The organism is Caulobacter sp. GW821-FHT10A10 (assembly GCF_059415745.1).
Genome location: NZ_JBWKNV010000012.1, coordinates 57672 through 106758 on the forward strand (window position 1 = coordinate 57672; position 49087 = coordinate 106758).

A 49087-nucleotide genomic window follows, 5' to 3' on the forward strand; every position below is an offset into this window, starting at 1 on the left:
GAATCTGATGCTCGACTACCGCCAGACCAGGGAGCTCTTGGCCTGGGGGCTGGTCGACAAGTACTCGTGGCTGCAGAACCAGTGGCTGCGCCAGGACAAGGCCCCCAAGCGGCCGACGCTCTATGACGACGCCTATCGGCCCAAACCCCTGCGCGAGGCGGTGGCGGCGGCCCTGGCCGCCGCGCCGGCGCGGTAGGGGAGGAGAGGGCGTTGCGGCGGCGGGACCTGCTGGCCGGTGCAGGTGTGATCCTGGCGAGCGGCGGGCCGGCCGCCGCCAGGGTCGCTGTGCTGAGCGGCGAGCAGGCCCATCGGCGGATGCTGGACCAGCTGGGGATCACGACCCTGCGCCCTGGCATCGACGGCCTGAACCCGAACGCCGCCAACCCGGTGAACTACGACGAGGCCAGGGCGGGGCCGTTCAGCCTGCTGCCCGATCCCCTGGCCCTGCCGGACGGGACGCCGGTGCGCGATCCCAGCACCTGGTGGACGGTCCGCCGGCCGCAGATCGTCGAGGCCTTCGCCCGCGAGGTCCACGGCCGCGCGCCGCGCGGCCTGCCGTCGCCGGTCTGGCGGACGGTGAAGACCGAGCGTGTCGTCCGGGGCGGCGCGGCGGTGGTCGAGCGGCGGCTGGCCGGCGACATCATTGCTCACGGCCGCACCGTGACCATCGATCTGGTGGTCGGCGCGCCGGAGAGCGCCGCAAAGGTCCCTTGCGTGATCGAGCTGGGCTTTCCCGACGGGCCGCCGTGGCTGCGCGGTCGTGCGCCGCCTTCGGGGCCGGACTGGCGCGACGCGGCGATCGCCCGGGGCTGGGCCTATGCCGTCTACGTCCCGACCAGCGTCCAGCCCGACGATCCCGGCAAGCTTCAGGAGGGGATCATCGGCCTGGCCAATCGCGGCCGTCCCCGCTCGCCCGACGACTGGGGCGCCCTGCGCGCTTGGGCCTGGGGCGTGTCGCGGGTAGTCGACCTGTTCGAGGCCGATCCGGTGGTCGACGCCCGCCGCGTCGCCGTGGCCGGCATGTCGCGCTACGGCAAGGCGGCGCTGCTGGCCATGGCCTACGAGCCGCGCCTGGCGGCCGGCTACATCGCCTCGTCGGGCGAGGGCGGGGCCAAGCTGCATCGGCGCCGGCGCGGCGAGCAGGTCGAGAACCTGGCGGCCGTGGGTGAGCACCACTGGATGGCGGGTAACTTCCTGCGCTACGCCGGGCCGCTGAGCGCCGACGACCTGCCGGTGGACGCCCACAGCCTGATGACCCTGGCCGCGCCCCGGCCGCTGTTCATCGGAACGGGCGCGGATGCGACCGACGGCTGGGTGGATGCGCGGGGCATGTTCATGGCCGCGGCTGCGGCCTCGCCGGTCTGGCGGCTGCTGGGCGGGCAGGGGCTGGATCGCCAGATCTTTCCGCCGCCCCTGACCTTGACGCAAGGCGATGATCTGGTCTTCCGCCAGCACGCGGAGGGGCATACGCCCGGGCCGAACTGGCCCTATTTCATGGATGTCGCCGAGCGCGCCTTCAGGCGGGCGGAGTAAGGCGCGGGCCCCATTGCAGGTAGGCGGCGAAGGCCAGCGAGCCGATCACCACCCAGCCGACGAGGAGCGCGAACATCGGATGGCGCTGCCACCAATGCGCTCCGTTCAGCGCGCCGCCAGAAGACCTGGCCATGACGTTTCCTTCCCGACGAGCGAAGAACGGTCTAAGTAGAAAACAGCCGTTCTTCTTCTCAGACCAACGAGAGCCCTCGGTTTTTAGTGTGCTCTCGTTCGGTCGGATGTCTATTCTGACATTTCGTCGCACAAATAACACGAGTCGCCGAATATGCGCACCGCTCTCATCGCCCTGGGGTTGATTCTCGCCGCCGGTCCGGCCCTGGCCCAGGCGCCGTCGCCGGCTCCGGACGTCACCGTCAACGCCGCCGGCGACAACCTGGCCAGGTCCACGGCCTGGCTGGCCGCCAACGCCAAGCAGCCGGGCGTGATCAGCCTGCCGTCGGGCCTGCAGTACAAGGTCACGACCTCGGGCGCGAAGACCGCGCCGTCGCCGAAGGAAGGCGACGTCATCAAGGTCCACTACGAGGGCAAGCTGGTGGACGGCACGGTGTTCGACAGCTCGTTCGAGCGCGGCCATCCGATGATCGCGCCGCTGGGCGGCCTGGTGCCGGCCTGGATGGAAGCCATCCCGAAGATGAAGGTCGGCGACGAGTGGACCCTGTTCGTGCCGCCGAGCCTCGGCTACGGCGACCGCGACGCCGGCCCGATCCCGGCCAACAGCGTGATGATCTTCCGCGTGAAGCTCATCGACATGATGACGGCGGACTAAAGAGAAACCTCCCCCTGTGGGGGAGGGGATCGCGTAGCGATCGGTGGGGGGCGTGACTGCTGAGCCGGCAAACGCCAAGGCGGCTGAAACCGCCCCCCCACCGGCCTTCGGCCGCCTCCCCCAGAGGGGGAGGTTCCTTACTTCCTCGACTTCATCAGCGGCTGAATCTTCGTGCCGAAGTCGTCCATGCCCTGGACGAAGTCGTCGAAGGTCAGCAGCACGCCGCCGGTGCCGGGCACTTCGGCGATCTCGTCGAGCATGCGGGCGATGCTCTCATAGCTGCCCACCAGCGTGCCCATGTTGAGGTTCACCGCCGATTCCGGGGCGGCCAACTGGGCGGTGTTGGTGGTCGAGCCGGCCGCCGCGTTGGGCGCGGCCTGGTTGGTCAGCCAGGCCAGGGCGTCCTGGTCGGCGCCGTCACGATACTTCTGCCACTTGGCCAGCGCCTTCTCGTCGGTCTCGTCGGCGATGATCATGAACAGGATGAACGACGCCACGTCGCGGCCGGTCTTGGCGGCGGCCGCTTCCAGCCGCTTGTTGACCGAGGCGAAGGCCGTCGGGGTGTTGGTGCCCTTGCCCAGGGCGAAGCTGTAGTCGGCGTACTGGGCGGTGAAGGCCAGGCCCTCGTCCGACGAGCCGGCGCAGATCAGCTTGGTGTCCTGCGGGTGCGGGCTGACCCGGCAGTCGTCCATGGTGAAGTACTTGCCCTTGAAGTCGGACACGCCGGTGTCCAGCAGGTCCTTCAGCACGGTCGCGTATTCGGCCAGGTAGTTGTAGCGGTCGGTGTAGTGGCCCTCGCCGGGCCAGAGGCCCATCTGCGAGTACTCGGCCTTCTGCCAGCCGGTCACCAGGTTGATGCCGAAGCGGCCCGGGGCGATCGAGTCGATGGTCGAGGCCATGCGGGCGACGATCGCCGGCGGGATGGTCAGGGTGGCGACGGTGGCGAAGATCTTGATCTTCTCGGTCACGGCCGCCAGGCCCGCCATCAGGGTGAAGCTCTCGAGATTGTGCTCCCAGAACTGCGTCTTGCCGCCGAAGCCGCGCAGCTTGATCATCGAGAGCGCGAAATCGAGCCCGTACGCCTCGGCCTTCTGGACGATGGTCTTGTTGAGCTCGAACGACGGCATGTACTGCGGCGAGGTCTCGGAGATGAGCCAGCCGTTGTTGCCGATGGGGATGAAGACGCCGACCTGCATGGTGTTAGTGCCCCTTTGAAGAGTGTTGTGGCTTGGCCAGGAAGATGCTCCCCCTCTGGGGGAGCTGTCGGCCCCCGGGTCCGGCCAAGGGCCGGCAAGAGGATAAACTCCGCCGACTGAGGGGGTGAGCGCCGCGTCGGCCCCCTCCGGCCCTCTGGGCCACCTCCCCCAGAGGGGGAGGATCTAGAACGAACGCCGCCCCGCTCATCCGTCCCCCTCCAGGAACCTGACCAGCGAAGCGTTGAACCCTTCCGCATCCGTCACCGTCGAGGCGTGGCCGCCCCAGGGCAGGACGTCGAGCACGGCGTTGGGCAGGCGTTCGGCGAGGCGGTGGGCGCAGGTGACGGGCACCAGCATGTCGTCGGCGGTGGCGCTGACCAGCACCGGATGAGTGATGCGCTGCAGGTCGTCATCGACGTCGAAGGCCAGCAGGGCGCCGATCCGGGCCAGCATCACCGCCTTGGGCGGGAAGCCGGCCACATGGTGCGGTTCTTCGGCGGCCAGGCGGTCGCTGTTCTGCGAGATCCAGGTCGCCGGATAGAGGAACAGGGCCTGGGCGTGCACATAGGCGGCCGGGCCCGTGTCGTTCAGCAGGTGCAGGCGCGTGTCGAAGCAGCGCTTGATGTGCGGATCGGGCCGCGACCAGCCGTTGACCACCACCAGCTTGCCCAGGCGATCGGGATGCGACAGCGCCAGGGCCAGGCCCGCATTGCCGCCGGCCGCGTGGCCCACGACATGGGCCTTGGCGATCCCCAGGGCGTCCATGACCTTGACCATGTCGTCCGCCATGTCGGCGACGGCGTAGGGCTTGTCGATCGGCAGTTCGCGGACGCTGCGGCCCGTGCCGCGATGGTCGTACAGCACGACCGGCCAGCGCGCCGTCAGGGCCGCCATCTGCGGCCCCCAGAAGCTGCCCGAACCGCCCAGGCCCGACGACAGCAGCACGACCTCGCGGCCGGCGATGGGGCCGCCGTGGAGCTCGTAGTGGATGCCGTCGACTGTGCCCGACGTCATGCCCGCACCCCAATCCGCTCATCCCCGCGAAGGCGGGGACCCAAGTTGACTCTCGGGTGCAGGCGCGGTCGAGCCGAGATCCGCAGACTCGGCTTGGGTCCCCGCCTGCGCGGGGATGCTCGGAGGAAAAGTGACTGGGCCAGGATCATACGGATCAGCGTTTGCCGATGTGGGCGACGGTGGCGATCTCGACCAGGAAGTCGGGGCGCACCAGGCCGCACTGGATGCAGTAGCGGGCCGGCTTGTCGCCCGGGAAGTACTCGGCATAGACCTTGTTGATGGTCTGGTAGTTGGCCCAGTCGGTCAGGAAGATGTGGTTCATGGTCACGTCCTCCATCGTGCCGCCTGCGGTCTCGATGACCGACTTGATGGTCTCCAGCACCTGCCGCGTCTGGCCCTCGGCGTCGCCGACATGGGCGACGTTGTTGTCCTTGTCGAAGGCCAGGGTGCCCGAGACGTAGACCACGCCGTCGGCCAGCGTGCCCGGCGAGAACGGGGCGATCGGCGTGCCCGTGCCGGGCGGGGTGATGACGGTCTTGGGCATCGGGTCCTGTCCTTTCGTAATTAAGTTCTTCATTCCGTCGGCGGACGGAAAGCCTTGCTGGCCGAGCGCTAGACGCGCCTATTTCGGCGCGATCTGGCCGAACGCGCCCTTGAAGTCGGCCACGGTCGAGACCCAGCCGAAGAAGGTCTCGATGTTGTAGAGCGTGGCCTTCTGGACGAAGTCGGGGCCGGCCTGGTGGGTGGCGTCCTCCAGCACCGTGCCGAAATATTCGAGGAAGAAGCCGTCGCGCAGGGTCGACTCCACGCAGACGTTGGTGGCGATGCCGACGAAGACCAGGTTCTTGATGTTCCGGCTGCGCAGCACGCTGTCGAGCTGGCTGTTGAAGAAGCCGGAATAGCGGGTCTTGTGCAGCTGGATGTCGCCGGGCTGGGGCGCCAGTTCGTCGACCAGCTCGTAGTCCCACTGGCCGCGGGCCAAGAGCTTGCCCTGCAGCTCGGGCTTGGCGCGCATGGTCTTCAGCGCGTTGGACTTCCACCAGTTGGGCGAGCCGGGGCCGCCGGCCTCGACATATTGGTCGTCCCAGCCGTTCTGGAAATAGATCACCTGCATGCCGGCGGCGCGGGCCGTCTCGAGCACGCCCTTGATCTGCTGGATGCAGGCGGCCGCGCCGCTGATGTCGAAGCCGGCCAGATCCAGATAGCCGCCCGGAGAGGCGTAGGCGTTCTGCATGTCGATGACGATGACGGCCGTGCGCTCGGGCGCCAGCGGGATCGGCTCGGGCCGGGCCGGCAGCATCACGGAGTCATCGGTCGCGATCATATGGACGCTCTTCCCTCAGGCGCAGCTCTGGCGGCCGCATCCCGGGCGTCATGGAAGATCAATCTACGCGGCGACGCAATACGATCGATCCGACGGCGCCCCAGGATGGGTGCAGAGCGGATCGACCATCACCATGAGCGGAAGAACGCCGGTCAAGCGCCGGGCCGGCGCTTCGCGCCCGCGCCCGCGGCTGCCCGTTCAGACGTCGAACACGGAGGGCTCGTCGCCCAAAGCTTGGGCGCCGGACGGATCGGGCAGGCGCACCGACAGGGCGCAGACCAGGCCCGTCGGCAGATATTCGAACACGGCCTCGCCCTTCAGCTCGTTGCGCAGGCTGGCGGCGATCAGGCGCGAGCCGAAGCCCTTGCGCTGCGGCGGGCCGGAAAGCTTGGGGCCGCCGCTCTCCACCCAGCGCAGGGCCAGATGCCGTGGATCCAGCGGGTCGCGCCGCCAAGTCACCTCCACCCGGCCGTTGGGCGTCGAGAGGCCGCCGTACTTGCTGGCGTTGGTGGCCAGTTCGTGGAAGACCATCGACAGGGCCAGGGCGGCGCTGGGCGGCAAGGCGGCCGGCGGCCCCTCGCAGCGGGCGCGATCGCCGTAGGGCTCCAGCGTCTGGCGCACCACGTCGATCAGGTCGGCGCTTTCCCACACGGTGCGGGTCAGGAGGTCGTGGGCGCGGGCCAGGGCGTAGAGCCGCTCGTTGAAGGCGTTGAACCCCGGCGCGGCCTCGCCGCGGCCCAGGCTCTGCAAGGCCAGGGACTGCACGGTCGCCAGGGTGTTCTTCACGCGGTGGTTCAGCTCGTTGATCATCAGCTGCTGGCGGGCGGCGGCGCGCTTTTCGCCGGCCTCGCGGGCCCGTAGCTGGTTGGAGGCCGCGTGCAGGGCCTCGCGCACCTCGCCGATCTCGCGCAGGCCGCCGCTGGTCTGGGCCGGCATCTCGCCGCCGGCCGCCATGATCCGGGCGTCGGCCACCAGGGCCCGCACCTCGCCAGAGATGCCGCGCGAGAACAGCAGGGCCGCCGTGGCCCCGATGGCCAGCAGGACCAGGCCCGCGGTGACCAGCAGGGTCAGGGACGACAGGTTTGCCCGCTCCAGCTCGGCGCGCGGCACGCCGACGATGAAGGTCCAGCCGTAGGCCGCCGAGCGGCTGAAGGCCGACAGGGTGGGGGTGCCGTCGAGGGTGTAGGTCTCGAGCACGCCGTCGTTGTCGCGCGCCATGGCGTCCAGCATCGGCTTGCTGGCCGAGCGGCCCAGCATCTTCTGCTGATCGCGCGAGCGGGCCACCAGCTTGGCGTTGCGATCGACGATGCTGGCCGTCCAGCTTTCCGGCACGCCCTGGGCGGCGAACAGCGGGGCGAAGGCGGCGGGGGTCTGGATATAGGCCAGGTCGTAGAGCTGGCCGGCGACGATCACCGGCATGTCGATGGCCACGATCGGCTGCTTGGCGATCTTGCCGAAGGTCAGGTTCGAGACGGTGGTGCGGCCCGAGCGCACGGCGGCCCAGCGTTCGGGCGGCAGGCCGGCGCTGCGCGGCGGCGTCTGGCCGGGCGGCAGGCGGGTGTTGACCACCTGGCCATGGGGCGAGATCAGCACGATCCAGGCCGCGTCGGCGCCGACGGCGGCGCGGGCCTGGCGCTCGAAGCTTTCCAGGTCGCCGGAAGCGAGGGCGGGCGAGACCGACAGGGCCTGCAACGTGCTCTGGCCCTGGGCCAGCTGGCGATCGACGGCCAGGCCCAGCGCCCGGGTGGTGGCCACCAGCTGCTGCTCGTAGCGGCCTCGGCTCTGGCCGTATTCGGCGCGGGCCAGCAGGGCCATGAACACGATGGCGGGCGCGACCAGGCACAGCGCCATGATCAGCAGGCGCCGCCGTACGGTGGGCGGCCCGGCTGCGGCGGTTGCGGCGTCGACCTGGGTCATGTCTCTGGCCAAACGCGAGCGGCTCCAACTTGAAGTCGCAAGACAAGAGGGTGAGCGGCCTTGTCGGTCAAGCTCCCCGCGACATCCCGTCGCGGGGCTTGGTCAGCCCAACGAGGGCGGCGCCGTCGAGGCGCGCAGGGCCAGTTCGAACGGCAGCAGGCGATCGTCGCGCGGCGGCTTGCCGTCCTTGGCCGCGGCGCAGGCCACCAGGATGTCGACGGCCTCGGCCGCCATCTCGGCCACCGGCTGGCGCACCGTGGTCAGCGGCGGCAGCGACAGGCGCACGCTGGGGGTGTCGTCGAAGGTGGCCAGCGACAGCTCGCCCGGGATCGCGACCGACAGCCGGCGGGCGACGTGCAGCACCGCCAGCGCCGTCTCGTCGTTGCCGGCCAGTATGGCGGTGGGGCGCTCGGGGCGGGCCAGCAGGGCCTCGGCGGCGGCGACCCCGCCCTCGAAGGTGAAGTCGCCGGCGACCAGCAGGCTCTCGTCGACGGCCAGGCCGGCCTTGGCGAGGGCGCTCCGATAGCCGTCCTCGCGGGCGCGGCTGGCCAGGAAGCGCGGGCTGCCGGTGACGAAGCCGACGCGGCGGTGGCCAAGGTCCAGCAGGTGCTCGGTCAACTGGCGAGCAGCGGCGGCGTCATCCATCCGCACCCGCGCGCCGGGGCCGCTTTGCGCCGAGCCCAGGCGCACGAACGGGATCTGCGCCTTCTTCAGCGCGGCCAGCACCGTCGGGTCCTCGCAGTTGGGCGGCGTCAGGATCACCCCGTCGGGCCGCAGGGTGGACAGCACGTGCTGCACCCGCCGGGCCAGCTGGTCGGACTCCAGGTCGATCAGCTCGCACAGCAGGTGGTAGCCGTGGACGTCGCAGCGGAGCATGGCCCCGTACTGCATGCGGTCGATCCAGTTGTTGCCGCGGTCGCTGCGCCAGTTCTCCAGGGTCAGGGTGCGGTCGTTGAAGGCGACGATCAGGAACGAGCGGCCGCCGCCCATCCGCCGGGCGGCGATGTTGGGGCTGTAGCCCAACTGCTCGATGGCCGCCTCGACGCGGGCGCGCAGGTCGGGCGTGACGGTCGGCTCGTTGTTGACCACGCGCGAGACGGTCTTGACCGAGACCCGGGCCTTTTCGGCCACATGGACGATGGTGACGTTGCGCATCGGGCCCCCGGCGCCGGCCATCGACGCGCTGCCCTAGCGATAGCCCGGCCCCGGCGGCCGAGTCGAGCCGGTTCGCGGACTTCGATCTTCAATAGAGTGTGCGAAAGTCTCAATAAGACATCGTTGTCAGAAAATTTCTCTGCTGCGCATTCGCCTTTCGTGGAAAGGATATCGGCCGATTTGTCCTCAATTGGACAAATTGAATCGTGTTGACATCAAGTAAGACAACGTTGTCTCGTGTCGCTGTGAGGCGGTCGCGAGCAGACGACCCCGCGACGGGAGGCCAAGGCCATGCGCGATCGCGCGTGCGGACTTCCGCGTGCGTCGTCCGCCCTCGACGTCTCATCCCATGACGCTGCTCCCGCGGCGTGCTTTGGGCGCGGCGGCTCCTTCCCCTTTGCCGCCGCGCCTCTTTTTCGATCGAGGTCGCCGTGACGCCGTTCCGTGTTTCCGCCCTGGCCCTGCTGGCCGCCACCAGCCTGACGGGCGTCGCCGAGGCGCAAGTTCTGACGCCGGCGGGCAAGGCCGAGGCCCACGTCGCCGCCTGGCCGGCGGCCAAGAGCCCGGCCGCCCTGACCGACGCGGCGACGGAAGCGAAGATCACGGCGCTGATGGCGAAGATGTCGGTGCGCGAGAAGGTCGGCCAGACGATCCAGGCCGACATCGGCTCGATCCGTCCCGAACAACTGCGCGACTACCCGCTGGGCTCGATCCTGGCAGGCGGCAGTTCGGGCCCGAACGGCAACGACAAGGCGATGGCTAAGGAATGGGCCGATTTCGTCGACCTGTTCCGGGCGGTGTCGCTCGAACAGCGCGACGGCCACGTGGCGATCCCGATCATGTTCGGCATCGACGCCGTGCACGGCCACAACAACCTGGTCGGCGCGACCCTCTTTCCCCACAACATCGGCCTGGGCGCGGCCCGCGATCCGGACCTGATCGAGCGCATCGGCAAGGCCACGGCCGAGGAGGTGGCGGTCAGCGGCGGCGACTGGACCTTCGGTCCGACGGTGGCCGTGCCGCGCGACGATCGCTGGGGCCGTGCTTACGAGGGCTACGGCGAGGATCCGGAGATCGTCAAAAGCTACGCGGGTCGCATGACCCTGGGCCTGCAGGGTGCGCTGGTGTCCGGCAAGGCGCTAGAGCCTGGCCACATCGCCGGCAGCGCCAAGCACTTTCTGGCCGACGGCGGCACCACGGGCGGCAAGGACCAGGGCGACGCGGCGGTGTCCGAAGCCGATCTCGTCCGCCTGCACGCCCAGGGCTATCCGCCCAGCATCGACGCCGGCATCCTGACGGTGATGGCCTCGTTCTCCAGCTGGAACGGGGTCAAGCACACCGGCAACAAGACCCTGCTGACCGACGTGCTGAAGGACCGCCTGGGCTTCACCGGCTTCGTGGTCGGCGACTGGAACGCCCACGGCCAGGTCGACGGCTGCTCCAACGTCTCGTGCCCGCAGGCCTTGAACGCGGGTCTCGACATGTACATGGCCCCCGACAGCTGGCAGGGCCTGTTCGACAATACCTTGAAGCAGGTCGAGAGCGGCGAGATCCCGATGGCGCGCCTCGACGACGCCGTGCGGCGGATCCTGCGGGTCAAGGTCAAGGCCGGCCTCTTCGACCGCGTCGCCCCGCCGGTGCAGGGCCGCTATGAGCGCGTCGGCGCCCCGGACCATCGCGCCCTGGCCCGCGAGGCGGTGGCGAAATCGCTGGTGCTGCTGAAGAACGATGGGGTGCTGCCGATCAAGGCGGGCGCGAAGGTGCTGGTGGCCGGCGACGCCGACGACATCGGCAAGGCCGCCGGCGGCTGGACCCTGTCGTGGCAGGGCACCGGCAACACCAACGCCGACTTCCCCAATGCCCAGTCGATCTGGAGCGGCCTGAAAGAAGCCGTCGAGGCCTCGGGCGGCAAGGCGACCCTGTCGAAGGACGGATCGTTCGCCGACAAGCCGGACGTGGCCGTGGTGGTGTTCGGCGAGACGCCCTATGCCGAGTTCCAGGGCGACCTGCAGCACCTGGAATACCAGCCGGGCGACAAGACCGACCTGGCCCTGCTGAAGAAGCTGAAGGCCGCCGGCGTGCCGGTGGTGGCGGTGTTCCTCAGCGGCCGGCCGCTGTGGGCGAACCCCGAGATCAACGCCTCGGACGCCTTCGTCGCTGCCTGGCTGCCGGGCTCGGAAGGCGGCGGGATCGCCGACGTGCTGGTGGCGCAGAAGAGCGGCAAGTCGAAGCGCGACTTCACCGGCAAGCTGTCGTTCAGCTGGCCCAAGCGCGCCGATCAGGGGCCGCTGAACCACGGCGATGCCGGCTATGATCCGCAGTTCGCCTATGGCTACGGCCTGTCCTACGCCAAGCCGGGCAAGGTGGCGCAGCTGTCGGAGGTGTCGGGCGTCAGCGGCGCCAGCGCCAATGTCGACAAGTACTTCGTGGCCGGCCGCGCGCCGGCGCCGTGGCTGCTGTCGAGCGCCGGCGGGGTGACCCTGACCGCCATCGACGCGACCGCCCAGGAGGACGCCCGCCTGGCCGCCTGGACCGGTCCCGGCGCCCTGCTGGTCAACGGCCCGCCCGCCGACCTCACCCGCCAGACCACCGGCGACCTCTCGATCGCCCTGACCTATCGCGTCGACGCCAAGGCCACGGGACCGGTGGGCTTCTCGGTATCGTGCGGCGAGGGCTGCGCCGGCGGGGGGGACGTGACGAAGATCTTCGCCGACGCCCCGGTGGGCGAGTGGCGCAAGACCCAGATCAAGCTCTCGTGCCTGAAGGCGGCGGGGGCCGACATGAGCCGCATCTCCTCGCCGGTGGTGCTGTCGGCGCAGGCCGGCTTCAAGCTGGCCTTCCGCGAGATCCGCCTGGAGCCGACCGACGCGTACGTGGCGTGTCCGGGTTCGTAGGGGGCTCGCGAAACCCCTCTCTCTAAGAGAGAGGGAGGGGCCCATCGCGTAGCGATGGGAGGGTGAGTGGTTACACCCTTAGCCGGCGCGCCGGCACTTCGCCCGCAACAGCGCCAAGATCGGCCAGGGGCTTCGCCTACCCACTCACCCTCCCACGCCTTGCGGCGCGGGCCCCTCCCTCTCTCCATGAGAGAGGGGCGAAACGCGCTTCCCGTTTGGACGCGTGTTGCCTGAACACGCCACAAGGGCGGGAATGACGGGCGGTTAGGAGCCGCCCCGGCCGCCCAGCCGCTCCAGCAGCGCGTCCCTGTAGGTCCGGCTGGTCACCACCTCGCCGCCGCTGGCCAGGGTCAGCCGCCAGGAGCCGTCCGACAGCGGCTGGGCCTCGCGCACGTGGGCGAGGTTGACCAGGCTCGAGCGATGGGCGCGGGCGAAGAGGCGGGGGTCGAGCCGGGCCTCCAATCCCTGCAGGGTGGCGCGCAGCAGGCCCTCGCGGCCGGCTCCCCCGCGGTCGGCCCAGTGGACGACGACATAGTTGTCGGCCGCGCCGAACCATTCGACGGCCGAGACCTCGACCGGAATGCGCCGCGCGCCGGACATCACCATCAGCCGCTCGGTGTCGGGCGCGGGGGCGACGGCGCGAGCTTGCGCGAGGGCGGTTTCCAGCAGGGCGTTGCGGGCCCGGGCCTCCGTGGCGCGGCGGTGGTGGACGGCCGCCAGACCGACCGCGACGATGGCCGAATAAAGCAGCAGGCAGACGGGCGTGCGCCCCAGCATCCGCGCGCCGAAATCGCCGTCGCCGAGAAAGCCGGCGTCGATCAGGCTGGAGATCGCCGCCTGCGCCGGAACCAAAACGGCCCCCGCCACGAAGCACGCCGCCACGCCGCGCGCCCCGGCCCCGAAGCGGCGCAGCAGCCGCCAGACGATCGCCGCCGCCGGCAGCCAGGCCGCGTAGATCGAGCCCTGCCACAGCAGCGAGGAGGCGACGCCGAGGGCCTCGCCGCGATCGGCGGCGTACCGGCGGGCGAACCAGGCGGCGCTGACCGTGGTGGTGGACCAGCTGTAGGCGACGAAGGCCCAGACCCAGGCGGCGGTCGGGGCGGCCCTCAGGCGGGCGACCATCAAGCGGGAGACAGAGGGCGCCGCCGCCGGACGATCAGCACCGCGATCCAGCCCATGGCCAGCGGTTGGAACAGCAGGGTCGGCCAGAGCTGGCTCCATGGCGTCGGCAGGAAGGTCAGGAAGTTGCCCGAGAAGGCGCTGACCACAGCGCCGTAGGCGCACAACATCTTCGCTAGATGCTCGTAGGTCCAGAGGTCGGGGCTGAACGGCCAGCCGGCGGGCCGCGCGAACCGCCAGAGGTCCCAGCCGCCGAACGCGAAGGCGGCGTAGGCCAGGGCCAGGGTCGGCATGCGCGGGCTCGTCGAAGCGCCGGTCAGCAGCAGGACCACCACCCAGGCGCCGATGGCGACCACGGCCAGGGCCGCCGCCCAGTCCAGGGGCCGGGCGCGCTGGCGCGGGTCGAGGTCCGTCCGCTTGCGGCCCAGCACCCGGAAGCCGGAGAACAGGCCGATGCTGGCCGTCGCCGACAGGGCGGCGAAATAGGCGTTGAAGTGCAGGACCGTCATCACCCAGGCCGCCGCCAGCATCACGCTCATCAAGCCCACGAACAGCCGTCCCGATAGCCGGTGCAGGCGCGAGCCCTTGCGGGCGAGGATGGGTCCGATCCCCGCGGCGACGGCGGCTAGGCCGCAGGCGATGTGCAGGGCGAGGGTGGGGGCGAAGAAGCTTTCCATGGCCGCCGTGATGGCCGGCCGGCGGAAGCGGCGACAGCGGTGTGGGGCGGGATGCGGCGGGCGGGGGTGAAATGGGGTGGTGCCTATGCCCGGCCGCCGTGCGCACCTCAGCCGTCATCCCGGCCGCAGCGAAGCGGAGAGCCGGGACCCAGGGGCGGCCGCACTGCGCCTGGCCGTCGCCGGGGCGCCTGATCGATCCGCCGCGCCCAGTCCCCTGGGTCCCGGATAAGCCCTGCGGGCTTTCCGGGATGACGAATGTATTGTGGAATTGGCCCGCCTCAGTCCTCGATCGCCTCGATCCCCTGGGCGTCGAGGCGGGCCAGGTGGTCGCGCATGGCCTGGAGCTGCTCGGCTGGATGGCCCGTCCAGTCGGTCACCTCGCCGACGATCCGCAGGGGATCCTTGGTGCGGTACGACAGGGTCGGATTGCCTGGGAACTTCTTGTCGGTGAGGTTGGGGTCGTCCTCGAACGATCCCGTCGGCTCGACGATGTAGATCCGGCCGGGACCCTCGCCCCGGGCCAGTTCGGCGCCCCAGGTCGCCGCGTCGAGCGTGGCGCTGAAGTAGACATAGGCCGCCGTCCGGCCCGCGCCGTAGTTGGAGGCGTAGCCGGCGCCGATCAGGTCGCCGGTCCGCAGGTCGGCCTTCGTGCCGTGGTAGAACGCGGTCGTGGAGGTCATGGTCGGGGCCCTTGCCGATGGGGCCGCGGCCCCGCGTCGAAGGCGCTACAACCTGCGCATAATTGGCCGGCCGACAATTCTTGAACTTGGGTTTTTCGCCCCCAGATCAATAACGAGCGAGGGCGAGCCGATCAGGCCGTCTCGCTTTCCCCCGCCCAGGTCTCGATCGTCGCGTAGAGCAGGTCCTTCTGGATCGGCTTGGCGACGTGGTCGACCATGCCGGCCTCGCGGCACTGGGCGACCTGCTGGGGCAGGGCGCGGATGGCGCGGGTGGCGGTCAGGCCGTCCATGCCGGGCATGTGGATGTCCATCAGCACGACGTCGAAGCCGCCGGTCCGGGCCATCTCGACCGCCTGCTGGCCGTTGTCGGCGGTGGTCACCTCGCAGCCGGCCAGGGTCAGGAAGGCGCCGCCGATCTCGCGGTTCATCGGGTGGTCGTCGACCAGCAGGACGCGGGTCCCGGCGATCCGGCCAGCCGCCGCCAGCGGCGTGTGGCGGGGCGCGTCGCACGCCTCGGCCGACAGCTCGATCCAGAAGGTCGAGCCCTGGTCGGCGTTGGCCTCCATGCCGATCCTGCCGTCCATCAGCTCGACCAGCGCCTTGCTGATCGCCAGGCCCAGACCCGCGCCGCCGAAGGCCCGGGTGACCGAGCTGTCGCCCTGCGAGAAGCGCTGGAACAGCCGGTCGCGCAACTGTGGCGGCACGCCGATGCCGGTGTCGCTGACCTCGATCCGAAGGTGGTCGCCGTCGGGACCGGGCGTGACGATCAGGCGGGCGGTCACCTTGCCGGCCGGGGTGAACTTGACGGCGTTGTTGAGCAGGTTGAGCAGCACCTGGCGCAGGCGGGCGGCGTCCAGGCCGTGGTGGCGGTCGGCCTCGCCGACGACCTCGATCTCCAGCGTCAGGCCCTTGGCCTGGGCGTCCTGGGCGACGATGGCGGCGGCGTCGCGCAGCACGGTCTCGGCCCGGGCCGGCGCGATCTCCAGCTCCACCCGGCCGGCCTCGACCCGCGAGAAGTCGAGCACGTCGTTGACCAGGGTCAGCAGGGCGCCGCCGGAGCCGTCGATCAGGGCCACGTGGCGGCGGGCCTCGGGGGCCAGGTCGTCGCGGTCGGCCAGCAGGCGGGTGAAGCCCAGCACGCTGTTCAGCGGCGTGCGGATCTCGTGGCTCATGGTGGCCAGGAACTCGGTCTTGGCCAGGCTTGCGGCCTGGGCGCGGGCCTGGGCCTGCCGCGCCAGCGCCTGGCGGCGGACCAGGAGCTGCTTGAGGCGCTGCTGGTTGGCCAGCACCAGGGCGGCGGCCAGGCAGGTGAAGAAGAGGGCGCTGACCAGCAGCTGCAGGGCGTGGGCGCGCTCGGAGGCCTGGGCCCGCGTCGCGGCCTCGGCGACGATGCCCAGCACGCTGAGCGGCGTGGCGATGGCGGCGGTGATCAGGGTCGACCAGGCCGCGCCCCTGGGGCCGAGCCGGAAGGCCACCAGCACGCCGGCCGGAAACACCAGGAACGGCAGGGTGTGGCCGGGCCGGCCGAACGCCGCCAGGGCGGCGATCCCGACCGCCGCGTAGCAGGCGGCCCGTTCCCAGGGCGAGCGCTCGAAGCCGCGCGTCATCCGCGGGTCGAACAGGATCAGGGCGGCGGGCAGGCCGACGGTCATGCCCAGGATGTTGATGAACAGCCAGTTCTTGATCAGCACGGGCAGGGGCGCGTGCAGCATCGGCGCCGTTGCAAAGGCCCCGGCGACGGCCAGGGTCACGGTCACCGGCAGGGCCAGGCCGACCGCGCGGGCGGCGCGGCCCAGGTTTTTCAGCCGGGGCGGGCCGCCGAAGGCCTTGGACAGCACCAGGGCGATCAGCACCGCTTCCAGCGAATCCAGCGTCGTGAACAGCACGGTCATGGCCGGCGGCGTGCCGCCCAGGCCGTCGAGCAGCAGATGGCTGGCGGCGCTGAGCACCAGCAGGATCGCGCTGCGGCCGGGCGTCAGCAGCATCAGGCCGGCGGCCAGCAGGCCGTTGCACGGCCACATCGAGGCCATGCCCGACGGGCCCCGGGTCAGCAGGTCGCAATAGGCGATGGCGACGGCGTAGGCGGCGATCAGCGACAGCAGCAGGCGGGTCTGGCTGGCCTCGCCCTCGAAACGCTTTACTGCAAACATGACGCCGTACTCGCTCGTCCCGTTCGAACTCGAGGGCAAAATCGGGCGCAACCCCGCCTATTCCGTTAAGGCGCGGCCGGTTCGACGTAAAAATGGGCGGGGATCTAGGCTTCCAGGCCTTCCAGCGCCGAAATCAGCGCGGAGAACGCCTCGGGCGGAGCGTCGCCGTCGGCCAGCAGCAGGTCGTCGAGATCGCGGGCCAGCTCGGTGACCTGGCCATAGCCGAACACGCCGGCCGCGCCGGCCAGGCGGTGGACGACGTAGTGGCGGTCCTTGATCGAGGCCTGGTCCGAGCGCAGCAGCGCCAGGTCCTGCGCCGCGCGGGCGAGGAACTTGGCGCGCAGCGGGGCGAGGGGATCGTTCATCGCGCCAGGATCGCCCGCACGTCCTGGGCCAGGGTCATCGGGTCGAACGGCTTGGTGATGACGTCGGCGGCGCCGAAGCCCAGCAGGCGGGCGCGCTCTTCGGCCTGGGCGCGGGCGGTGATGAAGATCACCGGCGCGCCATCGAGATCGCCTCTTTCGCGGAGCTTGGCCAGCACGGCAGGGCCGTCCATGTCGGGCATCATCACGTCCAGCAGCACCACGTCGGGGCGCCAGGCGTCGCGGTCGAGCATGGCGAAGGCCTCGGCCCCGCCGTCGGCGGCCCGCACCTCGATGCCCGGATCCAGCTCCAGCGAGAAGGTCGCCACCTCGCGGATGTCGGCCTCGTCGTCGACGTAAAGGAGCTTCAGGTCGGTCATCGGCGTCTCTTGGAATCGGCGTCCGCGGCGAGCTTGCGCACAGTTCGGGCCAGCTGGTCCAGAGTGGTCTTGGACTTGGTCAGCACCGCGTCGACCGAGGCCGCCAGCGCCTTGTCCTCGATGGGCTGGGCCGAGAACACGATGACCGGAACCGGATCGTCGCCGTCGTGCAGGTCGCCCAGCAGCTCCACGCCGTTGCCGTCGCCGAGGCCGAGATCGAGGATCACCACGTCGGGCCTCGCCAGCGACAGGGCGGCGCGGCCGGTCCGCACGCTGTCGGCGTGGCGGACGGTGCAGCGGTCCTGCAGGGCGTCGCGGACCACGGCGTGGACGTCGCGGTCGTCCTCGACATGCAGCACCTCGATGCGGCGGGCGTCGGCGTGGCCGTTGACGGCGCGATCGACCGCCGTGCGCAGGCGTTCCAGGTCGATCGGCTTCTGCAGCCAGTCGACGACGTCCAGCGCCTCGCCCCGGCCCTCGGCGGCCTCAGCCGAGATCACCAGGGCGGGGATGTCGCGGGTGTTGGCGTCGGCGCGCAGGCGGCGCAGCAGATCCAGGCCGCTGCCGTCGGGCAGGCGCACATCGGTGACGAAGGCGTCGAAGCCGCCGATCTCCAGCACCGCCCGGGCCGAGGCCACGTCGCCGACGGTGTGCACCCGCACCCCGGCCTCGCGCAGGGCCTGGGACAGGATTTCGGCGATGTCGGGGTCGTCCTCGCACAGCAGGACGCGGGCGCCGCCGTCGCCGGCCTCGATCGTCCGGACGCGGGTCTCGATGGTCGCCAGCTCGAACTGGAAGGTCGCGCCCTGGCCCGGCTCGGACTCGAACCACAGCCGGCCGCCGTGGCGCTGGACGATCTCGCGCGAGATGGCCAGGCCAAGGCCCGTGCCGCCCTTGGCGCGGGTGTCGGAGGCGTCGGCCTGGGCGAACTTCGAGAAGATGCGGTCGCGGAAGGCCTCGGGCACGCCCGCGCCGTGGTCGCGGACGCAGAAGCGCAGCAGGTCGGGACGCGGGGCGTAGACCCTGACCTCGACCACGCCGTCGGGCGGCGAGAACTTGGCGGCGTTCGACAGCAGGTTGGCGGCCACCTGGGCCAGGCGGTCGGCGTCGCCGCGCACCGGCGGCAGGTTCGGCGCGACGTCGAGGCTGAAGGTCACGCCCATCTGGCCGCCCAGGCCGCCCATGCCGTCCACCGCCCGCTGGGCGAGGTCGCCGAGGTCGAGCGGCTGCAGCGAGAACTCCATCTGGCCGGACTCGATCTTCTCGATGTCGAGGATGTCGTTGATCAGCCGCACCAGCCGCTGGCAGTTGTTGTGGGCGATGCCCAGCAGGCGCGCGGCGCGCTCGGGCAGGGCGCCGGCCGCCCCGCCGACCAGCAGGCCCAGCGAGCCGGCGATCGAGGTCAGGGGCGTGCGCAGTTCGTGGCTGACGGTCGAGACGAACTCGGCCTTCAGCCGTTCGACGCGGCGGCGCTCGGAGATGTCGCGGATCGAGGCGGCGATGCGCTCGCCCTCGGGCAGGCGGACCAGGCCGATCGAGGCCTCGACCGGGAAGGTGCTTCCGTCGGGGCGATAGGCGACGAACTCGCGCAGCACGCCCTTCGAAAGGTCATCGCCCCCCGCCAGGTGCTGTACGAACAGCTGGCCGCGGTCGGGCAGGTCCACGAATTGCGACAGCGCCCGGCGGACCAGAGTCTCGCGCGGCAGGCCGAACATGGCCTCGGCCGCCTTGTTGACGGTCTCGATCGTGCCGCTGGGATTGAGGGTGACGACGGCGTCCTGGGCGTTGTCGAGGATGGCGTCCAGCCGCCCGGCCGTGGCCTGGGCCACGGTGAACAGCTGCTGGCGGGCGCGGATCTGCCGCGACAGCAGGATGAAGGCGGCCAGCAGGAACACTACCAGCACCGCGAACAGGGTCTGGGTCAGGCGCTCGGTGCGCAGGGTCAGGGCGTCGTTGGCGGCGATGCGGCGGTCGAGGGCGGCCTTGTCGGACGCCTGCAGCTCGCGGGTGACGAGGCGGATCTCGTCCATGATCACCTTGCCCTTGCCGCTGGAGATCAGGGTGCGGGCCGCGTCGTGCCCCTGCTCGCGGCGCAGGCGGATGCCCTCGGCCATCGTCTTCTGCTTCTGCTGGATCAGGGCTTCGAGGCGATCGAAGACCGGATCGTCGTTGGCGATCAGGTCGCCGACGTCGCGCTGGCGCAGGGCGCGCAGCGAGGCTAGCTGGCTGGGCAGGCGGCGCTGGGCGGCGTCGTAGGGCTCGAGGAACCGGTCCTGGCCGGTGATGACGAAGCCGCGCTGGCCGGTCTCGGCGTCCTGCATCAGCGAGAACACCGTCTGCAACTGCATGCGCTGTTCGTAGGAGTGATCGACCGCGTCGCGCAGCATCCGGCCGCGGGTGAACTCGCGCTGGATCTCCCAGGTGGTCAGCAGCAGCAAAAGCGGCGCGACCACCAGGCCCAGGATGACCGAGATCAGCAGGCCGCGCTGCTCGCGGCGCAGGAGGAAGCTGGTCATGGGCGGTGCTTTTCCTCGCGGCTTTCGAGTCACAGCTTACGGCCGGTCGCGGGGACGACTCAACGCGCCATTCCACCGGTCTTCGATCCGGCCTCTCCACCCGGCGTTGACTTACCCGGGGTCACGACGAAAACCATGTTCTTCGAACGGCCGCGTCAGACGGCTTCACCGGGAGAGCAGCGATGATCCAGGACGCCGTCGATTTCGCCCGCATGCCCACGCTGGGCGACGTGCCTCGCTATCACGCCCAGGTGCGGCCCGACGCGATCGCCTTCGCCTTCGAGGGCCGCGAGACCAGTTTCGCGCAGCTCGACCGCCGCACCAACCAGGTGGCCCGCGCCCTGCTGGCCGAGGGGCTGAAGCCCGGCGACCGCATCGCCTATGTCGGCAAGAACAGCGACAGCTATTTCGAACTGCTGCTCGGCGCGGCCAAGGCCGGGGTGGTGATGGCCCCCGTCGGCTGGCGGCTGGCCCCGGCCGAGATCGCCTACATCGTCGCCGACACCGAGGCGAAGATGGTCTTCGTCGGTCCGGAACTGGTCGAGCATGTCGGCGAGGTGGCCAAGCTGCTGCAGCCGCCGATCCCGCCGGTGATCGCCATGGAGGGCGGCGGCGATCTTGCGGCCTTCCCCGCGTGGCGCGACGCTCAGGACGAGGCCGACCCCGCCGTGCCGCTGCGCCCCTCCGACGTGGTGCTGCAACTCTACACCTCGGGCACGACGGGCAAGCCCAAGGGCGCGATGCTGACCCACGACAACCTGCTGGCCATGCGCAAGGCGGCCGCCGAGCAGACGGCCATGCCGTGGAACGTCTGGGGTCCCGACGACGTCAGCCTGGTGGCCATGCCCGTGGCCCATATCGGCGGCACCGGCTGGGGGCTGGTCGGCCTCTTCAACGGGGCCAAGGGCGTGGTGGCGCGCGAGTTCGACCCCTTCAAGGTGCTGGACTTCATCGAGCACGACCGGGTGTCGAAGATGTTCCTGGTGCCGGCCGCTCTGCAGATCGTCGTGCGCCTGCCCCGGGCCCGCCAGATCGACTATTCGCGGCTGAGCTACATTCTCTATGGCGCGGCGCCGATCCCGCTCGACCTGCTGCGCGAGAGCATCGAGGTGTTCGGCTGCGGCTTCGTCCAGCAGTACGGCATGACAGAGACGACCGGCACGGTGGTCTATCTGCCGCCGGAGGACCACGACCCGGCCGGCAACACCCGCATGCGTTCGGCCGGCCTGCCGATGCCGGGGGTGGAGCTGCGCATCCTCGACGAGGCCGGGCGCGTTCTGCCCGCGAACACCGTCGGAGAGATCGCCGTGCGCAGCGCCTCGAACATGGCCGGCTACTGGAAGCTGGACGCGGCCACCGCCGCGACCATCGACGCCGACGGCTGGCTGCGCACCGGCGACGCCGGATACCTGGACGACGACGGCTATCTCTTCATCCACGACCGGGTGAAGGACATGATCGTCTCCGGCGGCGAGAACATCTATCCGGCCGAGGTGGAAAGCGCCGTCTACGGCCATCCGCACGTGGCCGAGGTGGCGGTGATCGGCGTGCCCGACGACAAGTGGGGCGAGGCGGTCAAGGCGGTGGTCGCGCCCAAGCCCGGCGTCACGCCCGACACCGAGGACATCATCGCCTTCGCCCGCACGCGGATCGCGCATTTCAAGGCCCCCAAGAGCGTGGACTTCGTCGAGGCCTTGCCGCGCAACGCCTCGGGCAAGATCCTGCGCCGCCAACTGCGCGAGCCCTATTGGGCGGGCCGCGAACGACGGGTGAACTGATGGCCGATCCCCTCTCGCGGGCCGCCGCGCGGCTGCTGACGCCGGACGGGGGACCGGCGATCGACTTCTCCGCTCCGCCGGGCGCGGCCGCCCTGATCGCGCCGGACTCGGTGTCGTGGCGGGTGTTCAAGAACCCGGTGTCGCTGTTCGTCGGCGGCATCACGGCGGTGCTGCTGGAGTTGGCCGAACCCCGTGTGCGCTCGGGCGTCTGGGACCATTCCAGCTTCAAGGCCGAGCCCCTGAAGCGTCTCAAGCGCACGGGCCTGGCGGCCATGGTCACGGTCTATGGCCCGCGCGAGACGGCCGAGAAGATGATCGCCGGCGTGGTGCGCATGCACGGCCATGTGACGGGCCAGACGCCGGGCGGCGTGGCCTACCAGGCCAACGACCCGGTGCTGCTGGACTGGGTGCAGGCCACCGCCAGTTTCGGCTTCATCGAGGCCTACCACGCCTATGCCCACGCCCTGACCCCGGCCGAGCGCGACGCCGCCTTCGCCGAGGCCGCGCCCGGCGCGCGGCTCTACGGCGCGACCGGGGCGCCGACCAGCGAGGCCGAATGGAAGCGGCAGATGGCCCTGATGTTGCCCAGCCTGGAGCCGTCGGACATCGTCTTCGAGTTCCTCGACATCATGACCTCGACCCCGCTGCTGCCCGGACCGCTGCGGCTGATCCAGAAGCCGCTGGTGCGGGCGGCCGTGGCGATCACGCCGGTCGAGGTGCGGGCGCGCCTGGGTCTGGGCGAGGCCTGGCAGTTGAACGGCGTCGAGCGGCGCCTGGTGCGCCTGGCCGGGGCCAGCGCCGACAAGGTGCCGATCAAGGGCTCGCCGGCCGTCGAGTCGTCGCGGCGCATGGGCCTGCCGGACGACTATCTCTATCGCCGCCGGGCCGCCTGAGGCAGTCTTCTCCCCAGAAGAAACCATGACCTGGGGAGGGCATGATGAGCGAGACCAAGAGCAAGACGCCTTGGCACCTGTGGCTGGTGGGCGTGATCGCCGTGCTGTTCAACGCCATCGGCGTTTTCGACTTCGTGATGAGCATGGCGCAGGGGCCGGCCTACATGGCCAGCGCCGGTATGACCCAGGCCCAGATCGACCACTACCAGCGCATGCCGGGCTGGATGACGGCGGTCTGGGCGATCGGCGTGTTCGGGGCCTTCGCCGCCTCGGTGCTGATCCTGCTGCGCCGGAAGATCGCCGCGCCGGTGTTCGCCGTGTCGCTGGCCGCGTTCCTGCTGAGCCTCGTCTACACCTACGTGCTAAGCGACGGCGGCAAGGTGATGGGCCAGCAGATGGCCGTCACCAGCGCGGTGATCGCCGTGCTGCTGGCGCTGTTCCTGGCCTATGCCTGGTGGCAGGGCCGGCGGGGCGTGCTGCGGTAGATAACAGTTCAACCAAGTTCGTCATCCTGGAAAGCCCGAAGGGCTTATCCGGGACCCAGGGGCCAAGCGCAGTGTGGCGGCCCCTGGGTCCCGGCTCTCCGCTTCGCTACGGCCGGGATGACGAGCTAGGGGGCGTTTGAAAACGTGATCTAGACCAGCGCCGACGCCGCCAACGCCGCCGCGAACGCGACCAGCCCCGCTATCGTCGAGGCCACGGTCCAACTGCGGAAGGTCTCGGTCTCCGACAGGCCCAGATACTGCCCCACCAGCCAGAACCCCGCGTCGTTGACGTGGCTGACCACGGTGGCGCCCGCGCCGATGCCGATCACCACTAGGGCGACCTGGTTGGCGTCCAGGCCCGCCGCCGTCGCCAGGGGGGCGGCGAGACCCGCGGCGGCGACCATGGCCACGGTGGCCGAGCCCTGGGCGATGCGCATGATCGCGGCGATGAGAAAGCCGAAGATCAGCGGGGAGAGCCGCGCGCCCTCGACGGCGGCGGTCAGGTGGGCGCCGGCCCCGCTGTCGATCAGCACCTGCTTGAAGGCCGCCCCGGCCCCGATGACCAGGGCGATGGCGCCGGCCGGCTCCAGGGCGCGGCCGGCTATGCCCAGCAGCCGCTGCCGGTCGACGCCGCGCCGGCGCAGCAGCACCCAGGCGTAGCCGCAGGCCACGGCCAGGGCGACGAACGGGTGGCCGAAGAACTCCAGCCCTGTGCGCACCGGTCCCTCCGGCAAGGCGGCATGGGCCACGGCGCCGGCGACGATCAGGACGAGCGGGGCCAGCATGCCGACCAGGGCCGGCCACAGGCCGATCAGGGCGTCGGCGGCGCCGTCGTCGGCTACCGGGGAGGTCTCGGGCGCGACATAGGAACCCTTGCGAAAGGCGGCCAGGGCGTAGAGCGGTCCAGCGACCAGCACGGCCGGGATCCCGCAGGCCAGGCCCCACAGGGCGATGCGGCCATAGTCGGCGTGCAGCAGCTCGGCGGCGGCGACCGGGCCGGGGTGGGGCGGCAGCAGGCCGTGCATCACCGCCAGACCCGCCAGCACCGGCAGGGCGACGAAGGCCACCGCCTTGCCCGAGCGCTGGGCCACGCCCAGCATCAGCGGCGCCAGGATGATCAGGGCGACGTCGAAGAAGAGCGGGATGCCGACCAGGATCCCGATGCTCGCCAAAGCCCAGGGCGCGCGCCTCACGCCGAAGCGGTCGAGCAGGGCGCGGGCCATGACGCCCACCCCGCCGCCGGCTTCCAGCAGGGCGCCGAAGATCGAGCCCAGGCCCAGGATCACCGCCACGAAGCCCAGGGCCTCGCCCGCGCCCTTCTTCACCGAGGCCAGCACGCTGACCGGCTCGGCCCCGAAGGCGATGCCGGCGGCGATGGCGGTCAGCAGCAGGGCGAAGAACGCCGGCAGTCTGAGTTTGAGCGTGGCGAAGACCACCAGGGCGACCCCGGCGGCGACGACCAGCAGGGTCCAGAGCGGCCCGCTCACGCGACGCTCACGGGCGTCAGGATCGCGGTCGCCGGATCACGGCCCTTGCCGGGCGCGGTGATGGTGAAGGCGCCGCGCAGCCGGATGTCGGCCGAGGACGAGCCAACCATGACTTCCACCTTGCCGGCCTCGATGATCCAGCCCGCCGGGCTCCAGATCGCCAGCTGGGCGGGCGTCAGGGTGAAGGCCACGCGCTTCTTCTCACCCGGCGCCAGGGTCACGCGGATGAAGCCGCGCAGTTCCTTGACCGGCCGGGCGACGCTGGCGACCGGGTCGCGGACATAGAGCTGCACCACCTCGTCGGCGGCGATCTGGCCGGTGTTGGCCACGGTCAGGGCGATCCTCACCGCCCCGCCGGGAGCGACGGTCTCGCGGTCGAGCGTCAGGTCCGAATAGGCGAAGGGCGCGTAGCTCAGGCCATGGCCGAACGGGAACAGCGGGCCGATGTCGACATCGTGGTAGCGGACGGTGTCCTTGGCGAGATCCGGATCGGCCGGGCGGCCGCTGGGCGTGTGGGCGTAGAAGGTCGGTGACTGGCCCGTGGCGCGCGGGAAGCCGACGGGCAGGCGGCCGCCGGGGGCTGTCTTGCCGAACAGGATGTCGGCCAGGGCCGGGCCGGCCTCGACGCCGAGGAACCAGGTCGCCAGCACCGCCGGGGCCTTCTCCAGCAGCTCGGGCGCGACCAGCGGCCGGCCCGACGGCAGCAGCACGACCATCGGCTTGCCGGTCGCCAGCACGGCGCGGGCCAGGGCGCTCTGCGCGCCCGGCAGCGACAGGTCCGAGCGGCTGCGGGACTCGCCGCTGTGGTCGAAGTCCTCGCCGACCATCAGCAGCACGAGATCGGCGGCCTTGGCCGCTTCGACGGCGGCGGGAATGCCGCTCTCATCAAGGCTGCGCGGGCCGGCGCCGGCCACGTGGACGATCTCGGTTCCCGCCGGCGCGGCCGCTTGCAGAGCAGGCAGCAGCGGGGCGACGTCGGCCGCCTGGCCGCGCGCCTTCCATGAGCCCAGCTGCGAGAGGTTGTCGGTCGCCAGCGCGCCGATGACGGCGATCTTCTTCGTCGCCGGCGCGATCGGCAGCAGGCTGCCGTCGTTCTTCAGCAGCACCACGGCCTTGCGCGCCGCCTCGCGGGCGATGGCGCGGTGTTCGGGGCCGACGAAGATCGTCTTCTCCCGCTTGACGTCGCCGAAGCGGTAGGGATCGTCGAACAAGCCAAGCCGCATCTTGGCGGTCAGGATCCGGATCACCGCCTGGTCGAGCAATGGCAGGAGCGACGGATCGGCGGCGATCGCCGTCTTCAGGTGGGCGGCGTAGACGCCGCTGGCCATGTCCATGTCGACGCCGGCCTTGAGAGCCAGGGCGGCGGCCTGGACCGGGGTCTCGGCGATGCCGTGGTTGATCAGTTCGAGGATGGCGTTCCAGTCGCTGACCACCAGGCCGGGCCAGGTCCACTGGGTCTTGAGCACGCCGCGCACCAGGGCGGCGTTGGCGGTGGTCGGCGCGCCGTTCAGGTCGTTGAAGGCGGTCATCATCGTGCCCGCGCCGGCTTTCGCCGCGGCGTGGAAGGGCGGGAGATAGACCTCGTTCAGGGTGCGGTCCGAAAGCTCGGCGGCGTCGTAGTCGCGCCCGCCCGCCGCCGCGCCATAGGCTCCAAAGTGCTTGGCGCAGGCCAGGATCGAGTCCTTGCTCGACAGGCCCTCGCCCTGGAAGCCGCGCACCTGGGCGGCGGCCATCACCGAGCCGAGATAGGGATCCTCGCCGGCCCCCTCGACGATGCGGCCCCAGCGCGGGTCGCGGGCGATGTCGACCATCGGGGCGAAAGTCCAGTGCAGGCCGCTGACCGCCGTCTCGACGGCCGCCATCCGCGCCGTCGCCCGCACGATCTTCGGGTCGAAGGTCGCCGCCATGGCCAGGGGCACGGGGTAGAGGGTGCGGAAGCCGTGCACCACGTCTATGGCGAACAGCAGCGGGATCTTCAGCCGCGACTCCTCCACCGCCGTGCGTTGCAGCTCGCGCAGGAACGCCGCGCCGGCCACGTGCAGGTACGACCCGACCCCGCCCTTGCGGACCAGATCCAGCGCCGTGGCGTCGATCTTGGAGTTCAGCGCCTTCTGCCGCCCGCCGGCCGGCTGGTGGGTCTGGCCGATCTTCTCGTCGAGGGTCATCTGCTTGAGCAGCGACCTGACGCGAGCCTCCTGGTCGGCGGCGAGCGCGGGCAGGGCGGGGGCAAATCCCGAACCCAGGCCCAGGGCGGCGGCGCCGGCCAGCAGCGCGCGGCGGTGCGGTCCTTGGGTCAGTGTCGCCTCCCTCGATCGTCGTCATGCGGTCGTTGGGCTGCAGAGCACTATGCTTTGACAACGCTGTCAATGAGGTTGTGTCGGGATCGGAAATGCAACTGGCCATGGCGCCGCCCTGGCCGGCGGCGCGGCTTGAGGATCCATGTCTTCTCATATATAACTTTCTGGTCAGTTATATAAAGGCCAGGCGATGCAGGTCGGACCTCCCAAGTGGCGCAGGCGGAGCGAGGCGCGGCCCGGCGAGATCGTGCAGGCGGCCCTGGAGGTGTTCGCCGAAAGGGGCTTCGCCGGGGCGAAGCTGGACGAGATCGCCGCGCGGGCGGGCATCTCCAAGGGCGCGCTCTATCTCTATTTCGAGACCAAGGAAGAGATCTTCCGCGCCGTGGTGCGCGAGGCCGTGGCCCCCAATCTCGACATGGTCGAGGCCATGCTGGCCCAGGCGACGATCCCGTTTCCGGAGCTGCTGCGCCTGCTGTTCGCCCGCATCGCCCAGGTGGTCGTGAACACGCGCCTGGGGGCGGTGGCCAAGCTGGTGGTCGGGGAGTCGCGAAACTTTCCCGACCTGGCCCGCGTCTGGCACGACGAGGTGGTCAGCCGCGCCCTGACGGCGATGAGCGGGGCGATCGCACGGGCCCAGGCGCGCGGCGAGGTGCGTCCCGGCGACCCCCGGCTGCACGCGTTCAGCATCATGGGACCGGTCCTGGCGGGGGTCATCTGGCGTGAGACCTTCACACCCGTCGGCGCGCCCGGTCTCGATCTCGAAGCCCTGATCCGCCAGCACGCCGACACGGTGCTGATGGGGCTGGCGCCTCGCCAGGAGGAACCGGCATGAAGCCGCCCGTTCGCATCATCGCCGCCGTGGCCGGGATCGGCGTGGTCGCGTTCCTGGGCTGGCGGTTGCTGGGGCCCGACGCCCACCGCGCGCCGCGTCTGTCCGGCTATGTCGAAGGCGAGACCCTGTACGTCGCCGCGCCCAACGCCGGCCTCGTCAGTGCGGTCGCCGTGCAGCGTGGCGATCGGGTCAAGGCGGGCCAGCCGCTCTTCGCGCTCGACGCCGCCCAGCTGACCGCCGCCCGCGACCAGGCGGCCGCCCAGGTCGCCGTCGCGCAAGCCCAGCTCAGCGACGCCGAGAAGGGCCAGCGACCGCAGGAGCTGGCCGTCTACGACGCCGAGCGCGCCGCCGCCCAGGCCGCCGTACGCCAGGCCCAGGCCGACTACGACCGGGTCGCGCCCCTGGTGCGCAAGGGAATCTACGCCCCCGCCAAGCTCGATCAGGCCAAGGCCGCGCTCGACACCGCCCGCGCCAACGCCGAGGCGGTGGCGCGGCGCAAGGACGTCGGAACCCTGGGCGCGCGGCCGGACGCGGTGAAGGCGGCCCAATCGGCCGTGGACTCGGCCCGCCAGGCCTTGGCGGCGGCGCAGGACCGGCTGGACCAGATCAGTCCCCGCGCGCCCGCCGCGGCCCGGGTGCAGGACGTCTTCTACCAGTCCGGCGAATGGGCGGCGGCCAACCAGCCGGTGGTGGCCCTGCTGGCCGACGACCGCGTGCGACTGCGGTTCTTCGTCCCCGAGGCCGAGGTGGCGCGCTATCCGGTGGGGGCGAGCATCCGCTTCGAGTGCGACGGCTGCGGCGCGGCGCGCGAGGCGCGGATCAACTATGTCAGCCCCAAGCCCGAGTTCACCCCGCCGGTGATCTACAGTCGCGAGGCCCGCCAGCGCATGGTGTTCCTGGTCGAGGCCCAGCCCCAGCCCGGTTCCCTCCTGGCCCCGGGGCAGCCGATCGACGTGGTCCCGCTGGAGGATCGCAAGTGACGCAGCTGGCGGTCGACGTCACGGGGCTGAACAAGAGCTTCGGCCCGCGCCACGTGGTGCAGGACGTGTCGATCCAGGTCGAGACGGGCCGGATCACCGGCTTTCTCGGTCCCAACGGCTCGGGCAAGACCACCACCCTGCGGATGCTCTGCGGCCTGCTGACCCCCGACAGCGGCGAGGGCGAGGTGCTGGGCCTCGATTTCCGCAAGGCGGCCGAGGCGGTCAAGCGCCAGACCGGCTACATGACCCAGAAGTTCTCGCTCTACGAAGACCTGTCGATCGAGGAGAACCTCGACTTCGTGGCCCGGGTGCACGAGCTGGACCGCCGTCGCGAGCGGGTGCGCGAAAGCCTTGAGCGCCTGGGATTGACCGCCCGGCGACGGCAGCTGGCCGGCAGCCTGTCGGGCGGTTGGAAGCAGCGCCTGGCCCTGGCCGCCAGCGTCATGCACGGCCCCAAGCTGCTGCTGCTGGACGAGCCGACCGCCGGCGTCGATCCGAAAGCCAGACGGGAGTTCTGGGACGAGATCCACGCCCTGTCGGCCGACGGCCTGACCGTGATGGTTTCGACCCACTACATGGACGAGGCCGAGCGCTGTCACGACATCGCCTACATCGCCTACGGCCGGCTGATGGCGCGGGGCACGGCCGAGCAGGTGATCGACCAGTCTGGCCTCGTCACCTTCCGGGCCGAGGGGCCGGGGGCCGACCGGCTGGCCCGCGAACTGGCCAAGGCGCCCGGCGTGATCATGGCCGCTCCGTTCGGCGCGGCCCTGCACGTCAGCGGAACCGACCGCGCCGCCCTGGAGGCGGCCATCGCGCCGCACCGCAGGCCGCCGCTGGACTGGGTGGAGGTGCGGCCGACGTTGGAGGACGTCTTCATCCGCCTGATGGGCCAGGCCTCGGACAACTTCCAATGAGCGGGCCGGCGAAGACGGGCGGCCTTTCTGGCGCGCGCATCCTGGCGGTGCTGATCAAGGAATTCATCCAGCTGACGCGGGACCGGCTGACCTACGCCATGATCCTGGTCATGCCGATCGTGCAGCTGCTGCTGTTCGGCTACGTGATCAACAACGACCCCCGCGACCTGCCCACCGCCGTGCTGGTGCAGGACCAGGGGCCGATGGCGCGCTCCACCCTGTCGGCCCTGGTCAACAGCGGCTATTTCGAGATCGTGCGCACCGCTGCCTCGCCGGCCGAGCTGGACGCGGCCGTGGCGCGGGGCGAGGTGCAGTTCGCCCTGACCATTCCCGCGGACTTCACCAGGCGGGTGATCCGCGGCGACGACGCCCAGATCCTGGTCGAGGCCGACGCCTCGGATCCCGCCGCCACCGGCGGGGCGCTGGCCGCCCTGGCCAGCCTGCCGACCACGGCCCTGTCGCGCGACCTCGTGGGCGCCGCGGCCAAGACCGGCGGCGCGCCGTTCGAGGTGGTGATCCACCGGCGCTACAATCCCGAGGCCATCAGCGCCTTCAACATCGTGCCGGGCCTGCTGGGCGTGATCCTGTCGATGACCCTGGTGATGATGACCGCCCTCGGCGTCACCCGGGAGTACGAGCGCGGGACGATGGAGAGCCTGCTGGCCACCCCGGCCCGGCCGATCGAGGTGATGGTCGGCAAGCTGGCGCCCTATGTGGTGGTCGGTCTGATCCAGACGGTGGTGATCCTGATCCTGGCGCGGGTGCTGTTCGAGGTGCCGATGGCCGGCGGCTGGGGCGCGCTGGTCCTGGGCGTGCCGCTGTTCATCGTCGGTTCGCTGGCGCTGGGCTTCCTGATCTCGACCGTGGCGCGCACCCAGCTGCAGGCCATGCAGATGTCGTTCTTCTACATCATGCCGTCGCTGCTGCTGTCGGGCTTCATGTTCCCGTTCCGGGGCATGCCGGGCTGGGCCCAGGCCTTGGGCAGCGTGATCCCGGTGACCCATTTCCTGCGCGTGGTGCGCGGGGCCCTGCTCAAGGGGCTGGGCGTGGAGGCGCTGTGGCCGAGCCTGTCGGCCCTGACCCTGTTCGTCGTCGCGATCTCGGCCCTGGCGATGGCGCGCTATCGCACCACGCTGGACTAGACCTCGCTCTGATGCTCGACGTGACCCTCCCGCACCTCGGTGCGGGAGAACACCTCTTCCTGGCCGTCGAGCAGCAGCTCTTCGGCGGCCACGTGGTCGCGTTCGGCCTCTTCCAGCACCTGGCGCAGGGCCTCGACCTCGGTGTCGGCCTCGACCAGCACGCTGCGCAGGGGGGCGTGGCCTTCGCCCAATCGGATCTCGATGCGCCATTGGGCGGTCATGGTCGTGTCTCCCTTCAGCCAGACTGATAACGCAAGCGATCCCCCTCGGTTCGCCTCATGGGCGGCGAGGCGTTGCGCGGCGGGCCGTCCTCGGCGAGGTTGCCCGCCGAAAGGTCAGTCGGAAGGGATTCTATGGATCGGCGTGAGGCGCGGCTTGAAGGGATCAGCCGTCGCGGACTGATGGCTGGGGCCGCGGGCCTCGCGGGATTTGCGCTGGCCGGCAAGGCCTCGGCGCAAGGTCGGGGCTCGGATCGCGTCGAGGCGCTGATCGCCCAGATGACCATCGAGGAGAAGGCCGGGCAGCTGTCCTGCTACGCCGACATGATCCGCCCGCCGGTGGGCGACATGAACCCGGCGGTGAACCTGCGCAACACCCAGCAACTGCTGGCCGAGACCCGCGCGGGCAAGATTGGCACGCTGATGAACGGCGTCGGCGTCGAGGGCGCCCTGCTGGCCCAGACGGCGGCGGTGGAGCACTCGCGGCTGGGGATCCCGCTGCTGCTGGCGGCCGACGTCATCCACGGCTTCAAGACCGTCTATCCGATCCCGCTGGCCGAGGCCGCCGCCTTCGACCCGCCTCTGGCCGAGCGCACCGCTCGGGCGGCCGCGCAGGAGGCCACGGCCCACGGCCTGCACTGGACCTTCGCGCCGATGGTCGATGTGGCCCGCGACGAGCGCTGGGGTCGGGTGGCCGAGGGCTCGGGCGAGGACGTGTTCCTCGGCGAAGCCCTGGCCCAGGCCCGGGTGCGCGGCTTCCAGGGACCGGACCTGAAGTCGCCGGACTCGATGCTGGCCTGCGCCAAGCACTTCGCCGCCTACGGCGCGGTGGCGGCGGGCATGGACTACAACACCGTCGAGATCTCCGAGGCGACGCTGCGGGAGGTGCACCTGCCGCCGTTCCAGGCCGCCTTCGAGGCCGGGTGCCTCACCGCCATGTCGGCCTTCAACGACATCAACGGCGTGCCGGCCACGGCCAACAAGGCCCTGCTGACCGACCTGCTGCGCGGCGAGTGGAAGTTCCGCGGCGTGGTGATCTCCGATTACACCGCCGACCAGGAACTGGTGGCCCACGGCTACGCCGCCGACGACCGCGACGCCGCGCGCCTGGCGATCCTGGCGGGCGTCGACATCAGCATGCAGAGCGGGCTCTACAGCCGCTACCTGCCGGAACTCGTGGCCAGCGGCGCCGTGCCGATCGCGGTGGTCGACCAAGCCGTGCGCCGGGTGCTGATGCTGAAGGAGGCCATCGGCCTGTTCGATCAGCCGTTCCGCTCGATCGACCCCAAGGCCCAGGCCGCCCGCACCGCCACGCCGCAGATGCGGGCCCTCAGCCGCGAAGCCGGCGGCCGTTCGATCGTGCTGCTGAAGAACGACGGGAACCTGCTGCCGCTGCCGCGATCGGGCAAGCGCATCGCCCTGATCGGACCGTTCGCCGAGGACCGCGACAACATCCTGGGGCCGTGGGCCTTCTTCGGCGACAAGAGCCTGGGCGTGGACCTGGCCACCGGCTTCCGCCAGGCGCTGGAGGATCCCAACCTGCTGCGCACCGCCAAGGGCTGCGAGGTCGAGGCCTCGATCCCCGGCGGGATCGAGGCGGCCGTGGCCGCCGCCCAGAACGCCGACATCGTCGTGCTGGCGGTCGGCGAGGGCCAGAACATGTCGGGCGAGGCCCAGTCGCGCACCGACATCGGCGTTCCCAAGCCGCAGATGCTGCTGGCCGAGGCCGTGGCGGCGGTCGGCAAGCCCACCGTCGTGTTGCTGCGCCACGGCCGGGCCCTGGTGCTGGACGGGGCGGTCAAGAACGCCCCGGCGATCCTGGCCACCTGGTTCCTGGGCACCGAGACCGGCCACGCGGTGGCCGACGTGGTGTTCGGCGGCGTGAACCCCTCGGGCCGCCTGCCGGTCAGCTTCCCGTACGAGAGCGGCCAGCAGCCCTACGCCTACAATCACCGCACGACGGGCCGCCCCGCGCCGGCCGACAGCGAGATCCAGGAGTACAAGGCCCGCTGGCGCACGGTGAAGAACGAGGCGCTTTATCCGTTCGGCTACGGGCTTTCCTACACCACCTTCGCCCTGTCGGACTTGAAGCTGTCGACGACCAGCCTGGCCTGGAACGAGCCGCTGCGGATCACCGCCAAGGTGAAGAACACCGGTAAGCTGGCCGGAACCCACGTGGTGCAGCTCTATGTCCGCGACCGGGTGGCCAGCCGCACCCGGCCGGTGCGCGAGCTCAAGCGTTTCGCCCGCGTCGAGCTGCGGCCCGGCGAGACCCGCGAGGTGACCTTCGTCCTGCAGCGCGAGAGCCTGGCCTTCTATGGCGAGACCGGCTGGATCGCCGAGCCGGGGCTGTTCGACCTGTGGGTGGCGAATAGTTCGGTGGACGGGCTGAACGCGCAGTTCACGCTGCTGGGGGCGTAGGGGGATCACGCCCCCAAACTTGATAATCTTGCTTCCCTGGGCCTCGTGCCCAGGGTCCATCGTTCAGCCGCTCAAACCTTTCGGGTTTGGCGCGGTTTGAGCAGCGGCCGGCATGGGCCCTCGCCACAAGGGCGAGGGAAGCGAACTTTTGAGCTTTGGCTCCGGTCCGGCTCGAACCTCAGACCGCCGCTTCCATCTCCACGAACAACCCCCGCACCCAGTCGTTCACCCGGCCGTCGATGACCAGGTGCACGCGGTCTTCCGTCCCGCGATTGGCGACGCTGTGCGGGTCGGAGAGCTTCAGGTACCAGGCGCTGCCGGCCTCCATGGTCACGCGCAGGCCGTTGAGGCGGAAGTCGACCTCGGGGTTGGTGACGACCGGCACGTGGAAGCGCACGTGGGTCGATTCCGCGTCGAGCTCGAGGTCGGTGTGGGTCTTGATCACCGAGCCGGCCGCCAGCTTCATCAGCCGGGCGCTGGTGACCGGCATCGGGAAGGCGGCGATCACCTCGCGGAAATAGGGGCAGGGGGCCAGGAACGGGGTGTCCTCAAATTCCTTCGCCTCCGGGTCGGAATAGATCATCATCACCGGATGGGTCGCGCCGGCCTTGCTGCGCAGGGGGATGACGCTCCAGTCGCCCTCGTAGTTCTGCTTCACGAAGTGGGCGATCCAGTCGGTGGAGGCGGCCAGGGTCTCGAGGTCCGCGCGCAGCCGGCCGGGATCGAAGGTCAGCGGCAGGCGAAGGCGGTCTGGCAATCTCATCGCCCGAGCCTATTGTGCCGCTTCTCAACCGACAAGGGCTGGGTCCAGGCGTGCAACTTCCAGAGGGCGAGGCCCTGATCGAGCGCCTGCTCAGCGAGCCGGACGCCTGCGCGGGGCTGGCGGGGGTGTTCCGCGACGCGGATTTCATCGCCGCCCTGGACGCGCTGGCCGAACGCTGGGGCCTGGCCTCGCCAGCCGCCGTCGCGGGCGAGCGGCTGGAGCGGAAGCTGTTCGTGCATCGCGCTGTCGCCCCGCCGGCCGGCTGGCTGCCGATCGCCGTCGCTCCGGACGAGGATGCGGTAGACTGGGCCTTCTTCGGCGCGCGGCGGCTGACGGAGTCGTTCTTCGGCGAGAGCCTGCCGCCGGTGCGCTCCTCGCCGCTGAACCGCTTCGCGCGCCTGCGCACGCCGCTGGCGGCGCTGGAGGGACTGGCGGGACCGGCGCCGGACGGGCTCGTCTTCCACATGTCGCGCTGCGGCTCGACCCTGGTGGGGCGGATGCTGGGCGGGGCGCGGGGCTCGACCGTGCTGTCGGAGGCCGCGCCGATCGACGCGGTGGTCCGCTCCGGGCTGCCGCAGGCGCGGCGGGTCGGGCTGCTGCGCGGGGGGGTCGCGGCCCTGGGGCGTGCGCGCGGGGCGGGCGATGCGCGCCTCTTCCTCAAGCTCGACTGCTGGCACGCCCTGGCCTTCGACCTGTTCCGCGAGGCCTTTCCGCAGACGCCGTGGATCCACCTCCATCGCGCGCCGGAGGAGGTGCTGGTCTCGCACGCCCGCGACGTCGGCATGCAGATGGTGCCGCAGGTGGTGGCGCCGTCGGTGTTCGGCCTGGCCGAGCCCGAGGTTCCCGACGCCGACTATCGCGCCCGGGTGCTGGCGGCGATCGGCGAGGCGATGCTGGCGGCCAAGGCGCGCGACGGGGCGGGGCTGCTGGTCGGCTACGAGGCGCTGCCGGCGGCGGTGAGCGAGCGGATCCTGCCGCACTTCTGCTGGACGCCCACGTTGGAAGAGGCCGAGGCGATCGGCGCGGCCGCGGCGATCGACGCCAAGGCGGCCGGCCGGGTGTTCCGTCCTGACGGGGCGGGCAAGCGCGCGGAGGTGGACGCCGCGATCCGGGCTGCCTGCGCGCGGTGGCTGGATGACCTGCACGCGCGGCTTGAGGCCGCCTCGATCGGAAATGAAGGGGAAGGGGTGGAAGGGGCGCATCTGGGATTGGGGGGGTGATGCGCCCCTTCCTGGTCGCGGCGTGTCCGGGGGGGATGCCGCCGCGATCAGCCCCGCACCGTCGCGCGGGGATCTCGTGGGGGAGGGCCGAAACCCTCCCCCTTTAATCAAGCCTTCGGGGCGCCGCCGCCGAGGACCTTGTAGAGGGTGACCAGGTTGCTGGCCCGGGCCAGGCGCGCGTTGATCAGGCCCTGCTGGGCCGAATACTGCGTGCGCTGGGCGTCCTGCAGGGTCAGGGCGCTGTCGACGCCGCGGTCGTAGCGCAGCTTGGTCAGGCGGGCGGTGTCGGCGGCCGCGGCGGCCAGGCGTTCCTGGGCGGCCAGGCGGTCGCCGATGGTCGCCTGGGTCGCCAGGGCGTCGGCCACCTCGCGGAAGGCCGTCTGCACGGTCTTCTCGTAGGTCGCCACCGCGATCTTCTGGCTGGCCTTGGCGCCGTCCAGATTGGCCTTGTTGGCCCCGCCGGCGAAGATCGGCAGGCTGATGCTGGGCGCGAAGCTCCAGGCCTTGCCGCCGCTCTTGAACAGGTCGCCCAGGTCGGTGCTGGCGCTGCCGTACGAACCCGTCAGGCTGATCTGCGGGAAGAAGGCCGCGCGGGCCGCGCCGATGTTGGCTTCCGCCCCCATCAGGCTGTGCTCGGCCGACAGCACGTCCGGACGGCGGGTCAGCACGTCCGAAGGCACGCCCGCCGGCAGATCGGAGAGGATCTGCGCGGTGATCAGGCCGCCGGCCGGCAGCAGGTCGGCCGGCACGTCGGTCCCGGCCAGCAGGCGCAGGGCGTTCTTGTCCTGCTCGACCTGGGCCGTGTAGGTCGCCACGTCCGAACGGGCGGTCTCGGCCAGGGTCTGCGAGCTGCGCAGGTCCAGCTGCGAGACGGCGCCGGCGTCGAACTGGCGCTGGGTGAGGGCGAGGCTGTCCTCGCGGCTCTTCAGCGTGTCCTTGGCCAGGGCCAGCAGGTCCTGGTCGGCGGCCAGGGTCAGCCAGGCGTTGGCCGTCTCGGCGATCAGGCTGATCTGGGTCGCGCGGGCGGTCTCGGCCGTCGACAGATAGCTCTGCAGGGCGACGTTCGACAGGCTGCGGACCCGGCCGAACAGGTCGACCTCGTAGGAGGTCACGCCGACGCCGGCCGAGTAGCTCTCGATGTCGAGCGCCGAACCGGTCTGCGAGGTCGCCGCCGGGGTGTGGCTGCGGGTCTCGCTGAGCGAGGCGTTGACGCCCGGCAGCAGGTCGGCGCGCTGGACGCGGTAGGTCGCCCGGGCCTTGTCGATGTTGAGCACCGCGACCCGAAGGTCGCGGTTGTTGGCGAGAGCCAGTTCGATCGTCCCCGCCAGGCGGGGATCCTCGAAGACCTGTTTCCAGGCCAGGTCGCCGGCGCTCACGCTCGAACCGTTGGCCGAAGCCGTCGGCCAGCTGGTGGCGACCGGCAGGGCCGGACGCTCGTGCGGGGGAGCCAGGGTGCAGGCGGAAAGCGCGCTCGCCGCCAGCAGGGTGAGGGTCAGGTTACGAAGCATCTCAGTGGCTCTCGGTCGGAGCAACGGGGGCCTCGTCGTGGTGACGGGGCTTGGGCTTGAAGATCCGTTCGACGATCACGAAGAACAGCGGGACGAAGAAGATCGCCAGGATGGTCGCCGACAGCATGCCGCCGATGACGCCCGTGCCGATCGCGTGCTGGCTGCCCGATCCGGCCCCGTTGGAGATCGCGAGCGGCAGAACGCCGAAGACGAAGGCCAGCGAGGTCATGATGATCGGACGCAGACGGATGCGGACGGCTTCCAGAGTGGCTTCCACCAGGTTTCCGGTGCGCTCGTAGATCTCCTTGGCGAACTCGACGATCAGGATGGCGTTCTTGGCCGCCAGGCCCATGGTCGTCAGCAGGCCCACCTGGAAGTAGATGTCGTTGGACAGGCCGCGCAGGGTGGTCGCCAGCAGGGCGCCGACGATGCCGAGCGGGATGACCATGATCACCGACAGCGGGATCGCCCAGCTCTCGTAGAGGGCGGCCAGCAGCAGGAACACCACCAGGATCGAGATGGCGTACAGGGCCGGAGCCTGGTTGCCCGCCTCACGCTCCTGGGCCGACAGACCGGTCCATTCGAAGCTGATGCCGGCCGGCAGCTGGGCGGCGATCTTCTCCATGGCGTTCATCGCGTCGCCCGAGCTCTTGCCCGGGGCCGGCGAGCCCTGGATGTTCATCGACGACAGGCCGTTGTAGCGCTCCAGACGCGGCGAGCCGTAGATCCAGTGGGTCGTGGCGAAGGCCGAGAAGGGCACCATCTGGCCGGTGCTGTTGCGGACGTACCAGTTGTTGAGATCTTCCGGCTTCATCCGGTACTGGGCGTCGGCCTGCAGATAGACCTTCTTCACCCGGCCGCGGTCGACGAAGTCGTTGATGTACGACCCGCCCCACGCGGCGCTGAGAGCGGCGTTGATGTCCGAGGTGGTCAGGCCCATCGCCCCGGCCTTGGCCTGGTCGATGTCGATCTTCAGCTGCGGGGTGTCTTCCTGGCCGTTGGGACGCACGCCGACCAGGTTGGGATCCTGGGCGGCCATGCCCAGAACCTGGTTGCGGGCGGCGGTGAGGGCGTCATGGCCCACGCCGCCGATGTCCTGCAGCTGGAAGTCGAAGCCCGACGAGGTGCCCAGTTCCGGCACCGCCGGCGGCACGACGGCGAACACCATCGCGTCGCGGATCTGGCCGAAGGCCCCCATGGCGCGACCGGCGACGGCCTGGGCCTTGAGGTTGGCGGCCTTGCGCTTGTCGAAGTCCTTCAGGCGGACGAAGGCCAGACCGGCGTTCTGGCCCGCGCCGCTGAAGCTGAAGCCCGAGACGGTGAACACCGACTGCACGGCGTCCTTCTCGCCTTCCAGGAAGTGCGAACGGACCTGGTCCAGCACGCCCTGGGTGCGTTCCTCGGTGGCGCCCGGCGGCAGCTGGACGAGGGTGATCATGATCCCCTGGTCTTCTTCCGGCAGGAAGGCGCTGGGCAGGCGGACGAACAGCAGGCCCATGACCAGGATGATCACGCCGTAGATGGCCATCCAGCGGACGCTCTTGCCCAGGATGCCGCGCACGCCGTTCTGATAGCGGCCCGAGACGTCGTTGAAGCTGCGGTTGAACCAGTTGAAGAAGCGGTTGAAGAAATTGACGATCGCGCCCAGCGGACCCTTGTGGTCGGTCTGGAGCGGCTCGCCGTGGCCGCGGCTCGAGGGCTTCAGCATGGTGGCGCAGAGCGCCGGGGTCAGGATCAGGGCGACGATGACCGACAGGCCCATGGCCGAGACGATCGTGATCGAGAACTGACGGTAGATGACGCCCTGCGAGCCGCTGAAGAAGGCCATGGGCACGAACACCGCCGACAGCACCAGCGCGATGCCGATCAGGGCGCCGGTGATCTCGGTCATCGACTTGCGGGTCGCCTCGAGGGGCGAAAGCCCTTCCTCGCTCATCACCCGCTCGACGTTCTCGACCACGACGATGGCGTCGTCGACGAGCAGGCCGATGGCCAGCACGAGGCCGAACATGGTCAGGGTGTTGATGGAGTAGCCGAAGGCCGCGAGGATGCCGAAGGTGCCCAAGAGGACGACCGGAACGGCGATGGTCGGGATCAGGGTCGCGCGCCAGTTCTGCAGGAACAGGAACATGACGATGAAGACGAGGATGATCGCTTCGATCAGCGTCTTGATCACTTCGTGGATCGACAGCTCCACGAACGGCGTGGAGTCGTAGGGCACGACGTAGCGGTAGCTGCTCGGGAAGCTCTTCTCGAGCTGGGCCATGCGCTCCTTCACCGCCTTGGCGGTGTCGAGGGCGTTGGCGCCGGGGGCCAGCTTGATGGCCAGACCGGCGGCCGGTTTGCCGTTGAACTTGGCGTTCGAGACGTAGCTTTCGGCGCCCAGCTCGACGCGGGCGACGTCGCGCAGGTGGACGATGGCGCCGCCGGTGCTGTTCTTGACGATGATGTTCTCGAACTCTTCCGGCGTCTGCAGGCGCGACTGGGCCGTGATCGTGGCGTTCAGCGCGGTGCCCTGGACGTTGGGCGTGCCGCCCAGCTGGCCGGCCGAGACCTGGGCGTTCTGCGCCGTGATGGCGGTCGAAACGTCGGCCGGGGTCAGGCTGTAGGAGGCCAGCTTGTTCGGGTCGAGCCAGATGCGCATGGCGTACTGGGCGCCGAACAGCTGCACGTCGCCCACGCCGTCGACGCGGCTCAGCGGGTCCTGGATGTTGGACGCGATGTAGTCGGCCAGGTCGGTGTTGGTGGTGCTGGCGTCCTCGGAATAGAGGCCGACGACCATCATGAAGTTACGGGCCGACTTGGCGACCGTCAGGCCTTGCTGCTGCACCTCTTGGGGAAGCAGGGCCTCGGCGCTCGACAGCTTGTTCTGCACCTGCACCTGGGCGATGTCGATGTCGGTGCCGGCCTTGAAGGTCAGGGTCGTGGTGGCCGAGCCGGAGCTGTCGCTGGTCGACGACATGTAGTCCAGCCCGTCCAGGCCCTTCATCTTCTGTTCGATGACCTGGGTGACGCTGTCTTCGACCGTCTTGGCCGAGGCGCCGGGATAGGTGGCGGAGACCGAGACCTGCGGCAGGGCGATCTCGGGATACTGGGCGATCGGCAGCGTGCGGATGGCGAGCGCGCCAGCCAGCATGATCACGATCGCGACGACCCACGCGAAGATGGGCCTGTCGATGAAGAAACGGGACAGCATTGGGGGCCGGCCTTAGCGTTGAGCGGTGATGACGGAGGCCTTCACGGGCGCTCCGGGACGGACCTTCTGCAGGCCTTCGACGATGACCTGGTCGCCGACCTTCAGGCCGGAGGTGACCAGCCACTTGTCGCCAACCGTCTGGCCGACGGTGATCGGACGGGTTTCGGCCGCGCCCTTGGCGTTGACGACGGTCACGGTGGCGTTGCCCTTCGGGTCGCGGCTGACGCCGGCCTGCGGGATCAGCACGCCGTTGGAGGCCACGCCCTTGCCCAGGGTGGCGCGCACGTACATGCCCGGCAGCAGGGTGCCGTTCGGGTTGTCGAAGGTGGCGCGCAGGCCGAACGACCCGGTGGTCTGGTCGACGGTGACGTCGGCGAACTCCAGGCGGCCCGAAACCGGGTAGGTCGAGCCGTCTTCCAGCTTCAGGGTCACCTGGGCCGAGCCCGAGCGGCCGATCTGGCCGCCGGCCAGGTCGCGCTGCAACTGCAGCAGCTCGGCCGACGACTGGGTCAGGTCGACATAGATCTTGTCGAGGTTCTGGATGGTGGCCAGGGCGGTGGTCTGGCTGGCGGTGACCAGGGCGCCGGGGGTCACCGAGCTCTTGCCGATGCGGCCCGAGATCGGGGCGACCACGCGGGTCCAGCCCAGGTTGATGCGGGCGCTGTCGACGGCGGCCTTCTGGGCGGCGACGTTGGCGGCGGCCTGCTGGGCGCTGGCCTGGGCGTCGTCGTTGTCCTGCTTGGAGACGGCGTTGACGGCAACCAGTTCCTTGTAGCGATCGGCCTTCAGCTTGGCGGCGGTGTAGGTCGCCTGGGCCTGGGCGAGGCCCGCCTGGGCGCTGTTGACCGCCGCCTGGAAGGTGGCCGGGTCGATCTGGTAGAGCGGCTGGCCGGCGCGGACATAGCCGCCTTCCTGGAACAGGCGGGCCTTGATGATGCCGCCGACCTGCGGACGCACTTCCGAGACCAGATAGGCCGAGGTGCGGCCCTGAAGTTCGCTGGTCAGGGTCACCGGCTCGGTCTTCACGACCACCACGCCCACGGGCGTCGGACCGCCCGCGCCCATGCCGCCCGCGGCTCCGCCCTTGCCTTGCCCGCAGGCGACGAGGGTGAGCGAGACAGCCGCCAGAAGAACCGCCGAAGCGGCGAGCGGACGTTTGATAGCCATGGATATCCCCGGAGCGTCAGAGCGCCGCAAGGAGGGAGGGACCCTTGACGACGCGCCTATGATGAACAATTTGAGAATGAACGTTCATTCTCAATTGCGCTGGACATAGGCCCGGGGTAAGGCGAAGTCAACACCCCGGCAGGCTGGCTTAGTTGACCTGACGGAAATGTAATGGAGAGCGAGACCCTCGATGGTCGACGTGAGTTCAAGCGCCAAGCCGACGCCCGAGGCGCGGCGGCAGCAGATTCTGGATGCGGCCTGCGACATCGTGCGTCGCTCGGGCTTCCATGGCGCCAGCATGGCCGAGATCGCCAAGGCCGCCGGCCTCAGCGTGGGCCAGATCTACCGCTACTTCGAGAACAAGGAAGCCATGGTCGCGGCCATCGTCGCCCAGGACCTGGCCGAGATGCGCGAGAAGTTCGCCGAGCTGGAAAGCCGCCCCGGCACCCTGCTCGACGCCATGCTCGATCACATCGATGACGCCGTGGGCAAGTGCTACGACCCGCGCCGCGCGCCGCTGGTGCTGGAGGTGATGGCCGAGGCCTCGCGCAATCCCAAGGTCGCCGCCATCGTCCGCGCCGCCGACGAGCAGGAGCGTCTGCTGGCCCGCAGCATGCTGGAGCGCAGCCGCAAGCCCGAATGGAGCGACGAGGAATTCGCCGCCCGCACCGAGATGATCGGCGCGATGTTCGACGGCCTGGTCATGCGCAGCGTCAACCACCCCGACCAGGACCGCACGGCCATCGCCCAGACGATGAAGGCGGTGCTGACCTGCCTGCTGGGGTAGGGGCGACCTAGGAAACTCCAACCAAATCTCCGTCATCCCGGCCGAAGGCGCGCCAGCGCCGTAGAGCCGGGACCCAGAGGCCGCCGCATGGCGTCGGCTGGCGATAGGATGGCGGATTTTGCCGCCACGCCCGGTCTCCTGGGTCCCGGCTCTCCGCTTCGCTGCGGCCGGGATGACGAGGGGAGGGGAAGCGGCGCCTTACGGCACCAGATAGCGCCGTAGGGCCGGCACGGCGACGGCCAGTTCGTCGGTGACGATCTTCGAGAAGTAGTCGGCGCCGTCGCGGCCCAGGTGGGTGTAGTCGAACGACAGCTTGGCTTGGCCCATGGGCTCGACGGCGGCGTTGTTCTGGGCCTGGGCGGCGGGCGCCGGCGCAGCGCCGGGCGCGGCCGGAGCCGCCGGCTGGGCGCTGATCGTCGTGCCGGTGCGGGCGGCGGCCAGCACCTCGGCGGAGGGCGGCATCTGGGCGAAGCGGGTGGCCTCGGCCGCGCCCATGGCCTGGACGGCGGCGTAGGACTTGGCGTGCAGGTCGACCAGGGGCGTTCCGGTCTCGGCGGCGACCTTGCGGGTCGCCTCGGCCCAGGGACCCAGGTCGTCGATCAGCTTGCCGTCCGTGAACTGGCGACGGGTGAGCGGCGTGACCAGCACCGGCTTGCCGCCGGCGGCGCGCACCTCTTCCACATAGCGTTTCAGGTTGGCCGGAAACTCGGTGGCGAGGTCCGTCGAGCGGCCCGGCTTGCCCGGCTGGTCGTTGTGGCCGAACTGGATCAGCACATAGGTGTCGGTGAAGCCGCCCGAGCCGATCTCCTTCAGCGCCACGCGCCAGGAGCCCTCGGTGCGGTAGTTGCCGCTGGAGCGGCCGCCGCGCGCCAGGTTGATGCAGGCGGCGAACGAGGTCAGGTGCTGGCCGCAGAAGCTGGGCCCCCAGCCGCCGATCACGGCGGTGGTGGAGTCGCCGACCAGCACGATCTTCACGGCGCGGAAGACGGGCGGTTCGGGTTCGGCAACGGGGGTCTGGGCTTGGGCGGCGAGGGGCGTCGCGACGAGGGCGGCGGCGAGGAGGAGGGACTTCAGGCGCATGTCGGCTCCGAGGTCTGAGAAGGAAGATGCTCCCCCCTCTGGGGGAGCTGTCGCGGAGCGACTGAGGGGGAGGCCGCCCTGCGGGCGGCCCCCTCCGGCCCTCTGGGCCACCTCCCCCAGAGGGGGAGGATCTACGATCAATCCAGCGCGCGGTACTTGAAGTTCCGGAACCGCGCCGAGCCCTTGCCGGCGGCATAGAGGCCCGGTTTCAGCATCAGGAAGCCGCCGCGCACATTGTGGTGGTAGCCGCTGACCTCCATGCCGCGGTCGAACCGCTTCCAGGTCTTGCCGCCGTCGCCGCTGGTGTGGAAGGCCACGATGTGGCGGGTGTTGCGCAGGCGCAGGAGCATCTTGCTCCCATGCGGATTGGCCGGCCGGCCGCGCTCGATGCCGTACTGGTGGGTGACGAAGTTCTTCTGATCGAACCCCAGGCCGCAATAGAGCTGGCGGTCGTAGAACAGGATCAGGCCCGCCCGGGTCTCCGGATCGACCTCGATCTCGCATTCGATCTCATAGGCCTGGTCGCCATTGACGAAGATCAGCGGTGAACCCGTCGATGGCGCCTCGCCCGCGCCCTTCAGGGTCAGTACGCCGCTTCCGCGGCTGATGCGGTCCTGCTCGCCGGGCTTGGGATCGAAGAAGTTCCACTGCACGCCGTACTTGTCGGCGCTGAAGTCGTCCGACAGGGCCATGCCGTGCGGGCCGCTCTTGCCGCCTTTCGGTTTCTTGATGGGCTTGGCGAGGTCGCCGCCGCCGATTTCGAACCAGCCGTCCTTGGTCCAGGTGACCGGGGCCAGCAGGGTCTGGCGGCCAAGCGTCCAGTAGCCGTTTTCGTAGCCGTGATAGACCGTCCACCAGTCGCCGGGCGTGGGGCCCTCGACCAGGGTGGCGTGGCCGCGCGACCACCACTTCTCGGCGTTGTCGACGGTGCGGACCAGCGGGTTGCGGGGATGGTTCTCCCACGGGCCGGCCAGCGATTTGGCGCGCGCGGCGATGACCATGTGGCCGGTCGGCGGGCCGGCCGTGCCGCCCACGGCGGTGATCATGTAGAACCACTCGCCGCGCTTCATCACCTTGGGGCCTTCGGGCGAGAAGCCCTCGACGTCCCAGTCGTCCGGATAGCGCCACGGATCATAGACGTGCTCGGGCTTGCCCACGGTCGATAGGCCGCCCGGGGCCAGCTTGATGCGGTCGCCGCCCGACAGGAACAGCCAGCGCTCGCCGTTCTCGTCGACGATGTGGCCGGGGTCGATATAGCCGGGCAGCTTCAGGTCGATCGGCTCGGACCACGGGCCTTCGATCCTGTCGGCCCAGATCACGTAGCTGGTGTTGTTCTTGGGGAACTTGGCCGGGATGTAGAGGTAGTAGCGGCCCTTGTGCTTGCACAGCTCCGGCGCCCAGACCGAGCCGATGTTGGTCTTCAGGGTCGGCGCCACCGGCGTCCAGTTCACCAGGTCCTTGGAGTGCCAGATCAGCAGGCCCGGATAGGCGTCGAACGACGAGTGGGTCATGTAGTAGTCGTCGCCGTCCTTGAGGATCGACGGGTCGGGATGGTCGCCGGCCAGGATGGGGTTGAGGAACGTCCCGTCGCCCAGGTCGGCCTTGCGCTGGCCTTCGATCCCCTTGGTCCAGGTCGGGCCGCTCGCGCTCTTGGCGGGCAGGGCGCCGACGCCTTCGGCCGCGGCTGGGAGGGCGGCGGCTGCCGCCGCTCCGGTCAAGAGAGAGCCTAAAGCGCCGCGGCGGCTGAGGTCGGCCATGTGTTTCCTTCCCAAGGCGAGGCCGCGCGTCCTTGCGTCGCGCTGACCTGTTACCGGTCACTAAAGCGGTGCGGCGTCGCTTTGTCTACCGGTGTCATAACCCATTTTCCGACGATAACGCCGTCACTGGCGAGGGCAAAAGAAAACGCCCGGGAGCGGGGCTCCCGGGCGTTTGTCTATCGAGGAACCTCCCCCTGTGGGGGAGGTGTCGCCGAAGGCGACGGTGGGGGGACGTTTTCAGCCGCCGAGGCGCTGGCCTTCATCCCCCCACCGACCGCTTCGCGGTCGCCTCCCCCACGGGGGGAGGTTCTTTCCTCAACCCTCCATCGCCTCCAGCTCCTTGCCACGGGTCTCGTGGATGAGCTTCTGGACGAGGAAGAACGAGACCACGGCGCTGGCCGCGTAGAAGCCGTAGGTCGCCGACAGGCTCAGCTTGGCCATGGCCGGGAAGCTGAACGAGATGGCGAAGTTGGCGATCCACTGGGCGAAGCCGGCGACGGCCAGGGCCGAGCCGCGCATCTGGTTGGGGAACATCTCGCCGAGCATGACCCACATGACCGGACCCCAGGAGAGGTTGAAGAAGATCACGTAGAGGTTGGCGGCGACCAGGGCGATCGGGCCGACCGAGGCGTCCAGGTGCAGGGCGCCGTTGACCGTGGTGGCGGTCGAGAAGCACCAGGTCAGCACGCCCAGGGTCACGGCCATGCCGGCAGAGCCGATCAGCAGCAGCGGCTTGCGGCCGAGACGGTCGATAAGGGCGATGGCGGCCAGGCAGGCCAGGATCGACAGCGCGCCCGACAGGATGTTGATCTTCAGGCTGTCGTCCTCGGTGAAGCCCACCGACTGCCACAGCACCGAGCCGTAGTAGAAGACGATGTTGATGCCGACGAACTGCTGGAAGATCGCCAGGACCAGGCCGGCCCACAGGATCGGACGGATCTTGCGGGTCGTGGGGTCCAGCAGGTCGGAGAACTTCGGCTTGTGGTCGGCGCTCAGCGAGGCGCGGATCTCGGCGACCTTGGCCGCGCCGGCGCCCGCGCCGAACAGGCGCGAGAGGATGGCTTCGGCCTCGGCTTCCTTGCCCTTGGCGACCAGGTAGCGCGGGCTTTCCGGAATGGTCAGCAGGGCCAGGAAGAACACGCCGGCCGGGATGACCTGCATCCAGAACATCCAGCGCCAGGCGGGCAGGCCCAGCCAGAACTCGGCGGTCGAGCTGCCGGCGGTGTGGGCCAGCACGTAGTTGGCCACGAACGCGCCGGTCAGGCCGGTGATGATCATGATCTGCTGCACCGACGACAGGCGGCCGCGGATGTTGGCGGGCGTGACTTCCGAGATGTAGACCGGGCACAGCACGCTGGCCGCGCCGACGCCCAGGCCGCCGATCAGGCGGAAGATGACGAAGACGGTCGAGGTGTGGGCCGCGCCCGTGCCCAGGGCGCTGATCACGAACAGCAGGGCTGAGATGATCATCACCGTGCGGCGACCCCAGACGTCGGCCAGGCGACCGGCGGCGAAGGCGCCGACGGCGCAGCCGATCAGGATGGCGGCGACGTTCAGGCCGGTGCCGAACTCGGTGAGCTTGAAGGCGCTGTTGAGGCCTTCCTGGGTGCCGTTGATGACGCCGCTGTCGTAGCCGAACATGAAGCCGCCGATGGTGGCCACGGCCACGATGGCGGCGACGAAGGCCATGTTCACCTTCGCGCCGTCGGCGCTCATGCCGGCGCTTGGACCGGCGCTGGAAACTGATGCCACTGGAGTCCTCCCCGAACTGGCCCCCTCTCGGGGCCATGCTTGATCCCTAACGCGCCCCCGTTGGGGACCTTAGTTGCCGGCGACCTTAGTGTTACCGGTATCAGCGCGCAAGTGGCCGTTTTTGCGGGATTCCCGCTTCGCAAGCCGCCGCGTCGCCGACGGATAGTGTCAGGTCCAACGATGCTCGCAAGAGGTGATGGCAACGTTGTCATTTTCTGGTCGTCCAGCGCCGGGCCGGGCTGTGACCGAAGCGTGGCGCCGGCGCCACGCGGCCTGGCCCTACTGCAACATTGCCGAAAAGAAATTTGCCCCGTGAAACCGGCCGCGCTTTACCGCTGGAGGTCGAGCCCAGCGCGGACGGTCCGCTCGCGGCGCCTCGACCGACCACCTCGGGGGAGCGCGCCTTGCGCCTGAAGACCATCCTGCTTTCCGCCACCGCCATGATCGCGGCGCCGTGCCTGGCCCTGGCCCAGACGGCGGCTCCGGCCCCCGCGCCGGCCGCTCCGAAGAGCGCGGCCCCCGCCGCCGTCGAGGGCGTGACGGTCACCGGCGACAACACCGCCATGCGCAGCTCGATCGACCGCCGCAGCTACAGCGTCGCCAACGACCTTTCCGCCCGCACCGGCTCGATCGCCGACGCCCTGCGCAACATCCCCTCGGTCGAGGTCGACGTGCAGGGCAATGTCAGCCTGCGCGGCGACAGCAGCGTCACCATCCTGATCGACGGCAAGCCGTCTGGCATGTTCAACGGCGACGGCCGCGGCGACGCCCTGCAGGCCATGCCGGCCGACCAGATCGACCGGGTCGAGGTGATGACCAACCCCTCGGCCGCTTTCCGTCCCGACGGCACGGCCGGGATCATCAACCTGGTCACCAAGAAGACCCGCAAGCCCGGCGGCACGGGCACGGTGCGCCTCAACGCCAGCACCGACGGCCGCTACAACGGCGGCGTCAGCGGCAACTACGTGAAGGACAAGCTGACCCTGTCGGGCGATGTCGGCCTGCGCCACGAAAAGCAGGAGGCCTGGCAGTCGATCCAGCGCCAGACCGCCGCCGGCGCCAGCAGCCAGGACGGCGCCTTCGAGAACAAGGGCGACATGGTCAATCTGCGCGGCGGCGTCGACTACGACGTCACGCCCAAGGACCGCCTGAGCGGCGAAGTCCGCTATCGCCGCATGAAGTTCGATACGACGGGCGAGGAGACCTACGACTATGTCGGCGCGGCCTCCGACTACGCGCGCTCGACCGACGCGTCCATGACGCGCGACAACGCCGGCGTCAGCGCCGACTGGCGGCGCCAGTTCAAGGGCGCCGAGCACCTGCTGACCGCGCACCTGGAATACGAGGAGACCGAGTTCTCGCGCGACTCCAGCGCCGTCAACGACTACGCCGCCGCCAGCGATCTCTATGAGCGGTTCGGCTTCGGGGCCAAGCAGAAGCGCGCCAACTTCAAGACCGACTACGCCCAGCCCGGCGTCGGCGGCGGCACGCTGAAGACCGGCCTCGATTTCGAGTGGACCAAGAACGACTACGACAATCACGGCGAGACCGGCCCGTCCTGGAACGCCCTGACGGTCAGCGCCGCGCGCACCAACCGCTTCCTGTTCGACCAGGACGTCTACGCGGCCTATGTCACCTACGAGAAGGCGTTCGGCGACTTCACCGCCCAGGGCGGCCTGCGCGCCGAGCAGGTGGAGATCGAGGGCGATCAGGTCACCAGCGCCCAGACGTTCTCCAACGACTACTTCAAGGTCTATCCCAGCCTGCACCTGGGCTACACGGTCAACGAGAACAACAGCCTCAAGGCCAGCTACAGCCGTCGCGTCCAGCGCCCGCAGGTGCAGGACCTGAACCCCTATCCGGTCTACCAGGACCCGCAGAACTACCGGGCCGGCAATCCGTACCTGAAGCCGCAGGTCACCGACTCGTTCGAACTGGGCTGGCAGTACCGCAAGGGTCCGGCCTACTACTTGGCCACGGCCTATTACCGCACCAGCGACGGCGTGGTGACCGACGTGGTCGAGGATCTGGGCGGCGGCGTCTTCCTGACCACGCGCGAGAACCTCAGCAAGAGCCGCAACGGCGGGCTGGAGCTGGTGGCCAACGGCCGCCTGACGCCGAAGATCAGCTACAACGTCAGCGCCAATGCCTTCTGGAACGAGATCGACGCCAGCAACCTGGGCTTCGCCGGCGCGCGCTCGGCCACCACCCTGTCGGGCCGCGCCAACGTCAACTGGCAGGCCACGCCCAAGGACTTCTTCCAGATCAACGCCTTCAGCTCGGGCAAGCGCCTGACCGCCCAGGGCCACCGCGAGCCGTTCCAGATGGTCAATCTGGGTTACCGCCGGAAGGTCAACGACCGGCTGTCGCTGGTCGTGACGGTGCAGGACGCGCTCGACAGCTTCGAGGACAAGGTCGTCACCGACACCGCGACCCTGAAGGACGTCACCGTGCGCACCGCCAATGTGCGGGCGGCGTTCTTCGGCTTCACCTGGTCCTTCGGCGGCGGCAAGCCCAAGCCCGAACAGTTCGACTTCGGCTCGGGGGCCGTCGGGGGGTGATGGGCTTAAGATCCTCCCCCTCTGGGGGAGGTGGCCCAGAGGGCCGGAGGGGGTAAGCGCGGCGCTGGGGGGGGGGGGGGGGGGGGGGGGGGGGGGGGGGGGGGGGGGGGGGGGGGGGGGGGGGGGGGGGGGGGGGGGGGGG

Annotated in this window: 40 protein-coding genes and 1 pseudogene (1 of these 41 running past the window's edge); 16 read left to right on the forward strand and 25 right to left on the reverse strand. The window is 70.2% G+C overall.

Annotation, left to right across the window (positions count from 1 at the left end; translation table 11 throughout):
• A protein-coding gene (locus AC07NS_RS24915; RefSeq protein ID WP_494607688.1) for an endo-1,4-beta-xylanase crosses the window boundary here: on the forward strand, positions 1 to 196 show its 3' portion. It extends 929 nt beyond the left edge of the window; only the last 196 of its 1125 coding nucleotides appear in the window; its start codon lies off the left edge, out of view; it ends in the stop codon at positions 194 to 196.
• Between the two features lie 14 nt (positions 197 to 210).
• The gene (locus AC07NS_RS24920; protein WP_494607690.1) at positions 211 to 1533 is read left to right on the forward strand and encodes an alpha/beta hydrolase family protein; all 1323 of its coding nucleotides are present in this window, start codon (positions 211 to 213) and stop codon (positions 1531 to 1533) included.
• On the opposite strand, the gene AC07NS_RS24925 is transcribed toward AC07NS_RS24920, so the two are convergent.
• Complete coding sequence (locus AC07NS_RS24925) at positions 1517 to 1666, reverse strand: hypothetical protein (RefSeq protein ID WP_494607692.1); 150 nt, start codon at positions 1664 to 1666, stop codon at positions 1517 to 1519. The genes AC07NS_RS24920 and AC07NS_RS24925 overlap by 17 nt on opposite strands.
• 153 nt (positions 1667 to 1819) lie before the next feature.
• Here AC07NS_RS24925 and AC07NS_RS24930 point away from each other — a divergent pair, with 153 nt between their 5' ends.
• On the forward strand, positions 1820 to 2320 hold the full coding sequence (locus tag AC07NS_RS24930; protein WP_494607694.1) for an FKBP-type peptidyl-prolyl cis-trans isomerase: 501 nt from the start codon (positions 1820 to 1822) through the stop codon (positions 2318 to 2320).
• A gap of 137 nt (positions 2321 to 2457) precedes the next feature.
• On the opposite strand, the gene rutA is transcribed toward AC07NS_RS24930, so the two are convergent.
• From rutA to AC07NS_RS24960, 6 genes are all read right to left on the reverse strand, one after another.
• Positions 2458 to 3516, reverse strand: a complete 1059-nt coding sequence (gene rutA, locus AC07NS_RS24935) for a pyrimidine utilization protein A (protein ID WP_494607696.1) — start codon at positions 3514 to 3516, stop codon at positions 2458 to 2460.
• 204 nt (positions 3517 to 3720) lie between these two features.
• Complete coding sequence (gene rutD / locus AC07NS_RS24940; RefSeq protein ID WP_494607698.1) at positions 3721 to 4530, reverse strand: pyrimidine utilization protein D; 810 nt, start codon at positions 4528 to 4530, stop codon at positions 3721 to 3723.
• Between the two features lie 154 nt (positions 4531 to 4684).
• Complete coding sequence (gene rutC, locus AC07NS_RS24945; protein ID WP_494607700.1) at positions 4685 to 5074, reverse strand: pyrimidine utilization protein C; 390 nt, start codon at positions 5072 to 5074, stop codon at positions 4685 to 4687.
• Between the two features lie 78 nt (positions 5075 to 5152).
• On the reverse strand, positions 5153 to 5854 hold the full coding sequence (rutB, locus tag AC07NS_RS24950) for a pyrimidine utilization protein B (RefSeq protein WP_492857338.1): 702 nt from the start codon (positions 5852 to 5854) through the stop codon (positions 5153 to 5155).
• Positions 5855 to 6052: 198 nt separating this feature from the next.
• Positions 6053 to 7771 carry a sensor histidine kinase gene (locus tag AC07NS_RS24955; protein ID WP_494607702.1) on the reverse strand — a complete coding sequence of 573 codons (1719 nt, stop codon included), beginning with the start codon at positions 7769 to 7771 and terminating at the stop codon, positions 6053 to 6055.
• Between the two features lie 102 nt (positions 7772 to 7873).
• Positions 7874 to 8947 carry a LacI family DNA-binding transcriptional regulator gene (locus tag AC07NS_RS24960; RefSeq protein ID WP_494607704.1) on the reverse strand — a complete coding sequence of 358 codons (1074 nt, stop codon included), beginning with the start codon at positions 8945 to 8947 and terminating at the stop codon, positions 7874 to 7876.
• 410 nt (positions 8948 to 9357) lie between these two features.
• Here AC07NS_RS24960 and AC07NS_RS24965 point away from each other — a divergent pair, with 410 nt between their 5' ends.
• Positions 9358 to 11820 (forward strand): glycoside hydrolase family 3 protein, encoded by a 2463-nt coding sequence (locus tag AC07NS_RS24965; protein ID WP_494607706.1) that lies wholly within the window; start codon positions 9358 to 9360, stop codon positions 11818 to 11820.
• A gap of 264 nt (positions 11821 to 12084) precedes the next feature.
• On the opposite strand, the gene AC07NS_RS24970 is transcribed toward AC07NS_RS24965, so the two are convergent.
• Both AC07NS_RS24970 and AC07NS_RS24975 read right to left on the reverse strand, forming a co-directional pair.
• Entirely contained in the window at positions 12085 to 12942 is an 858-nt protein-coding gene (locus AC07NS_RS24970; protein ID WP_494607708.1) for a LytTR family DNA-binding domain-containing protein, read from the reverse strand.
• Positions 12942 to 13616 carry a DUF2306 domain-containing protein gene (locus tag AC07NS_RS24975; protein WP_494607710.1) on the reverse strand — a complete coding sequence of 225 codons (675 nt, stop codon included), beginning with the start codon at positions 13614 to 13616 and terminating at the stop codon, positions 12942 to 12944. Before AC07NS_RS24975 ends, AC07NS_RS24970 begins: the two co-directional genes overlap by 1 nt.
• Positions 13617 to 13701: 85 nt before the next feature.
• On the opposite strand from AC07NS_RS24975, the gene AC07NS_RS24980 reads away from it, so the two are divergent.
• Entirely contained in the window at positions 13702 to 13845 is a 144-nt protein-coding gene (locus AC07NS_RS24980) for a hypothetical protein (protein WP_494607712.1), read from the forward strand.
• A 49-nt stretch (positions 13846 to 13894) separates the two neighbouring features.
• Here AC07NS_RS24980 and arr read toward each other — a convergent pair whose 3' ends face one another.
• The 5 genes from arr to AC07NS_RS25005 form a co-directional block, all read right to left on the reverse strand.
• Positions 13895 to 14296, reverse strand: a complete 402-nt coding sequence (arr, locus tag AC07NS_RS24985; protein ID WP_494607714.1) for an NAD(+)--rifampin ADP-ribosyltransferase — start codon at positions 14294 to 14296, stop codon at positions 13895 to 13897.
• A 131-nt stretch (positions 14297 to 14427) separates the two neighbouring features.
• The gene (locus AC07NS_RS24990) at positions 14428 to 16446 is read right to left on the reverse strand and encodes an ATP-binding protein (RefSeq protein WP_494607715.1); all 2019 of its coding nucleotides are present in this window, start codon (positions 16444 to 16446) and stop codon (positions 14428 to 14430) included.
• A gap of 104 nt (positions 16447 to 16550) precedes the next feature.
• Positions 16551 to 16811: an Hpt domain-containing protein gene (locus AC07NS_RS24995; protein WP_494607717.1), complete on the reverse strand. Its 261-nt coding sequence runs from the start codon at positions 16809 to 16811 to the stop codon at positions 16551 to 16553.
• On the reverse strand, positions 16808 to 17188 hold the full coding sequence (locus AC07NS_RS25000) for a response regulator (RefSeq protein WP_494607719.1): 381 nt from the start codon (positions 17186 to 17188) through the stop codon (positions 16808 to 16810). Before AC07NS_RS25000 ends, AC07NS_RS24995 begins: the two co-directional genes overlap by 4 nt.
• The gene (locus tag AC07NS_RS25005; RefSeq protein ID WP_494607721.1) at positions 17185 to 19704 is read right to left on the reverse strand and encodes a CHASE3 domain-containing protein; all 2520 of its coding nucleotides are present in this window, start codon (positions 19702 to 19704) and stop codon (positions 17185 to 17187) included. Before AC07NS_RS25005 ends, AC07NS_RS25000 begins: the two co-directional genes overlap by 4 nt.
• A 185-nt stretch (positions 19705 to 19889) precedes the next feature.
• On the opposite strand from AC07NS_RS25005, the gene AC07NS_RS25010 reads away from it, so the two are divergent.
• From AC07NS_RS25010 to AC07NS_RS25020, 3 genes are read left to right on the forward strand one after another with little or no spacing between them, the layout of a single operon-like run.
• Entirely contained in the window at positions 19890 to 21482 is a 1593-nt protein-coding gene (locus tag AC07NS_RS25010) for a fatty acid--CoA ligase (RefSeq protein WP_494607763.1), read from the forward strand.
• On the forward strand, positions 21482 to 22375 hold the full coding sequence (locus tag AC07NS_RS25015; RefSeq protein ID WP_494607723.1) for an oxygenase MpaB family protein: 894 nt from the start codon (positions 21482 to 21484) through the stop codon (positions 22373 to 22375). Before AC07NS_RS25010 ends, AC07NS_RS25015 begins: the two co-directional genes overlap by 1 nt.
• Positions 22376 to 22419: 44 nt before the next feature.
• Complete coding sequence (locus AC07NS_RS25020; protein ID WP_494607725.1) at positions 22420 to 22860, forward strand: hypothetical protein; 441 nt, start codon at positions 22420 to 22422, stop codon at positions 22858 to 22860.
• 149 nt (positions 22861 to 23009) lie between these two features.
• On the opposite strand, the gene AC07NS_RS25025 is transcribed toward AC07NS_RS25020, so the two are convergent.
• On the reverse strand, positions 23010 to 24347 hold the full coding sequence (locus AC07NS_RS25025) for a GntP family permease (RefSeq protein ID WP_494607727.1): 1338 nt from the start codon (positions 24345 to 24347) through the stop codon (positions 23010 to 23012).
• A complete protein-coding gene (locus tag AC07NS_RS25030; RefSeq protein ID WP_494607729.1) occupies positions 24344 to 26512 on the reverse strand; it encodes a glycoside hydrolase family 3 N-terminal domain-containing protein in 2169 nt (722 codons plus the stop codon). Before AC07NS_RS25030 ends, AC07NS_RS25025 begins: the two co-directional genes overlap by 4 nt.
• Before the next feature lie 322 nt (positions 26513 to 26834).
• Here AC07NS_RS25030 and AC07NS_RS25035 point away from each other — a divergent pair, with 322 nt between their 5' ends.
• Genes AC07NS_RS25035 through AC07NS_RS25050 form a run of 4 tightly spaced genes read left to right on the forward strand, consistent with a single transcriptional unit; the run spans position 26835 to position 30515 of the window.
• The gene (locus tag AC07NS_RS25035) at positions 26835 to 27476 is read left to right on the forward strand and encodes a TetR family transcriptional regulator (RefSeq protein WP_494607730.1); all 642 of its coding nucleotides are present in this window, start codon (positions 26835 to 26837) and stop codon (positions 27474 to 27476) included.
• Positions 27473 to 28456, forward strand: a complete 984-nt coding sequence (locus tag AC07NS_RS25040) for an HlyD family secretion protein (protein WP_494607732.1) — start codon at positions 27473 to 27475, stop codon at positions 28454 to 28456. Before AC07NS_RS25035 ends, AC07NS_RS25040 begins: the two co-directional genes overlap by 4 nt.
• Entirely contained in the window at positions 28453 to 29373 is a 921-nt protein-coding gene (locus AC07NS_RS25045; protein ID WP_494607734.1) for an ABC transporter ATP-binding protein, read from the forward strand. The genes AC07NS_RS25040 and AC07NS_RS25045 overlap by 4 nt, the downstream gene beginning before the upstream one ends.
• Positions 29370 to 30515 (forward strand): ABC transporter permease, encoded by a 1146-nt coding sequence (locus AC07NS_RS25050; RefSeq protein WP_494607736.1) that lies wholly within the window; start codon positions 29370 to 29372, stop codon positions 30513 to 30515. The genes AC07NS_RS25045 and AC07NS_RS25050 overlap by 4 nt, the downstream gene beginning before the upstream one ends.
• Here the strand turns inward: AC07NS_RS25050 and AC07NS_RS25055 are convergent.
• Positions 30512 to 30736 carry a hypothetical protein gene (locus AC07NS_RS25055; protein ID WP_494607738.1) on the reverse strand — a complete coding sequence of 75 codons (225 nt, stop codon included), beginning with the start codon at positions 30734 to 30736 and terminating at the stop codon, positions 30512 to 30514. The genes AC07NS_RS25050 and AC07NS_RS25055 overlap by 4 nt on opposite strands.
• A gap of 180 nt (positions 30737 to 30916) precedes the next feature.
• Between AC07NS_RS25055 and AC07NS_RS25060 the strand changes: the two genes are divergently transcribed.
• Positions 30917 to 33154 carry a glycoside hydrolase family 3 N-terminal domain-containing protein gene (locus AC07NS_RS25060; protein WP_494607740.1) on the forward strand — a complete coding sequence of 746 codons (2238 nt, stop codon included), beginning with the start codon at positions 30917 to 30919 and terminating at the stop codon, positions 33152 to 33154.
• Positions 33155 to 33332: 178 nt separating this feature from the next.
• Here the strand turns inward: AC07NS_RS25060 and AC07NS_RS25065 are convergent, their stop codons facing one another.
• On the reverse strand, positions 33333 to 33917 hold the full coding sequence (locus AC07NS_RS25065) for an aspartyl/asparaginyl beta-hydroxylase domain-containing protein (protein WP_494607742.1): 585 nt from the start codon (positions 33915 to 33917) through the stop codon (positions 33333 to 33335).
• A 50-nt stretch (positions 33918 to 33967) separates the two neighbouring features.
• On the opposite strand from AC07NS_RS25065, the gene AC07NS_RS25070 reads away from it, so the two are divergent.
• Positions 33968 to 35137 carry a sulfotransferase family protein gene (locus AC07NS_RS25070; RefSeq protein ID WP_494607744.1) on the forward strand — a complete coding sequence of 390 codons (1170 nt, stop codon included), beginning with the start codon at positions 33968 to 33970 and terminating at the stop codon, positions 35135 to 35137.
• A 107-nt stretch (positions 35138 to 35244) separates the two neighbouring features.
• On the opposite strand, the gene AC07NS_RS25075 is transcribed toward AC07NS_RS25070, so the two are convergent.
• Genes AC07NS_RS25075 through AC07NS_RS25085 form a run of 3 tightly spaced genes read right to left on the reverse strand, consistent with a single transcriptional unit; the run spans position 35245 to position 41008 of the window.
• The gene (locus tag AC07NS_RS25075) at positions 35245 to 36645 is read right to left on the reverse strand and encodes an efflux transporter outer membrane subunit (protein ID WP_494607746.1); all 1401 of its coding nucleotides are present in this window, start codon (positions 36643 to 36645) and stop codon (positions 35245 to 35247) included.
• Position 36646: 1 nt separating this feature from the next.
• Positions 36647 to 39841, reverse strand: a complete 3195-nt coding sequence (locus AC07NS_RS25080) for an efflux RND transporter permease subunit (protein ID WP_494607748.1) — start codon at positions 39839 to 39841, stop codon at positions 36647 to 36649.
• Between the two features lie 12 nt (positions 39842 to 39853).
• Positions 39854 to 41008 (reverse strand): efflux RND transporter periplasmic adaptor subunit, encoded by a 1155-nt coding sequence (locus AC07NS_RS25085; RefSeq protein ID WP_494607749.1) that lies wholly within the window; start codon positions 41006 to 41008, stop codon positions 39854 to 39856.
• A gap of 190 nt (positions 41009 to 41198) precedes the next feature.
• Here AC07NS_RS25085 and AC07NS_RS25090 point away from each other — a divergent pair, with 190 nt between their 5' ends.
• Complete coding sequence (locus AC07NS_RS25090; protein WP_494607751.1) at positions 41199 to 41795, forward strand: TetR/AcrR family transcriptional regulator; 597 nt, start codon at positions 41199 to 41201, stop codon at positions 41793 to 41795.
• A gap of 32 nt (positions 41796 to 41827) precedes the next feature.
• Here the strand turns inward: AC07NS_RS25090 and AC07NS_RS25095 are convergent.
• The 4 genes and pseudogenes from AC07NS_RS25095 to AC07NS_RS25110 all read right to left on the reverse strand — a co-directional run.
• Positions 41828 to 41970 (reverse strand): annotated as a pseudogene (locus AC07NS_RS25095) (hypothetical protein); the annotation flags it as partial.
• Positions 41971 to 41993: 23 nt separating this feature from the next.
• A complete protein-coding gene (locus tag AC07NS_RS25100) occupies positions 41994 to 42875 on the reverse strand; it encodes a rhamnogalacturonan acetylesterase (protein WP_494607753.1) in 882 nt (293 codons plus the stop codon).
• Between the two features lie 137 nt (positions 42876 to 43012).
• Positions 43013 to 44632 carry a family 43 glycosylhydrolase gene (locus AC07NS_RS25105; RefSeq protein ID WP_494607755.1) on the reverse strand — a complete coding sequence of 540 codons (1620 nt, stop codon included), beginning with the start codon at positions 44630 to 44632 and terminating at the stop codon, positions 43013 to 43015.
• A gap of 315 nt (positions 44633 to 44947) precedes the next feature.
• Positions 44948 to 46384 (reverse strand): sugar porter family MFS transporter, encoded by a 1437-nt coding sequence (locus tag AC07NS_RS25110; protein WP_494607757.1) that lies wholly within the window; start codon positions 46382 to 46384, stop codon positions 44948 to 44950.
• A 404-nt stretch (positions 46385 to 46788) separates the two neighbouring features.
• Between AC07NS_RS25110 and AC07NS_RS25115 the strand changes: the two genes are divergently transcribed.
• Positions 46789 to 48945, forward strand: a complete 2157-nt coding sequence (locus tag AC07NS_RS25115) for a TonB-dependent receptor domain-containing protein (protein ID WP_494607759.1) — start codon at positions 46789 to 46791, stop codon at positions 48943 to 48945.
• Positions 48946 to 49087: the final 142 nt, after the last annotated feature.

Bases quoted from the DNA above. Each gene is read 5' to 3' on its own strand.
- AC07NS_RS25100 (WP_494607753.1), bottom strand. From the start codon at position 42,875: ATGCGCCTGAAGTCCCTCCTCCTCGCCGCCGCCCTCGTCGCGACGCCC.
- AC07NS_RS24925 (WP_494607692.1), bottom strand. From the start codon at position 1,666: ATGGCCAGGTCTTCTGGCGGCGCGCTGAACGGAGCGCATTGGTGGCAG.
- AC07NS_RS25060 (WP_494607740.1), top strand. From the start codon at position 30,917: ATGGCTGGGGCCGCGGGCCTCGCGGGATTTGCGCTGGCCGGCAAGGCC.
- AC07NS_RS24955 (WP_494607702.1), bottom strand. From the start codon at position 7,771: ATGACCCAGGTCGACGCCGCAACCGCCGCAGCCGGGCCGCCCACCGTA.
- AC07NS_RS25105 (WP_494607755.1), bottom strand. From the start codon at position 44,632: ATGGCCGACCTCAGCCGCCGCGGCGCTTTAGGCTCTCTCTTGACCGGA.
- AC07NS_RS25080 (WP_494607748.1), bottom strand. From the start codon at position 39,841: ATGCTGTCCCGTTTCTTCATCGACAGGCCCATCTTCGCGTGGGTCGTC.
- rutA (WP_494607696.1), bottom strand. From the start codon at position 3,516: ATGCAGGTCGGCGTCTTCATCCCCATCGGCAACAACGGCTGGCTCATC.
- AC07NS_RS24995 (WP_494607717.1), bottom strand. From the start codon at position 16,811: ATGAACGATCCCCTCGCCCCGCTGCGCGCCAAGTTCCTCGCCCGCGCG.
- AC07NS_RS25000 (WP_494607719.1), bottom strand. From the start codon at position 17,188: ATGACCGACCTGAAGCTCCTTTACGTCGACGACGAGGCCGACATCCGC.
- AC07NS_RS24970 (WP_494607708.1), bottom strand. From the start codon at position 12,942: ATGGTCGCCCGCCTGAGGGCCGCCCCGACCGCCGCCTGGGTCTGGGCC.
- AC07NS_RS24960 (WP_494607704.1), bottom strand. From the start codon at position 8,947: ATGGCCGGCGCCGGGGGCCCGATGCGCAACGTCACCATCGTCCATGTG.
- AC07NS_RS24980 (WP_494607712.1), top strand. From the start codon at position 13,702: ATGCCCGGCCGCCGTGCGCACCTCAGCCGTCATCCCGGCCGCAGCGAA.
- AC07NS_RS25085 (WP_494607749.1), bottom strand. From the start codon at position 41,008: ATGGCTATCAAACGTCCGCTCGCCGCTTCGGCGGTTCTTCTGGCGGCT.
- AC07NS_RS25005 (WP_494607721.1), bottom strand. From the start codon at position 19,704: ATGACCAGCTTCCTCCTGCGCCGCGAGCAGCGCGGCCTGCTGATCTCG.
- AC07NS_RS25050 (WP_494607736.1), top strand. From the start codon at position 29,370: ATGAGCGGGCCGGCGAAGACGGGCGGCCTTTCTGGCGCGCGCATCCTG.
- AC07NS_RS25030 (WP_494607729.1), bottom strand. From the start codon at position 26,512: ATGACCCTCGACGAGAAGATCGGCCAGACCCACCAGCCGGCCGGCGGG.
- AC07NS_RS25040 (WP_494607732.1), top strand. From the start codon at position 27,473: ATGAAGCCGCCCGTTCGCATCATCGCCGCCGTGGCCGGGATCGGCGTG.
- AC07NS_RS25015 (WP_494607723.1), top strand. From the start codon at position 21,482: ATGGCCGATCCCCTCTCGCGGGCCGCCGCGCGGCTGCTGACGCCGGAC.
- AC07NS_RS25065 (WP_494607742.1), bottom strand. From the start codon at position 33,917: ATGAGATTGCCAGACCGCCTTCGCCTGCCGCTGACCTTCGATCCCGGC.
- AC07NS_RS25055 (WP_494607738.1), bottom strand. From the start codon at position 30,736: ATGACCGCCCAATGGCGCATCGAGATCCGATTGGGCGAAGGCCACGCC.
- AC07NS_RS25090 (WP_494607751.1), top strand. From the start codon at position 41,199: ATGGTCGACGTGAGTTCAAGCGCCAAGCCGACGCCCGAGGCGCGGCGG.
- rutC (WP_494607700.1), bottom strand. From the start codon at position 5,074: ATGCCCAAGACCGTCATCACCCCGCCCGGCACGGGCACGCCGATCGCC.
- arr (WP_494607714.1), bottom strand. From the start codon at position 14,296: ATGACCTCCACGACCGCGTTCTACCACGGCACGAAGGCCGACCTGCGG.
- AC07NS_RS25075 (WP_494607746.1), bottom strand. From the start codon at position 36,645: ATGCTTCGTAACCTGACCCTCACCCTGCTGGCGGCGAGCGCGCTTTCC.
- AC07NS_RS25020 (WP_494607725.1), top strand. From the start codon at position 22,420: ATGAGCGAGACCAAGAGCAAGACGCCTTGGCACCTGTGGCTGGTGGGC.
- AC07NS_RS24975 (WP_494607710.1), bottom strand. From the start codon at position 13,616: ATGGAAAGCTTCTTCGCCCCCACCCTCGCCCTGCACATCGCCTGCGGC.
- AC07NS_RS24990 (WP_494607715.1), bottom strand. From the start codon at position 16,446: ATGTTTGCAGTAAAGCGTTTCGAGGGCGAGGCCAGCCAGACCCGCCTG.
- rutB (WP_492857338.1), bottom strand. From the start codon at position 5,854: ATGATCGCGACCGATGACTCCGTGATGCTGCCGGCCCGGCCCGAGCCG.
- AC07NS_RS24930 (WP_494607694.1), top strand. From the start codon at position 1,820: ATGCGCACCGCTCTCATCGCCCTGGGGTTGATTCTCGCCGCCGGTCCG.
- rutD (WP_494607698.1), bottom strand. From the start codon at position 4,530: ATGACGTCGGGCACAGTCGACGGCATCCACTACGAGCTCCACGGCGGC.
- AC07NS_RS25035 (WP_494607730.1), top strand. From the start codon at position 26,835: ATGCAGGTCGGACCTCCCAAGTGGCGCAGGCGGAGCGAGGCGCGGCCC.